Source organism: Pedococcus sp. P2_D9 (assembly GCF_056404275.1).
This window is the reverse complement of the sequence record NZ_JBFUEI010000001.1, coordinates 458,245-513,806: the sequence shown is the minus strand read 5'-3', so window position 1 is coordinate 513,806 and position 55,562 is coordinate 458,245. Positions and strand designations below refer to the sequence as shown.

Sequence of the window (55,562 nt, the reverse complement as noted above, 5' to 3'; positions counted from 1 at the left end):
GTCGCCGACGGAGTCGGCCATCGCGGCATACCGCTCGATCACCTGGTCGGGCGAACCCACGGTGAGGGGCGTCTCCCGGCTGAAGTCCTCCAGCGACGGTCCGTGACCGTAGACGGGTGCGTTGTCGAAGTAGGGGCGGAACTCGCGCACCGCGTCCTGGCTGTTGGCTCGCATGAACACCTGCCCGCCGAGCCCGACGATGGCCTGGTCCGCGGAGCCGTGGCCGTAGTGCTCGAACCTGCGACGGTAGAGCGCCACCATCTGCCGGGTGTGGCTCATCGGCCAGAAGATGTTGTTGTGGAAGAAGCCGTCGCCGTAGTAGGCCGCCTGCTCCGCGATCTCAGTGCTGCGGATCGAGCCGTGCCACACGAACGGGGGTATGCCGTCGAGCGGGCGTGGCGTGGCGGTGAAGGACTGCAGGGGCGTGCGGTACTTGCCCTCCCACGTCACGACCTCCTCGGTCCAGAGGCGGCGCAGCAACGCGTAGTTCTCGATGGCCAGCGGGATGCCGTCGCGGATGTCCTTGCCGAACCACGGGTAGACGGGGCCGGTGTTGCCGCGGCCCATCATCAGGTCCACGCGGCCGTCGGCGAGGTGCTGGAGGGTCGCGTAGTCCTCCGCGATCTTCACCGGGTCGTTCGTCGTGATGAGAGTCGTCGAGGTGGACAGCAGGAGCTTGTCGGTCTGCGCCGCGATGAAGCCGAGCGTGGTGGTGGGGGAGCTGGGCACGAACGGAGGGTTGTGGTGCTCACCGGTGGCAAAGACGTCCAGCCCGACCTGCTCGACCTGGCGTGCGAGCTCCACGGTGTTGTTGATCCGCTGGTGCTCGCTGATGGTCGTGCCGGTGGTCGGATCCATGGTCACGTCACCGACGGTGAAGATTCCGAACTGCATCGGGCTCGCGCTCCTCGTGAGTTGGGTGGATAAGTAGTTGCGAATTCAACTACATGAACCGCGAGCCGCCGGGTTTCATTCCGGGCGCAGGCGCCTGTGTCACTCCGGCGTGGCGTCCAGACGCGCGCACGCGCCGGCCTGCTGCCAGAGCCTGAGCAACCGGGCGCTGCTCGCAGCGTCGGGCTCGCGCGGTATGCCGTCCGCGCCGATCAGCATGGGGGTCCAGACGGCCTTGCGCACCGCACTCAACCTGCCGCGCTTGGTGCCGCGGGCGGCATCGACGTCGATCGACAGCGTCAGCACCCCCGAGCGGGCATCCGGCTCGCGGCTGCGCCACCAGACGAAGTTCCCGAACCCGTAGTCGACGTAGGCGCGCCCCAGCCAACCCGCCCCGTTGACGCGGTGCGAGTGTCCGCCCACGACGATGTCGGCCCCGGCGCCCTCGAGCGCCTCGGCGGTCTGGACGGACAGCCGGTCGGGGCACGCCTGGTAGTCCAGGCCCCAGTGCAGGAAGACGACGACGAGGTCGTACTTCGCGGCCGCGGCCGACACAGCCGACCGGAGCCGGTCCACCGGACTCGCACTGGCGATCCCGCCCTTGCCCGGACCCGCCGAGTAGCGCGCGAGCGTCATCTCGAAGACCTCGGAGGCACCGAACACCGCGACTCGGAGCCCCTTGGCCCGCAGGATCGCGGGGGCGAAGGCCTCCTCCTGGTCCTTGCCGATGCCGACGATCGGGACGGGACTCGACATCTTGGCCGCCAGGGTGTCCACGAGTCCCACGGGTCCGTAGTCGACGCCGTGGTTGTTGGCCATGCTCACCGCGTCGATCCCGGCGCTCTTGATCGTGTCGAGCGCCGACGCCGGAGCGCGGAAGTGGAACTCCTTGCCGATCTTGGTGCCGCGCTCGGTGATCGCCGTCTCGAGGTTGACCATGGCCAGGTCCGCTGCACCGAGCGAGGTCTGCAGCTCGTCCAATCCGTGGGGGTCGCGGGCGAGCGGGGCGAGGTAGTCCTCGAAGTGGACGTCCCCGGCGAACGCCATCGTCAGGGTGCCCGGGTCCGAGGCGCGCGCCGTCGTCGTGGGCGGTGCCGGTGTCGTCACCGGAGTCCCACCGGCCGTCATAGAGGCACTCGCGGGCGGCCGGGTGCTCGCAGGACGAGGGGGTGGCGCACCGTCGCAGGCGGCCGCGGCCAGCACCACGGCCAGGGCCGCGACGGGGGCGGCCACACCTGGGGCGAGAGGGCGCATGATCGGTGAGTCTAGGTCGGCCTAGGATCGCCATCGTGGAGGCGGCGACGGGGCACGCATTGTTCGGCGACCTGTACGCCACCCGCCCCGTTGAGGTGCGACACGACCTGGCGTCCCTGGAGTCGGGGTTCTGGGCCGTCGTCGCCGAGTTCGAGGGCGACGTCACCGCCGTCCGCTTCGCCGACGTCACCCGGTATGCCGCGCCCCCGACACCCGCGAGCTGGTCGCCCCTCGAAGGGGAGTGGGAGAGCAGCCTGGACCGGGCGGCATACCTCGACGGGGTCGCGGAGATCCGGGAGCGGATCGCTGCGGGCACGGTCTATCAGGTGAACCTCTGCCGGGTGCTGTCCCACGAGCTCCCCGAGGGCGCTGACCTCGACGGCCTGGCGCGGCTGCTGGAACGGGGCAACCCGGCACCCCACGCGGGACGGATCACGGTGCCGTCCCTCGGCCTGGACGTCGTCTGCGCGAGCCCCGAGGCGTTCCTCCTGCGCGGCGGGGACCGGCTCGAGTCCCGTCCGATCAAGGGAACGGCGACGACTCTCGAGGCGATGCTGCCCAAGGACTATGCCGAGAACGTCATGATCGTCGACCTCGTCCGCAACGACCTGTCGCACGTCTGTCGGGAGGGGACGGTGCGCGTCGACCACCTCTGCCGCCCCGAGGAGCACCCTGGCATGGTCCACCTGGTGTCCGCTGTGTCGGGAGAGCTGCGCCCGGGGGTGGGGTGGCCCGAGGTGATGGCGGCGACGTTCCCCCCGGGTTCGGTGTCTGGGGCGCCCAAACACACTGCGTTGCAGGCCATCTCGGATCTGGAGACCGTGGCTCGGGGGCCCTACTGCGGTGCCATCGGCTGGATCGATGCCGACCGGGGCACGGCGGAACTCGCTGTGGGTATCCGCTCGTTCTGGGCAGAGCGGGACGAGGACGGTCGGCGCTGGCTGCGGTTCGGCACGGGCGCGGGCATCACCTGGGGATCGGACCCCGTCGGTGAGTGGGAGGAGACACGGGTGAAAGCCGCGCGACTCATCGGGTTGGCATCTGGGAGGGTGGAGGCGTGAGCGAGTCATGAGCGACGTCAGGGTGTGGGTCAACGGTCGACTGACCGGAGTGGACGAGCCGTCCATCTCCGCCCTCGACCACGGCGTGACGGTCGGCGACGGGGCCTTCGAGACGGCCAAGGTCGACCATGGCCAGGTGTTCGCCGCGACCCGGCACGCACGTCGGCTGGACCGGACGCTGGCCGGCCTCGGCCTGCCTGCCGCCGACCACGACTACATCGCCCAGGGGGCCAAGGCGGTGCTCGAGGCCGGCGACCAGATCGAGTTCGGCCGGTTGCGCTACTCCGTCACCGGGGGAGCCGGGCCGCTCGGTTCGGACCGTGACGACAGCCCCCTCACCTACATCGTGACGGCGGGTCCGCAGCCGCGGCCGCCCGCCAGCGCCTCGGTCGCGGTGGTGCCCTGGACCCGCAACGAGCGCTCCGCCGTGGCCGGGCTCAAGACCACGTCCTATGCCGAGAACGTCGTCGCGCTCGCGTACGCCAAGGAGCGGGGCGGGATCGAGGCCGTCTTCGGCAACACGCGCGGCGAGCTGTGCGAGTGCACGGGCTCGAACATCTTCGTCGTGGTGGACGGGACGATCCTCACCCCACCGCTCGACTCGGGCTGCCTCGCGGGAATCACGCGGGAGGTCACCATCGAGTGGTGCCGCGAGGACGGCCTGGACGTGCGGGAGCAGACCCTGCCCCTGGATGTCCTGCGCGAAGCCGACGAGGTGTTCATCACCAGCAGCACCAAGGACGTGCTGGCGGTTCACGGAGTCGACGACCGTGCGCTCCAACCCGGTCCGGTCACGGCCAGGGCCGCCGCCGTGTTCGCGCGCCTGTGCGCCGAGCGGATGGACCCGTGAACGAGGGCAGCGACCCACCGTCAGCGGGGGAGTCAGGGGCACCGGACCTGGCCGCACGGGAGGCCGTCGCCGAGGAGCTCGCCGCCGAGGAGGAGTCCGACTGGGAGTGGCGGCGCAAGATCCGGTCCAACCAGCACACGCACCGGATCTACAAGTGGGTCATCGGCATCATCGGCCTGCTGATCGTGGCGGGGGGTGTGGTCCTGCTCCCGTTGCCAGGTCCGGGTTGGGTGATCATCTTCGTCGGGCTGGCCGTCTGGGCGTCGGAGTTCGACTGGGCACAGCGCCTGCTGAAGTTCGCCCGGACCAAGGTGCGCGCGTGGGCCGACTGGCTCGAGCCCAAGCCGCTGTGGGTCAAGGCGCTCGTCGCCCTCGGGACTGCCGCGCTGGTCGGTCTGGTCTTCTACGCCATGTTCCTGGTGTCCGGGGTCCCCAGCCTCCTGCCTGACTTCGCGGAGGACTGGATCAACGGGCTGCCGGGGCTGTGACCCGGCGGGCGGGCCACCCGGCGGGCTGTGGGGCCCGAGAAGCGGCCGGTGACTCCCGGGACACCCCCGGATTTCACCTGATCCGCCCGATCCGGCTATTCTTCGGCAGGCCCGACCGTCACCGCGTGTGACGAGGGCACCTGGACGTGTAGCTCAGTTGGTTAGAGCGTTCGCTTCACACGCGAGAGGCCATGGGTTCGAGTCCCTTCACGTCCACCAGCACGAAGTCATGGCAGCACCCCCGCGGTTCTGGACCGGACGGGGGTGCTGCTTCGACGCTAGGGGAACGCAGGACCCGCGCCCACCGACCGGTGCATGAGCGCCTCTCGGACGCGGGTACTACAGCACTGGATGTAGGCATCCCGGGCATACCATCGCGAGGTGAGTGACTCCCTCAGCGCAACGACCGTCTCCCTGAACGGCGCAGACGGGGCGCAGGTCGAGGCCTATCTCGCCCGTCCGGACGGCCAGCACACCCGGGGCGGCGTGGTGGTCATCCACCACATGCCCGGTTACGACCGGGCCACCAAGGAGATGGTGCGCCGCTTCGCCGAGCTCGGCTACGACACCGTCTGTCCCAACCTGTACTCCCGCGAGGCGCCGGGAGCCGACCCAGCCGATGCGGCAGCCACGGCCAGGGCGCAAGGCGGCGTGCCCGACGAGCGGTTGGTCGGCGACGTCGGTGCGGCCGCGGCATACCTGCGCGCACTCTCGACGAGCGATGGCAGGGTGGGCGTCATCGGGCACTGTTCCGGTGGTCGTCAGGCCGTGCTCGCCGCGTGCCACCTCGACGTGGACGCTGCGGTCGACTGCTACGGCGCCTTCGTCACCGGGGAACCGCCGGCGGGCTACGCCCTGAAGATCACCAACCTGGTCGACCTGCTCCCGTCGTTGGAGGCGCCCCTGATGGGGCTGTTCGGTGTCGAGGACAAGACGCCGAGCCCGGCACACGTCGCCGAGCTGGACAGTCGCCTCACTAACCTGGACAAACCGCACGAGTTCCACTCCTACGAGGACGCGGGGCACGGGTTCTTCGCCGTCGACCGCCCGAGCTACCGGGTCGCCGCGGCCAACGACGGGTGGGAGCGGATCGCCCGCTTCTTCGCCACGCACCTGAGCCCACGGGAGAGCTGACATGTGCACGTACGCCACGGTTTCCGAACAGGTCGACGGCAGTGCAAAGGGGCCCGGTGGCGAGTGGTTCCACGTCACTGATGCCACGGTCTACTACGACCACCCGGTGCACGCGATGGCCGAACACACCCTCAACATCGACCTGGCCGACCCGTCGCGTGGCCCCGGGGCGCGCCTTGCGGTCGAGCTCACTCGTGACTCCGCTGGCCGGCTGGTCCGCGCGATCGAGGCTGCCCTTGCCTCCGCACCCCCGGAGGTCTGACGAATGTCCGCGCAGGTCAACGAGATCCACATCTTCCCCGTGCATGGCGAGCCCGGTCAGGACCTGCAGGGAGCGGTCGTCGAACCCGAGGGCCTGGCCGGTGACCGGCGCAAGAAGGCCGCCGTCCAGGTGGTCGCCGCCGAGGACGTCCGGTCCGACACCCGCGCCAACCTCGTCGTGACGCTGGGCTCGGCCGAGCTGGCCGCCAGCATCGGCAGGGTGCTGCGCGTGGGCGCTGTCGAGCTGGACGTCACCGGCACGGCACGCAACTGCCCGGGCGTGTATGCCGCGGTGCGGCGACCCGGCGAGCTCTTGGTGGGCGACGCGGTGGAGGTCGTGTCCTGAGCCTCGCGGGTGAACGCGAACGGGTAGGTACGTGACGCCGGTCGGTGTCGCGGCATAAGGTCGAATCGTGCTGGGGCTGCTGGATACGGGGACACACGAGCGCGCTGTCCAACGACTCGCGGCGAGCTATCGCGCCATCCCCGCGGATGCGCCGGTCAGGCTGGCCAAGAAGACGTCCAACCTGTTCCGGGCGAGGGACGCCTCGCAGGCACCAGGGCTGGACGTGTCGGGACTCGGGGGTGTGATCGCGGTCGACGTACAGGCCCGCACGGCGGACGTGCAGGGCATGTGCACCTACGAGCACCTGGTCGACGCGACGCTGCCTCACGGTCTCGCGCCACTGGTCGTGCCACAGCTCAAGACGATCACGCTCGGCGGCGCGGTCACCGGGTTGGGCATCGAGTCGACCTCCTTCCGCAGCGGCCTGCCCCACGAGTCGGTGCTGGAGATGGACATCCTCACCGGCTCCGGCGAGATCGTCAGCGCGCGGCCCGAGGGGGAGCACGCCGACCTCTTCCACGGGTTCCCCAACTCCTACGGCACCCTCGGCTACGCCACCCGTCTGCGGATCGCCCTCGAGCCCGTGGAGCCCTTCGTGGCCCTGCGGCACCTGCGGTTCCACGACGTGGAGTCCATGGTCAGCGCGTTGGGCACGATCAGCGACACGGCTGAGCACCAAGGGGTTCGGGTGGACTACCTCGACGGCGTCGTGTTCTCCGCCACGGAGTCCTACCTCACGCTGGGCACCAGGACCGCCCAGCCCGGGCCGGTCAGCGACTACACCGGCCAGCAGATCTACTACCGCTCCATCCAGCACGACTCGCCCGAGCCCAAGGTCGACCGGCTGACCATCCACGACTACCTCTGGCGGTGGGACACCGACTGGTTCTGGTGCAGCCGGGCGTTCGGGGCCCAGAACCCCCGCCTGCGCCGACTCTGGCCGCGCCGCTATCGCCGCAGCTCGTTCTACTGGAAGCTCATCGCGCTCGACCACCGCCACGACATCGCGGACCGGCTGGAGGCGCGCAAGGGACAACCGCCACGCGAGCGGGTGGTCCAGGACATCGAGGTGCCCCTGGGCCGAACCGCCGAGTTCGTCCACTGGTTCCTGCGCGAGATCCCGATCGAGCCGATCTGGCTGTGCCCGGTGCGCAGCAAGGGATCCTGGCCGCTCTACCCCCTCCGGCCGGGCGAGACCTATGTCAACGTCGGCTTCTGGTCCAGCGTCCCACGAGACCCCGACGGGGCGGAGGGTGCCGCCAACCGCCTCATCGAGGAGCAAGTCACCGCCCTCGATGGCCACAAGTCCCTGTATTCCGACGCCTACTACGAGGAGACTCAGTTCTGGAGGCTCTACGGGGGCGACACGTACGCCGCTCTCAAGCGACGCTACGACCCTGACGCACGACTGCTCGATCTCTACTCCAAGGCGGTGCAACGCAAGTGACGATCCTCAGGACGAACCGGTCCGACTCCCACCAGGGGTCGCAGCCTCCCCAGCGACTGTCGATGGCGCAGATCCTCGACGCGGTGTCCGCGGACGGGGTGCCGTTGCGCTTCACGGCCTTCGACGGGTCGGCCACCGGCCCGGCCAACGCGGCATACGGGCTCGACCTCAAGACCCCGCGGGGGGCGAGCTACCTCGCGACCGCGCCTGGCGACCTGGGCATGGCCCGGGCCTACGTCGCGGGCGACCTCGACCTCGTGGGCGTCCACCCGGGCGACCCCTACGAGCTGCTCAACGCGATGGGTGACCTCCACTTCAGGATGCCCCCGCCCAAGACCGCTGCGGCCATTGCCCGCTCGCTCGGCGTCGAGCTGCTCAAGCCTCCGCCGCCGCCCCCGCAGGAGGCGCTGCCACGCTGGCGCCGCGTGGCCGAGGGCCTGCGGCACAGCAAGACCCGCGACGCCGAGGCGATCCATCACCACTACGACGTGTCCAACACCTTCTACGAGTACGTCCTCGGCCCGTCGATGACCTACACGTGCGCCTGTTACCCCCATGACGGGGCCACCCTCGAGGAGGCGCAGGAGAACAAGTACCGCCTCGTCTTCGACAAGCTGCGGCTCGCCGAGGGTGACCGACTCCTCGACATCGGCTGCGGCTGGGGAGGCATGGTCCGGTATGCCGCGCGGCGGGGAGTGCGCGTCATCGGGGCGACCCTGTCGGCAGAGCAGGCGTCCTGGGCGCAGGAGGCGATCCGTCGTGAGGGTCTGCAGGACCTGGCCGAGGTGCGCCACAGCGACTACCGCGACGTGACCGAGACCGGGTTCGACGCCGTGTCGTCCATCGGGCTGACCGAGCACATCGGGGTGCGCAACTACCCGGCCTACTTCGACTTCATCAAGGGGCGGCTGCGCGACGGTGGCCTGCTGCTCAACCACAGCATCACGCGACCCCTGAACCGGCGGATGTCGACGGGAGCCTTCATCGACCGCTATGTCTTCCCCGACGGGGAGCTCACCGGTTCGGGGACGATCATCGCGGCAGCGCAGGACGCCGGTCTGGAGGTGCGCCACGAGGAGAACCTCCGGGAGCACTACGCGCGCACGCTGGCCGGCTGGTGCGCCAACCTCCGCGACAACTGGGACGCCTGCGTCGAGGAGGTCGGGGAGTCCACGGCGCGGGTCTGGGGTCTCTACATGGCTGGGTCGAGGGTGGGATTCGAGCGCAACATCGTCCAGCTCCACCAGGTCCTCGCCGTCAAGCTCGACGACCGTGGGGGAGCGGGACTGCCGCTGCGACCCTGGTGGAACGCCTAGTGGAGCAACGGCTCTCTCTCGTCACCCTCGGAGTCGGAGACCTCGAGCGGGCCGAGCGCTTCTACACAGACCTCGGGTGGGAGCGGGGCAACGACGACACCGAGGTGGTCTTCTTCCAGTGCGGCGGACTGGTCGTGGCCCTCTGGGACCGCGGCGCCCTCGCCGAGGACTCAGCGGTGGAGGACGGCGGTGGATGGGGCGGTGTGACGCTCGCGCTCAACGTCCGCAGCGCGGACGAGGTCGACGAGGTGCTCAGTGACGCAGCCGCCGCAGGCGCGGTCATCGGGCGTCCGGGCGCCGAGACGTTCTGGGGTGGCTACTCGGGAGTCTTCGTGGACCCCGACGGGCACCCGTGGGAGGTCGCGCACAACCCGTTCTGGACGGTCACCGACGACGGCCGCACGCTGCTGCGCGGCTGAAGGCCACGTGCTGCGCGTGACGCCGCACGTGCCGCATCGGCGTCGGCTGCGGGCTCTACGGTAGGAGCATGTACCTGGAGAACCTCGTCTTCGACGCCATCGATCCCCAACGGCTGGGGCAGTTCTGGGAGGCGGTCGTGGGCGGCGAGAGGCTGACCGACGAGCCTGAAGGTTACGAGACGCGACTCACCATCGAGGGTGGCCCGGTGCTCGACCTCTGCTTCCAACGCGTGCCCGAGCAACCCTCCGAACCGCTGAGACTCCACCTGGACCTCCTGGGTGGGACTCGCCAGGCCCGGCAGGTCGAGCGGTTGCTCGGGCTGGGCGCTCGACACCTCGACATCGGTCAGCGCGACGTGCCCTGGGTGGTGCTCGCCGACCCGGAGGGCAATCCCTGCTGCGTCATGGAGGAGCGGGCGGCCTACACCGACACCGGACCCATCGCGGCACTCCCGCTCGACTCCGCCGACCCCGACCGGGACGCGCAGTTCTGGTCCTGGCTGACCGGCTGGACCGAAGTGGTCGGTGTCGCGCCACGGTCCCTGCGCCACCCGTCGCTGCGCGGCCCCCTCCTGGAGCTGTGCCCTGAGGGTGCCCCCAAGGGGACGGCCAAGAACAGGCTTCACCTCGACGTCCGGCTGGAAGCGGGAGAGGACCCCGACGAGGTCGGGGCAGCCATCGCCGAGCGCGGCGGCGACCTGCTCCACACGAACTGGGGCGAGCTCCCGTGGCGCTCCTACACCGACCCGTCCGGCAACGAGTTCTGCGTGCTTCCAGCGCGGTCGTGAGGACCGCCCAGCCGTCAGCCGAGGCTGTGGCGTCCTCGGACGGCTGGCCTGTGGCTCAGCTGCCGACCTCCGCCGTCTGCACCGCCTCCGTGGCGGAGGGAGCCGTCGTCGGGGTCTGGTTCCCGTCCTCGGCCAGCGGTGACAGCAGCTCGGTGCCCAGCCACGCGCGCGGGATGCCGAACGCGTCCACGAGCTCCTGCGCGTGCGGTCGCAGGGCTGCGCAGAGGTCGTTGACGGCTGCCGTGACCTGCTTGCTGCGCGCCGGCGTGATGCGCCCGTRCTCGAGGAACCAGCCCTTGTCGGCCTCGATGGTGCTGAGGGCATAGAGGTCGCACACCCGATCCAGCGTCTGGGCGGCCGCGGGGTCGTCACAGGCGTCGATCGCCGCGACGAACGACTCGAGGATGGTCCGCTCGACGTGGGCGCGGGCCGCCTCGATGACGTGGTCCTGGGCCTGGTTGAAGACGTCGAACAGGTCCGCCCCCGGCTTGCCGGCCTTGCGCAGCCGCAGGGCCAGCGTCTCCAGCAGGTGCTTCTCCCGGTCCTCGAACAGGTCGAGCTGCCAGCCGCGGTCGGTCGGCCCCTTCTCGCTGTCGCGGCCGGGTGCGGTGGCGATGAGGCGCTGGATGAGGCCTCGGGCCGACGTCCGCTCGATGACGGCCCCGGCAAACTGCCGGGCGCCGAACCTGACCATGCCGAACGTGTCGAGGTCGCCGAAGGCGTCGCGGTAGTCGGTGAGCAGGCCCTTGGCCACCAGCTGGAGCAGCACCGTGTTGTCACCCTCGAACGTGGTGAACACGTCGGTGTCGGCCTTGAGCGCCGGGAGCCGGTTGACGGCAAGGTAGCCGGCGCCTCCGCACGCCTCTCTGCAGGTCTGGATCGTCGCTGTCGCGTGGGCCGTGGCGACGGCCTTGATGCCGGCCGCCCGGGCCTCGAGCTCGCGTTGCTGGTGCTCGTCGGGGGCCTCACCGGAGGTCAGCACGTCGTGCATGAGCGACACCAGGTCGTTCTGCGCGACAGCCAGGGCGTAGGACTTGGCCAGCGCCGGGAGCAGCTTGCGCTGGTGCACCCGGTAGTCGAGCAGGATCACCTCGCCGTCGCCGCCGGGAGGGGCGAACTGGCGCCGGTGACCGGCATACGTGATCGCCAGGGTGAGCGCACTGCGGGTCGCCGCACCCGCACCGCCCGCCACGCTGATCCGCCCGCGCACCAGGGTGCCGAGCATCGTGAAGAACCTGCGGGTCTGGTTCTCGATGGGGGAGGTGTAGGTGCCGTGCTCGTCGATGTCGCCATAGCGGTTGAGCAGGTTGGTCCGAGGCACCCGGACCTGGTCGAAGGTGAGCCGGCCGTTGTCGACACCGGGGAGTCCCTCCTTGGCGCCGCAGTCGCCGATGGTCACCCCGGGCATCGCTGCTCCGGAGTCGTCCCGGATGGGCACGAGCACGCAGTGGACGCCGTGGCTCTCGCCGCCGGTGACCAGCTGGGCGAAGACTGCGGCCATCCGTCCGTCGCGGGCGGCGCCGCCGATGTAGTCCTTGCGGGAGCGCAGGTCCGGCGTGTGGACGACGAGCTCGTCGGTGTCGGGGTCGTAGGTCGCCGTGGTGCCGAGCGACTGCACGTCGGAGCCGTGTCCCGTCTCCGTCATCGCGAAGCACCCCGGCAGCGTCGCGTCGATGATCGACGGCAGGTATGCCGTGTGGTGCCGCTGCGTGCCGAGGTTCGCCACCGCGCCGCCGAACAGGCCCCAGTGCACGCCCGCCTTGACCATCAGCGACAGGTCGGCATGGCCCAGCAGCTCGAACGCCGTGACCGATCCGCCGAGGTCGCCGTTGCCGCCCATCGAGGTCGGGAAGCCGCGCTTGGCGTGCCCGGTGGCGGCCAGGGCCTGCACCTGCTCGGCGATCCTGGCGCGGTAGGACTCCAGGTCCAGGGGCTCGGTCGGTGGAGCGAAACGCTCGGGGTCGAGGTCCGTTCGGGCCTCCTCGCGGATCGCCGCCCACCGACCGTCGAGGGTCCTCTGCAGTGCATTGGCGAGCGTGGTCATGAGTCCTCCTGCGTGTCGGGCGCGGGGTCGGCTGGCCAGGCCGCGGACAAGCCGCCCCAGGCAAGGTCGGTCAGGTGTTCGGTGAGCTCCCGGCGGCTCATTGCCGAGTCGGTGAGCCAGCGGTCGGCGGCGGCACGCACCATGCCGACCAACCCGGCGCCCCAGACGGGAGCGGGTGCGCTGCTGCGTCCGGCGCGGTCCAGGGCCTCGGCGATGACCTCGGTCATCTGCGCGGCGATGTGGTCGGTCACCATCGCCGCCGGGTCGCCTGACGGCTTGTCCAGCAGGGGTGCGGTGACGACGAACCGGTAGACCTCGGGATCCTTCTCGACGAGGGTGAGGTAGGCATCGACCGCTCCAGCGACCAGGGCGCGGGGGGAGAGCTCCACGGTGGTGAGATCGCCAGCGGTGACGCCGCCCTCGACGTCGCGAGCCAGGGCGAGGTTGCGCAGGATCAGCGCGTCGACGCTCTCGCAGACTGCGGCATACAAGCCCTGCCGGTCCGTGAAGTGGCGGTAGATCACGGTCTTGGAGGTGCCGGCGACAGCTGCGATGTCGTCCATCCCGACCCCGGCGCCGTGCTGGCGGATCGCGCGCAGCGTGGCGTCGACGAGCTCGCGCCGACGGATCGCCCGGTGCTGGTTCCACCGGGTGTTGCGGCCGTCGGGGCTCGGCGTCGAGGCGTCCGTGGGCGTGGTCACAGGTCGTGACAGTAGCAGGTACTGGGCGTACCTGCTACTGTCCGTATCAGTTACCTGTCCCACAGTCGGACCCACCTCAGGAGTACTCGTGGCCCCCTCGTCAAAGCCCGCCCGCTCGGTCGGCCAGCCCCGCCGCGCTGCCGTCATCGGCGGCAACCGCATCCCCTTCGCGCGGCAGAACGCCGCCTATGCCAAGGCCACCAACCAGGACATGCTGACCGCAGCCATCGAGGGTCTGGTGGCCAGGCACGGGCTTGCGGGGGAGCGGGTGGGCGAGGTCGCTGCCGGCGCCGTGCTCAAGCACTCGCGCGACTTCAACCTCACCCGCGAGTCCGTCCTTGGGTCCAGCCTGTCGGCCCGGACGCCGGCCTACGACGTGCAGCAGGCCTGTGGCACCGGCCTCGAGGCGGCGATCCTGGTGGCCAACAAGATCGCCCTCGGCCAGATCGACTCGGGCATCGCGGGCGGCACCGACACGGCGTCCGATGCGCCCATCGCCGTCAACGAGGGGCTGCGCGAGACGCTGCTGACCCTCAACCGCGCCAAGACGCCCGGGCAGCGGGTCAAAGCCCTGACAGGCCTGCGCCCCGGCCAGCTGGTCCCCGAGATCCCGCGGAACGTCGAGCCGCGCACCGGGCTGTCCATGGGTGAGCACATGGCACAGACTGCCAAGCAGTGGGGGATCACCCGCAAGGCGCAGGACGAGATCGCCGCGGCGTCGCACCAGAACCTTGCCGCGGCCTACGAACGCGGCTTCTTCGACGACCTCGTGACGCCGTTCCTCGGGCTGACGCGCGACCAGAACCTGCGCGCCGACTCCACCGTCGAAAAGCTCGCCAAGCTCACTCCGGTCTTCGGCAAGGGGGAGGGCGCGACCATGACGGCGGGCAACTCGACGCCGCTCACGGACGGAGCCTCCGCCGTGCTGCTCGGCTCCGACGAGTGGGCTTCAGAGCACGGGCTCCCCGTCCTCGCGCACCTGGTGGACGCACAGACCGCAGCCGTCGACTACGTCACCGGCAACGAGGGACTGTTGATGGCCCCGGCCTACGCGCTGCCGCACCTGCTCGAGCGTCAGGGGATGAAGATTCAGGACTTCGACCTGGTCGAGATCCATGAGGCCTTCGCCGCGACCGTGCTCACGACCCTGGCGGCCTGGGAGAGCGAGGAGTTCTGCCGCGACCGGCTGGGGCTGGACGCGCCGATCGGGGCCCTGGACCGCACGAAGCTCAACGTCAACGGCTCCTCCCTTGCCGCTGGACACCCCTTCGCCGCGACCGGCGGACGCATCGTCGCCTCGCTCGCCAAGATGTTGCACGAGCGGGGACCCGGCGCGCGCGGCCTGATCTCGGTCTGCGCCGCCGGTGGTCAGGGCGTCATGGCGATCCTCGAGGCCGCCTGATGGCCGGCACCTACGCCGGCATCGTCAACAGCCGCGTCGGCACGAGGCTGGCGGCTCAGCTCGGCCTGCCCCGCCCCGCACGACTGCGCAGGTATGCCGTGGGAGCGCCACTCATCGACGGCCCCGTCCTCGTCGGCGGCCTGGGCGCCGCACCAGTGGCGGCGCGAGTCCGCGACCTGCTCAAGCTCGAGGGGGTCGACGCCGTGGACGAGCTGCCGTCCGGCGGCCGTGTCGCGGCTGTCGTCGCCGACCTGACCGAGGCCCGGGAGCCCGCCGACCTCGAGGTGCTGCGGGCTCTCGTGGGCCCGGCGCTCAAGGGTGTCCAGCCGAGCGGCCGGGTCATCGTCGTGGGTCGGGACCCCCACGGCGCCGGCACTTTCGCCGAGGCCGCCACGCGACGAGCGCTCGAAGGGATCACGCGCTCGATCGGCAAGGAGCTGCGGGCCGGAGCGACCGCCAACCTCGTCCTCGTCGACGGGGGGTCGGACGCCAACGTCGACGCAGCGGTGCGGTTCCTGCTGTCCGGCCGAGCGGCATACGTCGACGGTCAGGTCGTTCGAGTCGGTGGCGGCGCGCCCAAGGAACCTGAGGACTGGGCGAAGCCGCTGGCGGGCAAGGTGGCCGTGGTCACCGGTGCGGCCCGGGGGATCGGTGCGTCCATCGCCGACGTGCTTGCGCGGGACGGCGCGACCGTGGTCTGCATCGACATCCCGGGTGCGGGGGACTCGCTGGCCAGGACCGCCAACCGGGTCGGGGGCACCGCCCTCCAGCTCGACGTGACCGTCGCTGACGCGGGGCAGCGGATCCTCGACCACGCCACTCGCCGGCACGGCGGCCTCGACATCGTCGTGCACAACGCCGGCATCACCCGTGACAAGCTGCTCGCCAACATGGACGAGGCGCGCTGGGCCTCGGTGCTCGACGTCAACCTCGGTTCGATCCTGCGGATGAACGAGGTCCTCCTCGGGGACGGCGGCGTACGCGATGGTGGCCATGTCGTGCTGGTGTCGTCCATCGCCGGCATCGCCGGGAACCGCGGGCAGACGAACTACGGAGCCTCGAAGGCAGGAGTGATCGGACTCGTCGACGCGATGTCTGCGGACGAGGCGCTTCGGGCGCGGGGCATCACGGTCAACGCGGTGGCGCCGGGCTTCATCGAGACGGAGATGACGGCCAAGGTGCCGTTCGCGACGCGCGAGGTGGGGCGGTTGCTCAACTCGCTCAGCCAGGGTGGGCTGCCGGTGGACGTTGCCGAGACGATCGCCTGGTTCAGCCAGGACGCCAACGCCGGGGTCACCGGCAACGTCGTCAGGGTCTGTGGCCAGAGCCTGCTGGGCGCCTGACATGACCGTCCGGACATTGACCGAAGCCCCTTCACTGGCACCACTGTTCGCCAAAGCGGCGCTCACCCAACGAGGTCGGGGCGGTGAGCTGCCCGACACGGTCTGGCGCCGGGAGGGAGTGGTGGTGGACCGCGACCACCTCCTCGCCTACGACAAGGTGTGCGGGTTCACCGGAGGCGACGTCCTGCCGCACACCTATCCGCACGTGCTGGGCTTCCCGCTCCAGGTCGCGCTGATGGCAGATCGGTCCTTCCCCCTGCCACTGCCGGGTCTGGTGCACCTCGAGAACCAGATCACGCTCCACCGGCGCCTCACGGCAGACGACCCCCTGACCATCTCTGTGCACGCCGAATGCCTGCGACCGCACCCCAAGGGGCGCCTGGTGGACCTGGTCACCGAGGTGGACGTCGAGGGCGTGCGAGTCTGGGACGGTCGAAGCACCTACCTCCGGCGCGGCAGCGGCGACGTGTCCGCGCCGCGGGCACAGGACGCGCCGAGCCTGCCGCAGGGTGGGCCCGCTGGCGTCATCCGCGTCCCCGAGGGACAGGGGCGGGCGTATGCCGCGGTGTCCGGCGACGTGAACCCGATCCACCTGCACGCCTTGAGCGCCAAGGCGATGGGCTTTCCCCGAGCCATCGCGCACGGCATGTGGACTGCGGCCCGCACCCTGGCGGTCCTCGGGCAGCGGTCGACCGAGCCCTCGACGACGCACGTCTGGTTCGCCAAGCCGGTGCTGCTGCCGAGCACGGTCGAGGTCGTCGTCGATGATGCCGGCGCCACCGTCGTCGCCGGGCTGCGCTCGACCCGCGACCCGTCGACCACACACCTGATGATGTCGTTCGCGTCGGGCCACCACGCGCGCTGAGGGGCGATCGGGCGGGAGCGGTCGGCCCGGTTCGTCATGCGTTGACGTCCCCTCTAGTGTCGGAGGATGGAGACTCCCGCCGACCGGCGGCCGCCGGCGTCGTGGCTGTACACGGTTCGCGAGGACGCGGCTGGGTGGGTCCGAGCCGGACGCGAGGCCGTGCGGCATGCCGGCCCTGAGCGTGACACGGCCCTGCTGATGGCCAAGGCCGCTCTGGCGACGGTGCTCGCCTGGCAGTTCGCGGTGCGAGTGCTGCACAGCCCGTCACCGTTCTACGCGCCCATGGCGGCGCTGCTCGTCGTCGACCGGACGATCTTCCGGTCCCTGTGGGCGAGTGGTCAGAGAGTCCTGGCGGTCGTCGTGGGGATGAGTGCCGCGTGGCTCGTGGGATCGCTGGTCGGCGTGCACTGGTGGACGATGCTGCCCGTCCTCTACCTGGGGCTGCTCATCGCTCGGTGGCGTCGCCTCGGGGACCACGGGATCCAGGTCCCGACGATGGTGCTGCTGTCCCTGCTGACCGTCGGCGGGACCGATGTGGAGTTCACGTACCTCACGATCGTCGAGACCCTGGCCGGTGGTGTCATCGGCGTGCTCACCAACGCGATCGTCCTGGCCCCTCTGCACATCCAGCAGCCGCGGGAGCAGATCCGCGCGCTCACCGGCCGGGTCTGCCAGCTGCTCAACGACATCGCCGCGGGACTGCGAGACGGCTGGGACAGCGACATGGCGCACCAGTGGTACGACACCAGCACCGACATCATCCAGCTGGCGCCCCGCATCCAGAGCGAGATCGAGACCGGGCGGGAGAGTACGAAGTTCAACCCCCGTGACAACCTGCACGGGCTGGAGGTCGACTGGGTCGGCTACTCCCACACCGTGGAAGCGATCCGGCGCAGTCAGTGGCAGCTGTCCGGGATCGCCCGGACGCTCGTGGACGCCGCGGACGAGGAGGAGAGCCAGCCGGCACCCAGCCAGCGCTTCCTCGAGAGCTATGCCGAGGCCCTGGACGAGATCGCCGGTGCGATCGGCCACTTCGGACTGCCCGAGGACGCGGAGCGGGAGGCTGTCGCCACCTACCTGCGCTCCGCGGAGGAGATCCTCGCCCGACTGGGCAACGAGGTCCGCACCAGCGAGCTCGAGAACCCCGAGGCGTGGCCCGCCTACGGCGCCATGCTCCTCGACGCGCAACGGCTCATCCGCGAGCTCGAGGTACGAAGCCACCAGGCCGTGATGCCGACCGACAGCGGACCCATCCGGAAGCCTCCACGCCGGATCGTCGGGCTGTGACCCAGACGCAGACCCGCCGGTGAGCACACGCTGACCCCAACGGTGACCTAGTCGGCCGGGGCCAGTCGCTTGGCGAAGTACCGGGCCAGGTCCGAGTCGGCGTAGTGCCCGAAGCGCACCGTCGGCTCGTAGCCACTGGCCTCGTAGAGCGCTATGGCGTCGGGCTGCATGGTCCCCGTCTCCAGGACGAGCACGTCCGTCCCGGACTGGCGAGCCGTGTCCTCGAGGAAGGCGAGCACCCGGCGAGCGAAGCCTCGACGCCGACCCGACGGAGCGACGTACATCCGCTTGATCTCCGCCACGGCGGCACCGTCGAACAGCTTCGCCAGGTCCGGTCGGCGACGCCAGCCACCCATCGCGACGCCGTTTCCGTCCAGGGTGCCAAGCGCGAACAGCCCCTGTGGCGGTTCGAACTCGGAGGGGTCGACCGGTGAGTCGTCGGGTCCGCCGTAGATGACGACGTAGTGAGCCTGCACCTCGTCGACGAGGCGCTGGACCCGCAGGTCCGCGAACGGCACCGGGCCGACCAGCAGCGCCTCGGAACCAGGCTGTGGTCGAGGCGCTGCTGGCACTGTCATGGCCTCAGGCGACGTCGAACCGGTCGAGGTCCATGACCTTGGCCCAGGCCGCCACGAACTCCTGCACGAAGCGGTCTCCCGCGTCGTCGCTGGCGTAGACCTCGGCGAGGGCACGCAGCTCGGAGTTGGATCCGAACACCAGGTCTGCCCGGGTGCCCGTCCAGCGGACCTCGCCCGACGCGTCCCGACCCTCGAACGTCGAGGCGTCCTCCGACGTCGAGCTCCACTGGGTGCCGAGGTCCAGCAGGTTGACGAAGAAGTCGTTCGTCAGCGTGCCGGGGGCCTCGGTCAGGACGCCGTGCCGCGAGCCGTCGTAGTTCGCCCCGAGGACGCGCAGGCCGCCGACGAGGACGGTCATCTCCGGGGCGCTCAGGGTGAGCAGGTTGGCGCGGTCGACGAGCTGGTACTCGGCGCCCAGCCGTGAGCCCTTGCCGGCGTAGTTGCGGAAGCCGTCGGCTCGGGGCTCGAGGTAGGCGAAGGACTCGACGTCGGTCTGCTCCTGGGTCGCATCGACCCGACCCGGCGTGAACGGCACCTCGACCGTGTGACCCGCTGCCTGCGCAGCCTGCTCGACGCCGACGCCGCCCGCGAGCACGATGAGGTCGGCGAGCGAGACCTGGCGCCCGCCACGCGAGTTGAACGACTCCTGGACACCCTCGAGCGTGCGCAGCACGGTCGCGAGCTCTGCGGGGTTGTTGACCTCCCAGCCGTTCTGCGGGGCGAGCCGGATGCGGGCACCGTTGGCGCCGCCGCGCTTGTCGCTGCCACGGAAGGAGGACGCCGCAGCCCACGCCGTGGACACCAGCTGGGTCACGCTGAGCCCTGTCTCGGCCACGAGCCGCTTGAGCTCGGTCACGTCCTCAGCCGTCACCACCTCACCGGTCTGCGCCGGGAGCGGGTCCTGCCACAGCAGGACCTCGCTGGGCACCTCGGGACCGAGGTAGCGGGCCAGTGGGCCCATGTCGCGGTGCGTCAGCTTGAACCACGCACGGGCGAAGGCGTCGGCGAACTCCTGCGGGTTCTCGAGGAAGCGGCGCGAGATCTGCTCGTAGACGGGGTCGACGCGCAGGGCAAGGTCGGTGGTGAGCATGTTGGGCGCGATGCGCCTGGACGAGTCGTGGGCGTGGGGCGTCGTGCCCTCACCGGCGCCGTCCTTGGGCTTCCACTGGTTGGCGCCTGCGGGACTCTTGGTGAGCTCCCACTCGAAACCGAACAGGTTCTCGAAGAAGTTGTTGTCCCACTGCGTCGGGGTCATCGTCCAGGTGACCTCGATACCACTGGTGATGGCGTCGGGGCCCGCGCCGGTGCCGAAGCTGTTCTTCCAGCCCAGGCCCATCTGCTCGAGTCCTGCGCCCTCCGGCTCGTCGGAGACGTGTGCCTCGGGGTCGGCCGCACCGTGGGTCTTGCCGAAGGTGTGGCCGCCGGCGATGAGGGCGACGGTCTCTTCGTCGTTCATCGCCATCCGCTTGAACGTCTCGCGGATGTCGCGGGCCGACGCGAGGGGGTCGGGGTCCGCGTTCGGGCCCTCCGGGTTGACGTAGATCAGGCCCATCTGGACGGCGGCGAGCGGGCTCTCCAGCTCGCGGTCACCGGTGTAGCGCTCGTCCCCGAGCCACTCGGTCTCCGGACCCCAGTAGACGTCCTCGTCGGGCTCCCAGACGTCAGGGCGACCACCGGCGAAGCCGAAGGTCTGGAAGCCCATGGACTCGAGGCTGACGTTGCCGGCCAGCACCATGAGGTCGGCCCATGACAGGTTGCGGCCGTACTTCTTCTTCACCGGCCACAACAGGCGGCGGGCCTTGTCGAGGTTGGCGTTGTCCGGCCAGCTGTTGAGGGGCGCGAACCGCTGCTGACCAGCACCGGCGCCGCCGCGGCCGTCCTGCACGCGGTAGGTGCCCGCGCTGTGCCAGGCCATCCGGATCATGAGCGGGCCGTAGTGGCCGAAGTCGGCCGGCCACCAGTCCTGGGAGGTGGTGAGGAGCTCGGCGATGTCGCGCTTGACCTCGGCGAGGTCGAGGGAGCTGAACGCCTGGGCGTAGTCGAAGTCCTCGCCGTAGGGGTTCGCGACGGCGGGGTTCTTGGCCAGGATCCGGAGGTTGAGGCGCTCGGGCCACCACCCCCGGTTGCCGCCGCCCTGGACGGGCTCGGGGGCCCGTCCGTGCACGACAGGGCACTTCTGCTCGCTCTCGTTCATCTCGGCGAGCTGGGTCTCGTGGTCCCCGGTCTGGCTTGCGCCATGGATTTCGTTGTCGGACATTGCTTCCTTCCGGACGTGGTGTCGAGGGTTCAGGCGGTTGGGTGGTCAGGCTGTGGGTTGCTCGGGCTGTGGGTTGCTCAGGCGCTGGGATTGCGCGGGCTGGAACAGGTGGCGCACAGGCCCCGGTAGACGACCTCGGCCTCGTCGATGGTGAAGCCGTGGTCGTCCGACGGGGCAAGGCAGGGGGCTGCGCCGACGGCGCAGTCGACGTCGGCGATGGCGCCGCAGGACCGGCAGACGACGTGGTGGTGGTTGTCGCCCACGCGGGACTCGTACCTCGCCACCGAGCCGGGCGGCTGGATGCGGCGCACGAGGCCGGAGCGGGTGAGGGCGTGCAGGCAGTCGTAGACCGCCTGGTGGGAGACCTCCGGCACGTCGCGTCGCGCCGCGGCGATGAGCGAGTCGGTGTCGGAGTGGGGGTGCGCGTGCACCGCACCGAGGACTGCCACCCGGGGCCGCGTCACCCGCAGGCCCACGTCCCGCAGCATCTGCGGGAGGTCGCCTGCGCGGACGACGGACGGTGGGGTCACGTCCCGGAGTCTGGCCCGGTTTCTGGAACGAGTCAAGAATTCTGGGACGGCTGTCCCAGCCTGCGGAACAACTCCCGCGCGGGTGCCCGCGCCCGGCCGATAGCATCGGTATGCCGCGTGCTGACGTCCGCACGCGGCATACCCAGTCATCCACCCCAGGAGTGAGCACCGTGTCTGCCGAGATCACCGTCACCGTCGCCGGAAGCGAGCGATCGGTGCCGGAGCAGACGACTGCCGCTGAGCTCTTCGAGGGTGACCGCGCCGTGCTCGTGGCCCGGGTCAACGGTGAGCTGCGCGACCTCGCCCACGCCCTCGCAGAGGGCGACGTCGTCGAGCCCGTGACCGCGCAGGAGCAGGACGGGCTGGACGTGCTGCGGCACAGCGCCGCCCACGTCCTGGCCCAGGCCGTCCAGGAGCTCAACCCCAAGGCCAGGCTCGGCATCGGACCGCCGGTGCGTGACGGGTTCTACTACGACTTCGACGTGGCCGAGCCGTTCCAGCCCGACGACCTCAAGGCGCTCGAGAAGGTCATGCAGCGCATCGTCAACGAGGGCCAGACCTTCGTGCGCCGCGAGATCAGCGACGCCGACGCTGCCGTCGAGCTCGCCGACGAGCCCTACAAGGTCGAGCTCATCGGTCTCAAGGGTGGCGCGGCCGGCGAGCAGGCAGAGGGTGCGGACGTCGAGGTGGGGGGCGCGCAGCTGACCATCTACGACAACCTTAAGCGCGACGGCTCACGCGCCTGGGGCGACCTGTGCCGCGGCCCGCACGTGCCCTCGACCAAGGTGCTCGGCAACGCCTTCAAGCTGATGCGCAGCGGTGGCGCCTACTGGCGGGGGAGCGAGAAGAACCCCCAGCTGCAGCGCGTCTACGGCACCGCCTGGCCCACCAAGGACGAGCTCAAGGCCTACCTCGACCGGCTTGCCGAGGCCGAGCGCCGTGACCACCGCAAGATCGGGGCGGAGCAGGACCTGTTCAGCTTCCCCGACGAGCTCGGGTCTGGCCTGGCCGTCTTCCACCCCAAGGGCGGGGTGATCAAGCGGGAGATGGAGGACTACGTCCGCCGCAGGCACATCGAGGAGGGTTTCCAGTACGTCGGCACCCCCCACATCAGCAAGGACGGGCTGTTCCACACCTCGGGGCACCTGCCCTACTACGCGGACACCATGTTCCCGCCGATGGAGTTCGAGGGCACCGAGTACCGCCTCAAGGCGATGAACTGCCCCATGCACAACCTCATCTTCCGCTCGCGCGGTCGCTCCTACCGCGAGCTGCCGTTGCGGCTGTTCGAGTTCGGGTCGGTCTACCGGTTCGAGAAGTCCGGCGTCGTGCACGGCCTGACCCGCGTGCGTGGCATGACCCAGGACGACTCGCACTCCTACGTCACCGCCGAGCAGGCACCGGGCGAGATCAAGCACCTGCTGAACTTCGTGCTCTCGCTGCTGCGCGACTTCGGCATGGACGACTACTACCTCGAGCTGTCCACCCGCGAGACCGAGGGCGACAAGAAGGACAAGTTCATCGGCTCGGACGAGCAGTGGGAGCACGCGACCGACGTCCTGCGCGACGTCGCCACCGAGTCCGGCCTCGAGCTCGTCCTCGACCCGGGTGGCGCGGCCTACTACGGCCCGAAGATCTCGGTGCAGGCACGCGACGCGATCGGCCGCACCTGGCAGATGTCGACCATCCAGTACGACTTCAACCAGCCGGAGCGGTTCGGGCTGGAGTACCAGGCGGCCGACGGCTCCCGGCAGCAGCCGGTGATGATCCACTCGGCGAAGTTCGGGTCCATCGAGCGCTTCCTCGGCGTGCTCGTGGAGCACTACGCGGGCGCGTTCCCGCCCTGGCTCTCACCCGTGCAGGTGCTCGGAGTGCCGGTGGCCGACGAGTTCTCGCCCTACCTGCACGACGTGGCGGACCAGCTGCGCCGGAAGGGGATCCGGGTCGAGATCGACGACTCCGACGACCGGTTCCCCAAGAAGATCCGCAACGCGTCGAAGTCCAAGGTCCCCTTCGTGCTGATCGCCGGGGACGAGGACCGCGGCGCCGGCGCGGTGTCGTTCCGCTACCGCAACGGCGAGCAGAAGAACGGGGTGCCCGTCGACGAGGCGATCGCCGAGATCGTCGCCGCGGTCGAGGCCCGCGTCCAGGTCTGACGGACGATGACCGACGCGCTCGAGCCCGACACCGACTTCGCCGGGGTGCAGGACGGCTTCGAACGGCTCTGGACACCGCACCGGCTCGCCTACATCACGGGGGAGCGGCCGAGCGAGGACGCGGGTGACGGCTGCCCGTTCTGTGTCGCCCCGGCCAAGGACGACCAGACCGGCCTCATCGTGCACCGCGGCGTGAGCTGCTACGTCGTCATGAACCTGTTCCCCTACAACCCCGGCCACGTGCTCGTGTGCCCTTACCGCCACGCCTCGCTCTACGTCGACCTGACCGACGAGGAGACCACGGAGTTCGCGTTGCTGACCAAGCAGGTCATTGCCGCCATCGACACTGCCTCCGGCCCGCACGGCTACAACATCGGCATGAACCAGGGGGCGGTCGCCGGTGCGGGTGTGCAGGCCCACCTGCACCAGCACATCGTGCCGAGGTGGGGTGGCGACTCGAACTTCCTGCCGGTCATCGGACAGACGAAGGCGCTGCCGATGCTGCTCGAGGACGTGCGCTCACGACTCGTCGCAGCGTGGCCGGGTGCGGCAGGCGCTCCAGCGGCAGGAAGCTGAGCAGGCACACCACCAGCGGCAGGAAGTGGATCTTCAGCATGACGTAGGTGCTGAGGTGGAAGCCCGCCCAGAAGAGGAGCGCGGCGTACAGCGCCTTTCCTCTGAGCCACAACAGGACCGGTGAAGTGAACTCGGCCACGAGCACGATCCACTGCAGGGCGTGCGTGAGGGTCGGATGGGCGCCCACCCAGGGACCGATGCCGTTAGGCCGTCGGGTCAGCGCCCAGATCAGGGTGGCTCCGTTGGCCCAGCCCCTGCCGCCGAAACGCATCTTGGCGCTGGCCGAGAGGAAGTAGATCGACACGGCCCCGATCTGCACCATGCGGATCGCCCAGCCTGCGGCCTGCGACCTCACGTCGACATCGCGCAGGCGGGCCCGCCCGACCGTCGGCAGCACGAACAGCGCGACGACGAGGGCGAAGTGGTCGTGGTCGACCTTGGAGTAGGCGAAGGCGTTGCTCACCCAGTCGACCATCCCGACCGCGCAGACCCATCCCGCCAGCCGGGGCAGCCGGCCCGTGAAGGCGACCGCGGAGCTGACCAGGATCACCGCCAGGAGCACCCTGACGTAGGTGTGCGACGGCGCGGGCAGGTGCAGCAGCGAGCGCACCTCGAGGCCGCGGTAGAGGCTCGGCGGGACGTCGCCGTGGGGGATGGGGTCGGTCACGATCCACAGCACGTCGAGCCACACGAAGGCGTAGACGGCGAGCCGCAGCCACGCCACGCGCGCGAGCAAGATCTCCGGCGCGAGGAACTTCTCGACGATGGAGCGTTGGACGGCAGGGCGTTCCATCGGGGAGTGTTCCAGGCGGCTCACGGCGCACCACCAGGTATGCCGCTCGGCTGGGGACGCAGCGGGTGGCGGACCTGCCACGTGGCCAGGGTGCGGACGGTGGCAGCCCCCGTGCCGATCTGGGTTGAGGTGTTGCGCAGGTAGAGGACCACGTAGGCCGCCTCGCGCGGGAGCCGGCGCGCATGCAGCACGGCGATGTCCTGGAGGAGCTCGGGGCGCTCGATGATGCGGGGGGCCTGTCCTTCGATCTCGGCGCGCTCGATACCGATCTTCTCCTTGGACAGCGGCACCCGCACCACTTCGCCGTCCACGGTCAACGCATCCAACGTCAACGAGTTGATGACCCCGTCGTTCCGCACCGAGAACGCGTACTGCGACATGGGGGCGAAGGGCCACCAGCTGTCGTTGCCCACCCAGGTCCCCAGACAGACCGTCGTCACCACGGCGGCGGTCACGGCCAGCCGCCACAGCACGGCATACGGGCCGAGCCGGGTGGTCGGCCCCCTCATGCTCCCCTCACGCGGTCATGGTCCCATGCGGGTGACAGACTGAGGACATGGACATGGTGACGGGGAGCGAGCGGGGCCTGCTCATCTTCGACGGCGACTGCGGGTTCTGCACGACCAGCGCGCGGTTCGCCACGCGCTGGGTGGACCGTCGCGACCGCTACGACGTCCAGCCGTGGCAGCAGGTGGACCTCGGTCGGTTCGGGCTCACCGAGCAGGACTGCATCGAGGCGGCCCAGTTCGTCCGCCCGGACGGGACTGTCGTGGCCGCCCACCTCGCCATCGCAGAGGGCCTCAAGCAGGGAGCCCCGTTGTGGCGGCCACTCGGCCACCTCGTCACACTGCCGGGCATCAGCCGGCTGGCTGGTCGGGTCTACACGTGGGTGGCCGACCACCGCTACGCGCTGCCGGGAGGCACTCCCGCCTGCGCGCCCACACACGGGTCCGTCAGCGGTTCTGCGGGGACGGCGGCTCGGTCTCAGTAGGCTGACCCCACCATGCTCAACAAGTACGCACGCGCCCTCTTCACGAAGATCTTCACGCCGGTCGCCCGACTGTTCCTCAAGCTGGGGATCAGCCCGGACGTCGTGACGATCGTCGGCACGCTCGGCGTCTGCGTCGGTGCGCTGGCCTTCTACCCCCGGCACGAGTTCTTCTGGGGCACCATCGTCATCACCCTGTTCGTCTTCTCCGACACCGTTGACGGCGTCATGGCGCGGATGTCCGGCCGCTCCGGCAAGTGGGGCGCCTACCTCGACTCCACGCTCGACCGCGTGGGCGACTCGGCCATCTTCGGGGGCCTCGTGCTCTGGTATGCCGGCAGCGGCGACGACTTCCTGATGGCCGGGCTGGCGTTGGCCTGCCTCATCCTCGGCAGCGTGGTGTCCTACGCCAAGGCACGGGCCGAGGGGCTGGGCTTCACCGCGAACGTCGGGATCGCGGAGCGCGCCGACCGGTTGGTCGCCGTCCTCGTGGTGACCGGACTGGTGGGTCTGGGGCTGCCCGAGGTCGTCCTCGCCGTCGTACTCGCCCTGCTCGCCGTCGCCAGCCTCGTCACGGTGTTCCAGCGCATGCTGCTCGTGCGTCGGCAGGCCCTGGTCGAAGCCTCCTGAGCGGCCACGCGACGTGACCGGCTTCGGCGACCTCCTGGCCGTCAGCGGCTACCGCCTCGGGTGGGGCACTGTGCGTCGGCTGCCCGAGCGCACGGCATACACGGTCTTCGAGCAGATCGCCGACCTGACGGTGGCTCGTGGCGGCAAGGGCGTGCAGCGCCTGAGGAGCAACTACGCGCGGGTGCGCCCCGAGCTCGACGGCGCGGAGCTGGACGCACTGGTGCGCGAAGGGATGCGCTCGTACCTGCGGTACTACTGCGAGGCCTTCCGGCTGCCCGACCGCACCCCGGAGCAGATCGCGGCGTCGGTGCGGGTCGAGGGGGACGGGCCCGTGCGGGCCGAGCTCGCCGCGGGCCGACCGGTCGTGTGCTTCCTCGGCCACCTCGGCAACTGGGACCTGGCCGGAGCCTGGGGCACCAAGGAGATCGGTCCCGTCGTCACCGTCGCCGAGCGGCTCGAGCCCGAGGAGGTGTATGCCGAGTTCCTCGCCTTCCGTGAGTCGCTGGGCATGACGATCCTGCCGCTCACGGGTGGGGGCGACGTCTTCGCACAGCTGCGGGGGCACCTGACGAAGCCGGTGCTCATGCCACTGCTGGCCGACCGCGACCTGACCGACCGGGGCATCGAGGTCGACCTGTGCGGTCACCGTTCGAAGATGGCGGCAGGTCCGGCGGCGCTGTCGCTGGGCACCGGTGCGGCGTTGCACCCGGTCTCGATCCACTACGAGCGAGTCGAGGGGTCGAGCTGGAAGCACCGCATCGTGATCACCTGGCACGACCGGGTCGAGGTGCCGGCGACCGGCACGACGCGGGCCAAGGCCGTCGCGATGACGCAGCAGTGCGCCGACGCGCTCGGCGCCGCGATCGTGGAGCACACCGCCGACTGGCACATGCTCCAGCGGGTGTTCCTCGAGGACCTCGAGCCGCGACCCGAGCAGTCACCGCGACCCGGCCAGGCGCAGGGGAGCTGGCCGTGAGGATCGGCATCGTGTGTCCCTACTCCTTCGACGTGCCCGGCGGGGTGCAGTTCCACGTCCGCGACCTGGCCGAGCACTTCCTGGGGCAGGGGCACCACGCCTCGGTCCTCGCCCCGGCCGACGAGGACACCCCGCTGCCCGACTACGTCGAGTCGGTGGGCCGAGCCGTTCCCGTGCGCTACAACGGCTCGGTGGCCCGGCTGAACTTCGGGCCGCTGACCGCCTCGCGGGTCGGGCGCTGGCTCGAGGCGGGCGACTTCGATGTGTTGCACATCCACGAGCCGGTGACGCCCAGCATCGCCCTGCTCGCGCTGTGGTCGGCGGAGGGCCCGGTCGTGGCAACCTTCCACACCTCCAACCTGCGGTCGCGGGCGATGCAGGCTGCTTACCCGCTGCTGCGCCCGAGCCTGGAGAAGATCAACGGGCGGATCGCCGTCTCCGAGGACGCCCGGCGCACGGTCACGACCCACCTGGGTGGTGACGCGGTCGTCATCCCCAACGGCGTCAACGTGGCGCGGTTCGCCGACGCCGTGCCGGCTGCCAGGTGGACCGGCACCGAGTCGGCGCCCACGATCGGCTTTCTCGGGCGGATCGACGAGCCCCGCAAGGGGTTGCCCGTGCTGGCGGCGGCGATGCCCGCGGTGCTGGCGAAGCATCCCGGAGCCCGAGTTCTGGTCGCGGGACCGGGTGACGTCCAAGCCGCTCGCGAACGCCTCGAACCGTCCGTGGCGGCTGCCACCGACTTCCTGGGCATGGTCAGCGACGAGGACAAGGCCGTGCTCCTGTCGTCCGTCGACCTCTACGTCGCCCCGCACACCGGGGGAGAGAGCTTCGGCATCGTGCTCGTCGAGGCGATGAGTGCAGGGGCGCCCGTGGTGGCCAGCAACCTGCCGGCCTTCGTCCGGGTCCTCGACGGAGGACACGCCGGCGCGACCTTCACCAACGAGGACAGTGCCGACCTGGCCCGACAGCTGCTGCGCCTGCTGGGCGATCCGGGGGAGCGCGCGCGGCTGGGGGAGGCCGGGCACCGCCGGGCCTGGGTCTTCGACTGGTCGGTCGTTGCCGAGGACGTCATGGCGGTCTACGACACGGTCACCCATGGCTCCGAGGACGCGCGGTCGGACCCGGCCGCCGACACCCGGTGGACGCGGCTGCTCCGCGGTCGCAGGGGAGGCGAGGCCTGATGGACTCTCTGACGTGGGGCGTCGTGGTCGTCGCAGTGCTGCTCGGCGTCGCCTGGTACCTCTCTTACAGCGCAGCCCGGCTCGACCGGCTGCACACGCGCGCCGAGGGTGCGTTGTCCGCCCTCGACGCGCAGCTGGTCCGCCGAGCCGAGGCGACGCTGGAGCTGGCCAACTCGGGAGCCCTCGACCCGGCCAGCGCGCTGATGCTGGCGGGCGCCGCGTCGGGGTCCCTGGAGGCCCACAACGAGCGTGCCCTCGAGGAGGACCTCCTCGACGGCCAGAGCTTCGGCGCACGGGAGGTGCTCGAGAGCGACCTGACCGAGGCGCTGCAGGCGGCGCTCACGGCCGACGTGGTGGCTGACATCCGGGGTGGTCACGTCGACGCCCTCGGGGCGAGCAGCCTGCAGCGGGTCGAGGCAGCCGGCGTGCGCGTGCAGCTGGCCAGGCGCTTCCTGAACGACGCGGTGACCGACGTGCAGCGGGTCCGCCGCAAGTGGGTGGTCCGCTGGTTCCGGTTGGCCGGCCACGCCGACCTGCCCCGCACCGTCGAGTTCGACGACGAGCTGCCACCCGCCGTGCGGGACTGAGCCGCGGTCGGGACGCCGCGGCATACCAACTAACATTGGTGCCGAAGCGCGTTCCCTGCGCTGCGCCCTGAACAGATCTGGAGTAGGTCCGCCATGTCCGCCGAGAGCAACCCCGTCGAGAGCACAGCCACGCAGCCCACCACCGGCACGTCACGCGTCAAGCGGGGCATGGCCGAGATGCTCAAGGGCGGCGTCATCATGGACGTCGTCAACGTCGAGCAGGCCAAGATCGCCGAGGACGCCGGCGCCGTCGCCGTGATGGCCCTCGAGCGGGTCCCCGCCGACATCCGCGCCCAGGGTGGCGTGTCGCGCATGTCCGACCCCGACATGATCGACGGCATCATCGAGGCCGTGTCGATCCCGGTGATGGCCAAGGCCCGCATCGGTCACTTCGTCGAGGCCCAGGTGCTGCAGTCCCTGGGGGTCGACTACATCGACGAGTCCGAGGTGCTGACCCCGGCCGACTACGCCAACCACATCGACAAGTGGAACTTCACGGTTCCCTTCGTCTGCGGTGCGACCAACCTCGGCGAGGCCCTGCGCCGCATCACCGAGGGCGCGGCGATGATCCGCTCCAAGGGTGAGGCCGGCACCGGCGACGTCTCCAACGCGACCACCCACATGCGCCAGATCCGCCAGCAGATCCGCAGGCTCCAGGGCCTGCCCGAGGACGAGCTGTTCGTCGCGGCCAAGGAGCTCCAGGCACCGTACGACCTGGTCAAGGAGGTCGCCGAGCTGGGCAAGCTCCCCGTCGTGCTGTTCACCGCGGGCGGCATCGCGACCCCGGCCGACGCCGCGATGATGATGCAGCTCGGCGCCGAGGGCGTGTTCGTCGGCTCCGGCATCTTCAAGTCCGGCAACCCGGCCCAGCGCGCCGAGGCCATCGTGAAGGCGACGACCTTCTTCGACGACCCCGACGTCATCGCCAAGGTCTCGCGCGGCCTCGGTGAGGCGATGGTCGGCCTCAACGTCGACGAGATCCCCGAGCCGCACCGCCTCTCCGAGCGCGGTTGGTGACCGGCCCCTCCCACAGCTGACAGAGCACGGCGCCCGGTGGTCCACCACCGGGCGCCGTGCTGTCCGATGACCTGTCAGGTGACGGTGCTGCGGGCGCGGAACTCCTCGCGCTCGAACTCGCGTCCCTCGAGCACCGCCGCCACGTGCTCCGCCGCAGCCACCACGTCGGCGTGCGAGAGGTAGAGGGGGCTGAACCCGAGCCGCACGATGTCGACCTCACGGAAGTCGCCGATCACGCCGCGCGCGATGAGGGCCTGCACCACGGCATACGCCTCGGGGTGCCGCAGGCTCACCTGCGAGCCGCGCCGCGCCTCCTCGCGTGGCGTCGCGAGCGGCAGGTCGACACCCAGGGCGTCCAGCGCCTCGATGAACAGTCCCGTCAGTGACAGTGAGCGGGCGCGCACCTCCTCGATCGAGAGCCCGTCGTATGCCGTGAGAGCACCTTCCAGCGTCAGCAGGCTGAGCAGGGGAGCCGTGCCGACCCTGGCCCTCGTGATGGTGGCCGCGGGGGCGTAGTCGGTGGACATGCCGAACGGGCTGGCGTGGCCCTGCCAGCCGGACAGGACGTTCTCGAAGTCGCCCAGGTGCTCACGCCGGACGTAGATGAACGCGGGGGCGCCGGGGCCGCCGCTGAGGTACTTGTAGCCGCAGCCCACCGCGAGGTCTGCGCCGCCCTCGTCGAGCCCGACCGGCATCGCACCGGCCGAGTGGCAGAGGTCCCAGCACACGAGGGCGCCGACGTCGTGGGCGGCGCGGGTGAGGGCTGGCAGGTCCCACTGCTCACCCGTGCGGTAGTCGACCTGCGAGTAGGCCGCCAGCGCCAGCGACTCACCCAGCTTCGCGATGCGCGCGGGCGCCTCGGTGGTGGGCACGAGCTCGAGGGTCAGGCCGAGCAGCTCGCAGGCGGACCGGGCGATGTAGACATCCGTGGGAAAGGAGTCGGGGTCGGTCAGCACCGTGCTCCGGCCCGGGCGCAGGCGCGAGGCGGCGACGATGGCCTTGAAGAGGTTGACGGACGTGGAGTCGGTGACGACGACCTGTCCCGGCGCCGCGCCGACCAGCGAGCCGATGCGGTCACCGACCCGCTCGGGCGCACCCCACCAGTCCGACTCGTTCCACGCGCGGATGAGCTGCTCTCCCCACTGGCGGGCGACCACGTCGGCGGCCGTCTCGGCCGCGGCGACGGACAGGGCGCCGAGGGAGTTGCCGTCGAGGTAGATGACCCCCTCAGGGATCCGGAACGCGCTGCGTCGGTCGGTGGAGGAGTGCTGGGCATCGAGGTCGCGAGCGCGGGTGGTGAGGTCGGTCATGCCCCGAAACCTATAGGTGGGCGGTGCGGCGATGTCAGGGCCTCGACGGCACAGGTTCATGTCCTGGCCAGTCGCGTGGGGGGACGCGATGCCACACCCCGTGCGTGCGGCGCAGGTCCACGGCGACCAGCGCTACTCCCCGAGGTCCGGTCAGCCCCGGTCGCTCGAGGCCACCTCGCGCACCATGACGCAGTTGCCGAGGCCCTTGGGGCGGTCGTAGCGGAAGCCCTCGCGCTCGTACATCGTGCGGGTGCCGTTGTACAGGAACGACGAGTTCTTCTTCCGGACGCCACCGGTGTCGTGCGGGTAGCCCTCGACCAGACCACCGCCGGCCCGGGCGATCAGCTCGACCGCTCCACGCAGGGCGATCGACGCCAGGCCCTTGCCGCGGTGGCTGCGCTCGACCTGGATGCAGGTGACCCGGTAGTCGGGGAGCCGCTCGGCCGTGGCGAGGTACTCCTTGCGGTGATGGATGCTGGGCAGCTCCTCCGGCGTCCCGTACTCCGCCCAGGCGATGGCGAGGTCGCCGTCGTAGACCAGCGCCGCGTGCGCGATCCCCTCGTCCACCCGGCGCTTCTTGAACGCGCGGTTGTCCTCGGCGGTGCTGTCCGGCTCCCGGTCCTCCGGATGGAACCAGGTGCACCAGCAGTTGGCGAACATGCCCTTGTTCCGCTCGACGAGCGCGGCGAAGTCGTTGAACGTCTCCGGCGTGAGCGCCCTGATCGTGTAGTCGGACATGCCTGAAAAGTACCCCTGCTCGGGGTCCAGGAACCGCTCGACGCAGCGTCAGCCCCGCGCGCCCGGCTCCCGGGCAGGGGGCAGTGCCATGAAGAGCACGGGCAGGTGGTCCTCGGGCAGCCACCACGGGCGGCCCTCGCCGACCACCTGCCACCCCGTGCGCCGGTACAGCTCGACGGCCGAGGTGGTCTCCCGCACGACGTCCAGGACAGGTGTCCGGCCCGACTCGCGGATGGCCGCGACCGCGGTCGCCAGAAGGGCCTTGCCGACACCCCTGCCGACGGTCGTGTGATCCACGAAGAGGACCGCGACCGCCGCGAGCTCCTCCCGTGGGCGGCCGGTACCCGCGATCCAGAGGTCGGCCTCCATCCCCGGCTCGACCCGCGACACCGCGACGTGGCCGACCACCCGCCCGCCGAGCTCGGCGACCCAGGCTGCGTCCTCGTCGGCCCGCGCGATGAACGACTCCACAGGGAACGGCAGGGGCCAGTTCTGCGGGTAGCCAGAGTGCGGTCGCTGCGCGGCGAGCACCTCCGCCAGCACCGGGATGTCCTCCCTGGTGCGCTCGCGCACCACCACCACCTCTTCGAAGGCGTCAGTCATGGCGCCACCCTAGGTSGGGGCGGGGCGGGGCGGGGCGTTGCGGCGCTCCGGCCGCCCGTAGCATTCCGGGCGTGACCGAGCAGCCCACCATCGGAGTCCTTGCCGTCCAGGGCGACGTGCGCGAGCACCTGTATGCCGTGGAGCAGGCGGGCGCCCGCGCCACCACCGTGCGCCGGACCTCCGAGCTGGACGCGGTGGACGCGCTCATCATCCCGGGCGGTGAGTCCACGACCATGGACAAGCTGGTCCGCGCGTTCGAGCTGCGCGACCCACTCCGGGCGCGGCTGGCGGCGGGCATGCCGGCATACGGGTCCTGCGCGGGGATGATCATGCTCGCCGACCGCATCGCCGACGCCCGACCCGACCAGCAGACGCTGGGCGGCCTGGACATCACGGTGCGTCGCAACGCGTTCGGCCGGCAGGTGGACTCCTTCGAGGAGGACCTGCACATCCGGGCCATCGGCGGCGCGCCGATGCGGGCCGTGTTCATCCGTGCGCCGTGGGTCGAGGAGGTGGGCGAGGGGGTCGAGGTGCTGGCCCGCGTGGAGGACGGACCTGCCGCAGGTAGGATCGTCGCCGTTCGTCAGGGGTCGCTGATGGCCACCTCCTTCCACCCGGAAGTGACCGGTGACCACCGGTTCCACCAGTTGTTCGTCGAGATCGTGAGAGGCAAGGCATGAGCGGCCACAGCAAATGGGCAACCACGAAGCACAAGAAGGCTGCCATCGACGCGAAGCGGGGCAAGCTCTTCGCCAAGCTCATCAAGAACATCGAGGTCGCGGCGCGCACCGGCGGCGGTGACCCCACGGGCAACCCGACGCTCTACGACGCCATCCAGAAGGCCAAGAAGACCTCGGTCCCCAACAACAACATCGACAACGCGGTCAAGCGCGGGTCCGGCGCGACGGCCGGCGGCGCCGACTGGGAGACCATCACCTACGAGGGCTACGCGCCCGGTGGTGTCGCCGTCCTCATCGAGTGCCTGACCGACAACCGCAACCGGGCCGCTGCCGAGGTCCGCACCGCGCTGACCCGCAACGGCGGCCAGCTGGCCGACCCCGGTTCGGTGTCCTACGTCTTCGACCGCAAGGGCGTCGTCGTGGTCCCCAAGGGCGACAAGACCGAGGACGACATCCTCGAGATCGTCCTCGAGGCCGGTGCCGACGAGGTCAACGACCTCGGCGACGCGTTCGAGATCATCTCCGAGGCGACCGACTTCGTCGCCGTCCGCAAGGCCGTCCAGGACGCCGGGATCGACTACGACTCCGCCGAGGCCTCGTGGGTGCCGAACCTCAAGGTGCCGCTCGACGCAGACGGGGCACGCAAGATGATCCGCGTCATCGAGGCCCTGGAGGACTCCGACGACGTGCAGGACGTGTTCGCCAACGGAGACATCAGCGACGACGTGCTCGCCGAGATCGAGGACGACGACGAGTAGAAGGCGTGTTGCTGCGCCCGAAGGTGCGAACCGGTGTGTAGCGTTCAACCGAACATGTGTTCGGAAACGCATGGTTGTTCGAAAACGCAGTCGGACGTGAGGGAGCAGCTGTCGTGCGCGTACTCGGGGTCGATCCCGGCCTGACCCGCTGTGGCATCGGGGTGGTCGAGGGCGGTCGTGGTCGCCAGGTCCGCCTCGTGGCCGTCGGCGTGGTGCGTTCCCCGGCCACCGAGCCGACCGCCGAGCGGCTGCTCTACCTCCAGACCGAGCTCGACGCGTGGCTCGACCGGTTCGAGCCTGACGCGATCGCCGTGGAGCAGGTCTTCGCCGACGTCAACGTCGCCAGCGTCATGAACACCATGCAGGCCTCGGCGATCCCGCTGCTCGCCGCGGCGCGCAGGGGGCTCCCGGTCCAGCTGCACACGCCGACCTCGGTCAAGGCAGCGGTCACCGGCTCGGGCCGGGCCGACAAGGCCCAGGTGACGGCCATGGTGACCCGGATCCTGCGGATGGAGTCCGCGCCGAAGCCCGCCGACGCCGCGGACGCCCTCGCCATCGCCATCTGCCACCTGTGGCAGGGCCCCGCCGCCACCCGGCTCCAGGACGCCGCCAGGGCGAAGCAGGAACGCCTCCGCTCAGCGGGCCGAGCCGCGGTGGCCCGGTGATCGCCTCGGTCCGCGGACCGGTGCGGCACATCGGTCTCGACCGAGTCGTCGTCGAGGTCGGGGGAGTGGGCATGCTGCTGCACACGACACCGGCCACCGCGTCCGCACTGCACCTCGGTCAGGAGGCGCTGCTCGCGACCACCCTCGTCGTCCGCGAGGACTCGCTGACCCTCTACGCCTTCACGTCCGACGACGAGCGTGACATCTTCGAACAGGTGCAGACCGTCTCGGGCGTCGGACCTCGGATCGCCCTCGCGATGCTCTCGGTGCTGGCCCCCGACCGGCTACGGGCAGCGGTCAGCAGCGCGGACCTCGCGACGCTCACCAAGGTGCCCGGGATCGGCCGCAAGGGTGCCGAGCGCATCGTCCTCGAGCTGCGCGACAAGCTCGGTATGCCGTCCGGTGCGGCGGGTGGCGCGACTGCCGTCCCGGCCGTGGGAGCCACGGCCTGGCGTGACCAGGTGGCCGAGGCCCTCGTGGGGCTCGGATACTCCGCCAAGCAGGCCGACGACGCCGTGTCGCGGGCGGCGGAGGCGGCGCCGGCCGGCGCCGACGTCTCCGCGATGCTCCGCGCGGCGCTGCGAGAGCTGGGGCGCTAGGCCATGGCTGACGGCTTCTCCTCCGAGATGTTCGAGGACTCGTCGGTCGATGCCACCGCGCGGGTGGTCGACGCCGAGGGCGATGCCGACGAGCGCACCGTGGAGGCAGCCCTGCGACCACGCAGGCTCAGCGAGTTCACCGGTCAGACGCGGGTGCGCGACCAACTCTCGCTCGTGCTCGAGGCGGCCCGGCGACGGGGGACACCGCCCGACCACGTGCTGCTCTCCGGGCCGCCGGGTCTGGGCAAGACCACGCTGGCCATGCTCATCGGCACCGAGCTGGGGCGGCCGATCCGCATCACCAGCGGCCCCGCCATCCAGCACGCCGGCGACCTGGCGGCGGTGCTCTCCTCGCTCATGGAGGGGGAGGTCCTCTTCCTCGACGAGATCCACCGCATGTCGCGGTCGGCCGAGGAGATGCTCTACCTCGCCATGGAGGACTTCCGGGTCGACGTCATCGTCGGCAAGGGCCCCGGCGCCACAGCCATCCCCCTGGAGCTCCCCGCCTTCACCGTCGTGGGCGCCACCACCCGGGCAGGGCTGCTGCCCGCGCCGCTGCGCGACCGGTTCGGCTTCACCGGGCACCTCGACTTCTACGCAGCCGAGGACCTGGTCACGATCCTCGAACGCTCGGCGCGACTGCTCGAGGTGTCCGCCGACACCGACGGCATCACCGAGATCGCGCGGCGATCGCGCGGCACACCACGCATCGCGAACCGGCTGCTGCGACGGGTCCGCGACTGGGCCCAGGTGCACGGACGCGACGTCGTCGACGAGGAGGCGGCGCATGCCGCGCTGGCCCTGTTCGACGTCGACGACCGCGGGCTGGACCGCCTCGACCGCGCCGTCCTCGACTCCCTCTGCCGGCGCTTCGGAGGCGGACCCGTCGGTCTGTCGACGCTCGCGGTCGCAGTGGGGGAGGAGGCCGACACGGTCGAGACCGTCGCCGAGCCGTTCCTCGTCCGTGAGGGCTTCATCACGCGCACGCCTCGTGGCCGGGCCGCGACGGCCATGGCGTGGGAGCACCTGGGCCTGACGCCACCGCTCGGCCACCAACCCCAGCCCAGCCTGCCCCTCGACACCGGCGAGGGTCGCTTCGGCGGGTGACCCGCTCGGGCGGCGTGCCCACGGCATACCTGCACGTGCTCGCCCGTGCTCGCCCCTTCTCGCCATGGGCGAGCAAAGGTCACAATTGGAACGCAGCCACGGTGGGGCACGTTGGTCGGTATGCCGTGCGTCACCTACACTCGGGCGGTCCCCCGGCTGGAGCCGGGGACTTGCGCGTGCCCTACTGCGTGGCGCCGCACCCTGACTGCCCCAACCGTGAAGGGACTGCTCCATGTCGAATGGCGGCTCGCCCATAGCCAGCCTGCTGATCTTCGCGCTGCCCGTGCTGCTCATCGTCTTCATGGTGTTCAGCCAGCGTCGGCGCCAGCGCGAGGTGCAGTCACTGCAGGCGGCTCTGGCCGTCGGCGACGAGGTCTGCACGACCTCCGGGCTCTACGGCACGATCACGTCCCTCGACGACAGCACCGCCACCCTGGAGATCAGCCCCGGGGTCACCGTCCGCTTCGACCGGCGCGCCATCGGCACCAAGACGGTGTCACCCGGCCCGGCCGCACCCAGCACCACCGAGTAGAGGTCCCTGCACGTGGCAATCAACCCGCACAACCGCAAGCCGCTGAAGATCCTGTCAGCGCTGGCGGCCGTCACCCTCGGCCTCTACGGCCTCCTCTTCGCGGCCACCACCTGGGGTGACGCACAGTGGCAGCCCAAGCTCGGTCTCGACCTCGACGGGGGCACCCAGCTGGTGCTCAAGCCCGTGCTGGTCGGCAACAGCAAGGTCACCAACGAGCAGCTCACCCAGGCGCGGGACATCATCGTCCAACGCGTCGACGCCAACGGCGTCGCGGGCGCCGAGGTGACCACGCGCAACGGCGAGGACATCGTCGTGAGCGTCCCGGGCACCAGCCTGGACAAGACGACCGAGGACGCCATCCGCAAGTCCTCGCAGATGCGCTTCCGACCCGTCCTCGCTGCCGCGCCGGGAGTGAACCAGCCGACCCCCACGGGCACGGACACCGGGACGGCCACCGGCACGGCAACGGGCACCGCCACGCCGAGCAAGGCTCCCAGCCCCTCCGCCACGGCCACCGGTTCGGCGACCCCGGCCGGCTCCGCCCTGCCCGGGGCGTTCGTCAAGGCCACCACGCCGCCCACTCCGACCGGTTCCGCGACGGGCAGTGCCACGGGTACCTCCACGGCCAAGCCCACCGGCTCGACCGCCGCGCCCCAGAACGCCAGCGACCTGGCGTGGATCACGGCCGACGTCGCGGCTGCGTTCCAGGCGCTGGACTGCTCCGACCCCGCCGTGGTCGACAAGATCGTGGACGACCCGGCGAAGCCGCTGGTCACGTGCAGCGACGACGGCGCAGAGAAGTACGTCCTCGGCCCGGTCGTGGTGAACGGCGACCAGATCAAGGACGCCGCAGCCGGCTACCGACCCCTGTCCAACGGCCAGCCGTCCAGCACCGTCGAGATCACGCTGAGCTTCAAGTCCGAGGGCACCAAGGCCTACGCCGAGGCGAGCAAGCGGATGGTCACCCTCGAGACCCCCCGCAACCAGATGGCCGCCACCCTCGACTCGCGTGTCATCGTGGCGCCGTACTTCCAGGCCGCGATCCTCGACGGGCAGGCCAGCATCTCGGGCCAGTTCACGATCACGTCGGCCCGCGACCTGGCCAACCAGCTCAAGTTCGGTGCCCTGCCCCTGTCGTTCACGCTGCAGACCCGCGACCAGATCAGCCCGACCCTGGGCAGCGAGCAGCTCAGGATGGGTCTGATCGCCGGAGTCATCGGCTTCGCGCTGGTCTTCATGTACTCCCTCGCGCAGTACCGCGCCCTGGGCCTGGTCACCGTGCTGTCCATCGTCATCGCGGCGCTGCTGACCTACGTCGCGATCGCCGTGCTCGGCTGGTCACACAACTTCAGACTCGACATGGCGGGCGTGACAGGGCTCATCGTGGCCATCGGTGTCACCGCCGACTCCTTCATCGTCTACTTCGAACGCATTCGCGACGAAGTGCGTGAGGGACGACCCCTGCGTGCCGCCGTCGACACCGGCTGGCGCCGAGCCCGACGAACCATCCTGGCCGCGGACGGCGTGAACTTCCTGGCCGCGTTCGTCCTCTACCTGCTGGCGTCCTCCAACGTGCGCGGGTTCGCCTTCACCCTGGGCCTCACGACCCTGATCGACCTGCTCATCGTCGTGCTGTTCACCCACCCGCTCGTGGCGATCCTGGCCGGCACCAAGTTCTTCGGCGGTGGACACAAGTGGTCGGGTCTCGACCCGGAGCGGCTCGGGGCCAAGGCACACAAGCCCAGGTATGCCGGGCGCGGACGGGTCGCGATGCCGACCACCGCATCTGCTGTGAGCGACGGGAGCGCACTGTGATCAACTTCGCCGCACTGGGCAACGACCTCTACACCGGCAAGCGGTCCATCGACTTCGTCGGTCGCTACAAGCGGTGGTACGCCGTCTCCGGGGTCTTCGTCCTGCTCGCGATCATCGGGCTGGTCTGGCACGGCCTCAACCTCAGCCTCGAGTTCCGCGGCGGCTCGGAGTTCCGGGTGTCGTCGGTCGCGAGCTCGGCGGACTACGAGGCCAGGGCCAAGGACGCCGTCAGCCACATCCCGACGGCTGGTGCCGCCGAGGTGACCAAGGTCGGCACCGGCACCATTCGGGTGCAGACCGAGCAGCTCGGCGAGTCCGAGATCCGGGCCGTGCAGACGGCACTGGCCTCCGAGTTCAAGACCGACGTCGACAACGTCTCCGCATCGTTCGTCGGGCCTTCCTGGGGTGCCTCCGTGAGCCAGCAGGCGCTCAAGGCCCTGGCTGTGTTCCTCGCACTCGTGTCGATCGTGATGGCGATCTACTTCCGCACGTGGAAGATGGCCGTCGCCGGGCTCGTGGCCCTGCTCCACGACCTGTTCATCACGGTGGGCATCTATGCGCTGGCCGGTTTCGAGGTCTCCCCGGCCACGATGATCGGCTTCCTGACGATCCTCGGGTACTCGCTGTACGACACCGTCGTCGTCTTCGACAAGGTGCGTGAGAACACCACCGAGGCGCTCGGCAACGGCCGCCTCACCTACGCCCAGGCGGCGAACCTCGCCGTCAACCAGACCCTGGTGCGGTCGATCAACACCACGATCGTGGCGCTGCTGCCGATCGCATCGATCCTGGTCATCGGGTTCCTCTTCCTCGGCCCCGGCACCCTGCTCGACCTGGCCCTGGCCCTGTTCGTCGGTATCGCCGTCGGCGCCTACTCCTCGATCTTCATCGCCACGCCGCTGTTGGTGCACCTGCGCCTGAAGGAGCCGGCTGTCGTCGATCTCGAGAAGAAGGCCACCCGCTACCAGGCGCGTCATGGCGGCGTCGTCTCCGCCTCCGATGCCGCTCCGGTCCCGCACGAGCCCGACGCCGAAGAGCTCGCTGCAGCCACCTCCGGCCGCGAGTCGGTCTCGGCGGCGGCACGTTCCGGTGGCGTGGTGCGCGAGACCCACAAGTACGCGACCAGTGGTCCGCGCAACCAGCCCAAGCGTCCGCCGAAGTCTCGTCGATGAGGCGCAGCTCGTCGACGAGATGGAGCCGCTGCGCCCGGGTGGGTCAGTGAGCGACACCCTCGCCGAGCGGGTCTCCGCGCGGTTGCGCGACGTCCAGGACTTTCCCAGCCCGGGGATCCTGTTCAAGGACGTGACGCCCGTCCTGGCCGACCCCGAGGTCTTCGGTGCCGTCATCCGCGACATGGCGGACCGACGCAGGGGCAGCATCGACCTGGTCGTCGGTATCGAGGCTCGCGGCTTCATCTTCGGAGCCGCTCTCGCGCACGAGCTGGGGGTCGGCTTCGTCCCGGTGCGCAAGGCGGGCAAGCTGCCGGGCGACACCGTCGGGCTGACCTACGACCTCGAGTACGGCACGGCGACCATCGAGATCCACAGCGATGCCTTCGTGAGCGGTGAGCGCGTCCTGCTCGTCGACGACGTGCTCGCCACGGGAGGCACCGCCGAGGCGGCCTGTCGGCTGCTGGAGCAGGCCGGTGCCACGGTCGTGGCCTTCGAGACGCTGGTCGAGCTCGGGTTCCTGCCCGGCCGTGAGCGGTTGGCTGGGCGTGAGATCCACGCCACCGTGGTGGTCCCGTAGGCTTTCGGCATGACCGAGGACGTCGTCACCGGACCGGTGCCCACCGGTGCCTCCTCGGCGAACCGCGTCCGCGCCCGCCTGGCCCGCTTCGGCAGCCGCGGAGGTCCGATCAACCCGGTCCTGGAGCCCCTGCTCCAGACAGTCCGAGCCACCCACCCCAAGGCTGACCTGACGGTCATCGAGCGCGCGTACGTCGTCGCCGAGGAGGCGCACCGGGGCCAGACGCGCAAGTCCGGCGACGCGTACATCACCCACCCGCTCGCGGTGACCACGATCCTCGCCGAGCTGGGCATGACGCCGGCCACCCTGGCGGCGGCGCTGCTCCACGACACGGTGGAGGACACGGAGTACAGCCTCACGCAGCTGGAGAAGGACTTCGGGCGCGAGGTGGCGATGCTCGTGGACGGTGTCACCAAGCTCGACAAGGTGACCTACGGGGACGCCGCGCAGGCCGAGACCGTGCGCAAGATGGTCGTGGCGATGGCCCGCGACATCCGGGTGCTGGTGATCAAGCTGGCCGACCGCCTGCACAACGCCCGCACCTGGCGCTACGTCTCGGTGGAGTCCGCGCAGCGCAAGGCTCGCGAGACCCTCGAGATCTACGCCCCGCTGGCCCACCGGCTCGGCATGAACACCATCAAGTGGGAGCTCGAGGACCTGTCCTTCGCGACGCTCTACCCCAAGGTCTACGACGAGATCGTGCGCTTGGTGGCCGAGCGGGCCCCCGCACGCGAGGAGTTCCTCTCAGGGGTGCGGGACCAGGTCAGCGAGGACCTCAGGGGCGCCAAGATCAAGGCGACCGTGACCGGTCGGCCGAAGCACTACTACTCCGTCTACCAGAAGATGATCGTCCGGGGTCGCGACTTCGAGGACATCTACGACCTCGTGGCGGTGCGGGTCCTCGTCGACTCGGTGCGCGACTGCTACGCCGCGCTGGGTGCGCTGCACGCGCGCTGGAACCCCCTGCCGGGGCGGTTCAAGGACTACATCGCGATGCCCAAGTTCAACATGTACCAGTCCCTGCACACGACGGTGATAGGCCCTGAGGGCAAGGCCGTCGAGATCCAGATCCGCACGCACACCATGCATCGCCGGGCCGAGTACGGCGTCGCCGCCCACTGGAAGTACAAGGAGGATGGCACCGCCCCCGCCTCCGGCGCCAAGGAAGGCGAGACCGGCCCGATCAACGACATGGCGTGGCTGCGCCAGCTGCTCGACTGGCAGAAGGAGACCGCCGACCCGGGGGAGTTCCTCGACTCGCTGCGCTTCGAGATCAACGCCCGCGAGGTCTACGTCTTCACGCCCAAGGGCGAGGTGGTGGCCCTGCCGGCCGGAGCGACGCCGGTCGACTTCGCCTACGCCGTGCACACCGAGGTGGGCCACCACTGCATCGGCGGCCGCGTCAACGGCCGTCTCGTGCCGCTGGAGTCGACCCTCGAGAACGGTGACGTCGTCGAGGTGCTCACCTCCAAGGCCGACGGCGCCGGACCGTCGCGCGACTGGCTCACCTTCGTCAAGTCGCCTCGGGCGCGCAACAAGATCAAGCAGTGGTTCTCCAAGGAGCGTCGCGAGGAGGCGATCGAGACCGGCAAGGACGCGATCGCCCGCGCCATGCGCAAGGAAGGCCTCCCGCTCCAGCGACTGCTCACCGTCGAGACCCTGACCGGCCTGGCGTCAGAGCTGCGCTACCAGGACATCGACGCCCTGTATGCCGCGGTGGGCGAGGGGCACGTGTCCGCCCAGCACGTGGTGGGCCGGCTGGTGGTCTCGCTGGGGGGCGAGGAGGGCGCATCCGAGGACCTCGCGGAGGCGACGACGCCGACCCGGTCGATGCGGCGACGCACGGGCGACCCCGGCGTCGTGGTGGTCGGCACTGCGGACGTGTGGGTCAAGCTGGCCCGCTGCTGCACCCCGGTGCCGGGTGACCCGATCATGGGATTCATCACCAGGGGCAACGGCGTCTCAGTGCACCGCACCGACTGCACCAACGCTGAATCCCTTCTGTCGCAACCAGATCGGATGATCGAGGTCGAGTGGGCCCCCTCGTCGGCGTCGGTCTTCCTGGTGCAGCTGCAGGTCGAGGCCCTGGACCGCAACCGGTTGTTGTCCGACGTCACCAGGGTGCTGTCCGACCAGCACGTCAACATCCTCTCGGCCTCGGTGCAGACCTCGCGAGACCGGGTGGCGATCAGCAAGTTCACCTTCGAGATGGGTGACCCGAGCCACCTCGAACACGTGATGAAGGCCGTCCGCAAGATCGACGGCGTGTTCGACGTCTACCGGATCACCGGCACCAAGGCCACCGCCGCCAAGGCGTAGCCCCGCGGCATACGAGGGTCGTGGTCTAGGAACCGAACTCGTCGACGTTGCCGCGGGCCTGGGCCAGCCACTGCTCCTGGGCCTCGAGCTTGGCCTGGGCGTCCTTGACCTTCTTCTCGTTGCCGGAGGCCTGCGCCTTGGCCAGGTCGTCCTTGAGCGAGGAGACCGACGCCTCGAGCTGGTCGACCATGCTCTGGGCGCGGGCCGCGACCTCGGGGTTGGACTGCTTCCAGCGCTGGTCGTCGGCGTCGCGTACCGCCTGCTCGATGCGACGCATCCCCTTCTCCATGCGGTCGACGTCGCCCCGGGGGACCTTGCCCGCAGCGTCCCACTTGTCCTGCAGCGTGCGGAGGGCGGCCTTGGCGGTCTCGAGGTCCTTCACCGGGAGGATGTCCTGGGCTTCCGTGAGCAGAGCCTCCTTGACGGCCAGGTTGCCCCGGAACTCCTCGTCCTCCTTGGCCGCGACCTCGTCCTTCGCGGCGAAGAACGCATCCTGGGCGGCCTTGAACCGCTCCCACAACGCGTCGTCGTCGGACCGGGAGGCGCGCCCGGCCTGACGCCAGCGATCCATGAGTCGCTTGAAGGCGCCGGCCGTCTGGCCCCAGTCGGTGCTGGTGGAGAGGGCCTCGGCCTCCTTGACGAGCTCCTGCTTGGCGGCCTTGGCCTCGGCCTGGGTGCCTTCGAGCTGGGCGAAGTGGACCCGACGTGCCTTGTCGAAGGAGTTGCGGGCCTGGCTGAACCGCTGCCAGAGGGCGCCCTCGGTCTCGCGGTCAAGCCGTGCACCCTCGCGCTGGTGCTTCTTCCAGCCGTCGAGCAGCTCGCGCATGCGGGCACCACTGCTCTTCCACTGGATCTTGGCTTCGGGCTGTCCCGCGATCTTCTCGGCTTCGGCCACGATGGCTTCGCGCTCAACCGTCGCCGCGGCTCGGGCTGCGCTGCGTTCGGCGGACTCGGCCGCCTTGCGCGCAGCAACCAGGCCCTCGATCTCGCCCACCTTGGCGTCGAGACCGGCGAGGTCGCCGACGACATTGGCCTCGGCGCAGTGTTCGCGCAGCTTGGCCAGGCCCTCGGCGGCGTCCTTGGCGGACAGGTCAGTGGTGGTCAGCCGCTGGTGCAACAGGTCTGCGGAGGCGTAGAGCTCGTCGTACTTGCGCGCGAAGTAGTGCAGCGCCTCGTCGGGGGTGGCTCCCGGGTAGGCGCCCACCTCCCGCTCGCCATCGGCGGTGCGGACGAACACGGTGCCGTCCTCGGCCGCGCGACCGAACGTCTCCGACGGCGGTCCGGGCGGCGCAGCGACGGTCAGCGCAGCGGGCTGGGCGTGAGCCACCTTGCGCACCGCGGCAGGGGTCGGCACCGGGCCCGGCTTCGGAGCCGGTCGGGGTACCGGCTTCGGTGCGGGAGCGGGAGCGGCTTCGGAGGCAGCGTCGGGCTCGGACGCTGCGGGCTCGGTGGCTCCCTCAGGCTCGGCTGCTGGTTCGGGCTCGGGCTCGGGTGCAGCCTCGGGCTCGGGTGCAGCCTCGGGCTCGGGTGCAGCCTCGGCCTCGGGCTCGGGTGCAGCCTCGGCCTCGGGCTCGGGTGCAGCCTCGGGCTCGGCTGCAGCCTCTGCCTGGGGAGCGGAAGGAGGCGCGTCAGCGACGGTGCTGGGCTCGGAGTCAGGCTTGGAGTCGGGCTCGGTTTCGGCCGGGGGCGTCTGCTCGGTCACGGGTCAGGCCTTCTTCTCTGTCACAGCAACCTTAAGGATGCTGATGGGTGCAGCCGGGGCACCATCGGTGGCGCCTCCGCTCACACCTGCTGCGGCGATCTTGTCGACAATATCCATTCCACCGGTCACCGTGCCGAAGATGGAGTAGCCCGCGGGCACACTGCTCAGGTCGGTGTCCTTGTAGACGATGAAGAACTGGTCAGCGTTGGAGTTCGGGTCGGTCGTGCGTGCCATGGCCAAGCTGCCGCGCGGGTACTTGCCGTCCTTGGGTGCGTTCTCGATGCCGTAGCTGTAGCCGGGGCCACTGCCGGTGCCGCCCAACGGGTCACCGCACTGGAGCACGAACAGGGGTGACGGGTCCGCCACCTTCGTCACGCGGTGGCAGGGGGAGTCGGCGAAGTAGCCGGCCTTGGCGAGCGCGACGAACGAGGCCACGGTCTGGGGCGCCTTGGCACCATCGAGCTGAACGGTGAGGTCGCCGCAGTTGGTCGTGACGACGGCGGTGAAGGTCTTGCCGGCGGCCGTGGCCTTGTCGGGCTTGGCGACCTTCTTCACGGCGGACGGGGGAGCGGGCGGCGCGGTGCAGCCTGCGACTGCCGGACTGGTCGTCGTAGTCGTGGCTGACGGCGCAGTGGCGGCGGGGGTCGTGTCGTCCTTGAGCTGGGTCGCGAGGAACACGAAGGCGGCGACCACGGCGAGCACGGCGAGCACGACCACCACGACCTGGCGGTTGCGCGCGGCCTCACGTTCCTTCTGAACCTGCTTGGCCTCGAGCTTCACGGCACGGCGGCGCGCAGCGGCGCGTTCCTGTTCCCTCGTCACGCGCGCCAGTCTAGGCAGCACGGCGCTGTGGCTAGGCTGCGGGCCGTGCTCACCGTTGCTTTTCCCGCCGCTGCCTTCGACACCAACTGTTACGTCCTCGCCCCTGACGCAGGGGAGGAATGCGTCATCGTCGACCCAGGCATCGGCGTGGAGGAGACCCTGCGCGCGGTGCTCACCGAGCACCGACTGCGCCCAGCCGCGGTGCTGCTCACCCACGGCCACATCGACCACGTGTACTCGGTGACGCCCGTCTGCGGAGCGGACACCGCGGCATACATCCACGCGGACGACCGCTATCGGCTCGTGGACCTGCTCGCCAACGTCAACCCGGGGCTGCTCGGCATGCTCGAGCAGCAGTTCGGCAGCAAGGCGACCTGGACCGAACCCAGCACTGTGGTCGAGGTGAAGGACCGCGCGAGGCTGGACCTGGCGGGGCTCGGGTTCGAGGTGCTGCACGCGCCGGGCCACACCGAGGGTTCGGTGATGTTCAGCGTCGACGCGGTCCCGGACGGGATCGCCGACCAGGTGGAGGTCGACCGCACGCTCCTCAGCGGCGACGTGCTCTTCGCAGGGTCCATCGGTCGCACCGACCTGCCCGGCGGCGACCCGGCGGCGATGAACCGCTCACTGCGCGACGTCGTCCTGCCCCTCCCCGACACCACCCTCGTGCTCCCCGGGCACTACCAGGCCACGACGATGGACCGCGAACGGGCGACCAACCCCTATTTGCAAGGATTGGCCCCGTGAAGATCACCCCGATCAGCGGCTTCCCCGAGTACCTCCCGGCCCAGCGGATCATCGAGCAGCACTTCCTCGACGTCATCCGCGAGACCTTCGAGCTGCACGGGTTCCCCTCGATCGAGACCCGTGCCGTGGAGCCCGTCGACCGGCTGCTCGGCAAGGGTGGCGACGCCGACAAGGAGATCTACGGCGTCACCCGGCTCGCCGACAAGTCCGAGGGGCGCGCCGACTCCGATGCCGAGCTCGGGCTGCACTTCGACCTCACCGTCCCGTTCGCGCGCTACGTGCTGGAGAACGCCGGCCACCTGTCCTTTCCCTTCCGACGGCACCAGATCCAGAAGGTGTGGCGCGGCGAGCGTCCCCAGGAGGGCCGCTACCGCGAGTTCACCCAGGCAGACATCGACGTGGTCGACGTGGGCGAGCTGGCGCCACACTTCGAGGCCGAGATGCCCCTGGTCGTCGCGGAGGTGTTCCGCAAGCTTCCGGTCGGCCAGATGGTCATCCAGGTCAACAACCGCAAGATCCCCGAAGGCTTCTACCTCGGCATCGGCATCGACGACGTCGCGGGCACGCTGCGCATCGTCGACAAGCTCGACAAGATCGGCCCGGCCAAGGTGAAGGACCTCCTGGTCGACGCCGGGCGGACTCCCGAGCAGGCGGACAAGTGCCTCGCCCTGGCCGCGATCCGGACAGCGGACCTCTCCTTCGTCGCGCAGGTGCGCGAGCTGGGAGTCGAGCACCCCACGCTCGACGAGGGACTCGACGCGCTGGCGGCCGTCATCCAGGCGGGCCTCGACAATGCTCCCGGCGCGCTCGTGGCCGAGCTCAAGATCGCGCGGGGCCTGGACTACTACACCGGCACGGTCTACGAGACCCAGCTGGTGGGCTACGAGTCGTGGGGCTCGTTCTGCTCCGGCGGCCGCTACGACTCGCTGGCCTCGGACGGGAAGACGACCTACCCCGGGGTCGGCATCTCGATCGGTGTCTCCCGCCTCCTGGGGCTGCTCATCGGCAAGGGACTGCTCCGGTCCAGCCGGTCCACCCCCGCGTGCGTCCTCGTCGCCGTGAACGACGACGAGAGCCGAGCGAGCTCCACCCGGGTCGCCACGCAGCTGCGGGCACGCGGCATACCGTGCGAAGTGGCGCCGAAGCCCGCCAAGTTCGGCAAGCAGATCCGGTATGCCGAGCGCCGGGGGATTCCGTACGTCTGGTTCCCCGGCTCAGCGGGCGACGAAGGCAGCGGGGGAGGCGACCAGGTCAAGGACATCCGGTCGGGCGACCAGGTCGACGCCGACGCCATCTCGTGGGAGCCTCCGACCCAGGACCTGCGCCCGCAGATCATCCGCGCGGAGAGCTGAGCACCCATGGACGCCACCCGACCGCTGACCGAGACCCGCGCCAGCGGCGTGCAGCTGCACATCACGTCGCTGCCCGGTGGCCGCCTCGGCCAGCCGGCGCGCGACTTCGTGGACTGGCTCGTCGAGGCGGGGCAGTCGGTGTGGCAGGTGCTCCCGGTGTCGATCCCCGACAAGCACCGATCGCCCTACAAGTCCCCGTCCGCCTTCGCCGCGTCACCGGCCCTGCTGGAGCACCCCGAGGCCCCGGTGAGCCAGCAGGAGGTGGAGGACTTCGCTGACCGCGAGGCCTACTGGGTTGACTCGTGGACGTCCTTCGGTGGCGACCTCGCGGACCAGGTGCGCTTCGACCGCGAGTGGTCGGCGCTGCGCGAGTACGCCCACGACCGCGGGATCAGGATCCTCGGCGACGTCCCCATCTACGTCGCCCCCGACGCCGCCGACGAGCGCGCGTGGCCGCAGTTCTTCCGCTCCGACGCCGTCGCCGGCTGCCCGCCCGATGCGTATGCCGCGACCGGCCAGCTCTGGGGCAACCCGCTGTACCGCTGGGACGTGCTGCGCGACGACGGCTATCGCTGGTGGATCGAGCGGCTGCGCCGCACCTTCGCGCTGTTCGACGTCGTGCGCGTCGACCACTTCCGCGGGTTCGCGGCCTACTGGGCGATCCCGGCAGGTGACGACGTCGCCCTCAACGGGAAGTGGGAGCAGGGCCCGGGGCGAGAGGTGTTCGACGCCGCGCTCGGTGCCCTGGGCCCGCTGCCGGTCCTCGCGGAGGACCTCGGCGACATCGACCAGCCCGTCATCGACCTGCGCAGGTCGCTCGGGTTCCCCGGCATGGCAGTGCTGCAGTTCGCCTTCGAGCCGGCCTACGAGTACAACGCCCACGACCCCGAGAACCACGAGCCCAACCAGGTCGTCTACACCGGCACCCACGACAACGACACGGTCTGCGGCTGGTGGTGGGACCTCCCCGACCACCGCAGGCAACTTGCCCGCGAAGCCTGTCGACGGGCCGGAGTCGGCGCCGACGTCGACGCCGAACCGTCGTGGGGTTTCATCGAGCTCGCACTGCGAGGGCCGTGCGGGTTGTCGATGATGCAGGCCCAGGACGTGCTCGCCCTCGGCTCAGAGGCGCGCATGAACGCGCCCGGCATCGAGGGCGGCTGGTCCTGGCAGATGGCGCCGGGTGCGCTGACGTCGGAGCACGCCGCCCGGTTGCGCGCCCTGACCGAGTCCTCAGGCCGCGCTGCCCGCTGACGCGGGAGGACGCAGGCCGGTGTCCCGCAGCTCCAGCAGGGCCAGCGACCGGATCGTCGCCTCGTCACCACGCCGCCACGCTCCCGTCGGGTCCGACGAGATGGCGGCGAGCTTGCGCATCGGCTGGCCCGCCATGGCCCGCAGGGCGAACAGGTCGAGGTCGGCCGCGGTGTCGATGAACCGCTGTGCGGCGCTCGCCCGGCGGACGAAACGCCCGCGGAGCACCAGCCACACCAACCCGACGATGAGGATCGGCACGAGCGCAGTGACCCACCCCAGGATGTTGGCGAGCTTCGTGACGGCGTCGACGAGGTCGGTGCCGGCCTGCTCGATCGTGGTGCCCGCACCGCTGACCTGCCGGAACGGCGCGGCGATCTTGTCGCCGACCAGGGGCAGGTCCCGCACCGAGTCGCCGGCGTTGGTCATCTGGTCACGGAACCCCGAACCCGCCGTCTGCAGCTGTCGACCGGGCGCTGCGAGCTCCAGGGTCGTGTCGTGGACGAGCCGTCCCACCCACGCCCAGAGGCACCCCCACGCGAGCATCCCGACGTCGGCGAGGATCTGGACGGTGCGGCGGCCCGGCAGGTCTGCATAGAGCTTCATGCCACCTAGACTCCCATCCGTGCCACCCTCGAGCGCGATCGAGCGCGCTGTCCGCGGTTGGCTCAACCACCTGGACGTCGAGCGCGGCGTCGCCGCCAACACGCTCACGTCCTACCGGCGCGACCTGGCCCGCTACGCGGCATACCTCGCTGGTCGGGGGGTGCACGACCCCGCGGGCATCACGGAGGCGCACGTCAGCGACTTCCTCGCGACGCTGCGAGAGGGGACCACCGACCACCCTCCGCTCGCGGCGTCGTCGGCGGCGCGGACGCTCGTCGCGGTGCGTGGTTTTCACCGGTTTCTCGTCCTCGAGGGCGACCTGCCCACCGACCCGGCGTCGGCCGTCAGCCCGCCACAGCCCCCCGCACGCCTGCCCAAGGCGATCAGCATCGAGGACGTCGAGCGCCTGCTCGACGCGGCCAGCCTGGGTGACACGCCCGGGTCGCTGCGCGACCGGGCCCTGCTCGAAGTCCTCTATGGCACCGGCGCACGCATCTCAGAGGCCGTCGGCCTCGACGTCGACGACATCGACACCGAGGAGGGAGTGGTGCGGCTCTTCGGGAAGGGCAGCAAGGAGCGCATCGTCCCGCTCGGCTCGTATGCCGCGCAGGCACTGGGCGCGTACCTCGTCCGGGGACGGCCCACCTTCGCGGTCAAGGGGAAGGGGACGCCTGCGGTGTTCCTCAACCAGAGGGGCAGCAGGCTCTCGCGCCAGTCGGCCTGGGCCGTGCTGCGCGCCGCGGCCGAACGCGCCGACCTGGGCGGCCACCTGTCGCCGCACACGTTGCGACACTCGTTCGCGACGCACCTGCTCGACGGCGGCGCCGACGTCCGGGTCGTGCAGGAGCTGCTGGGGCACGCCTCGGTGACCACCACGCAGATCTACACCCTGGTGACGGTGCAGCGTTTGCGTGAGGTGTATGCCCAGAGTCACCCCCGTGCCCGCTGATAGGGTCGTGCCGATCAGCGCGAGGCTGACCGACGAACGCCAACTCACCGGGAGTGAAACGCCTGTGGAATCTGAGGTGACCACGCAGGAGCAGTCGCCGCCCACCCATTCGGGCGACACCTCCGAGTCGGCCCCCAACGGTGCTGAACGCGACCACGTCCACCTGCCCGGGACCGAGTCTGCGGGCGCTGGACAGATCGGTCCGACCGGGCGCCCGATGCCGGTCTTCCCCGACCCGCAGCCCCTCGCAGCCCACGGCCCCGCCCGCATCATCGCCATGTGCAACCAGAAGGGTGGCGTCGGGAAGACGACGACGACCATCAACCTGGGTGCTGCTCTCGCCGAGGTCGGCCGACGCGTGTTGCTGGTCGACTTCGACCCCCAGGGTGCCCTGTCCGTGGGGCTCGGAGTGCGCGCCAACGAGCTCGACGTCACCATCTACAACCTTCTCGTCGAGCGCGGTCACGACGTGCGCGACGTCATCCAGGCCACGGCCACCGAGAACCTCGACGTCATTCCCGCCAACATCGACCTGTCCGCCGCCGAGGTGCAGCTCGTCGGTGAGGTCGCCCGGGAGCAGATCCTCGCGCGGGTGCTCCGGCCGGTCATGGACGACTACGACGTCATCATGATCGACTGCCAGCCCTCGCTCGGCCTGCTCACCGTGAACGCCCTCACCGCGGCGCACGGTGTGGTGATCCCGCTCGAGTGCGAGTTCTTCGCCATGCGTGGGGTCGCGCTGCTCGTGGAGACGATCGACAAGATCACCGACCGCCTCAACCCGCGCCTGCAGGTCGACGGCATCCTGGCGACGATGTACGACTCGCGCACCCTGCACAGCAAGGAGGTCGTGCGCAGCGTCGTCGACCACTTCGGCGACCAGGTGTTCCACACGGTGATCAGCCGCACGGTGAAGTTCCCGGACGCCACGCTCGCTGCTGAGCCGATCACGACCTACGCCTCGACGCACGCCTCCGCAGCGTCCTACCGGCAACTCGCCCGAGAGCTGATCGCCCGTGGTGGGGCGGCCTGACGAGGTGAGCCAGGAGGCCATCGCCACTGCGCCGGGAGGCGCGGTGCAGCTGGAGGACGCCCAGCCCGCGGCCCAGCTCGAGGACCAGCTCGCGGACCAGCTCGCGGACCAGCTCGCGGACCAGCTCGCGGACCAGGCGACGATGACGCCGGGTGGCGTGATCACCCGACGCGGCGGGTCCACGCCGTTCCAGGTCCACCTCGACAACTTCTCCGGGCCCTTCGACCTGCTCCTCGGCCTGATCAGCAAGCACAAGCTCGACATCACCGAGATCGCCCTCGCCAAGGTCACCGACGAGTTCATCGCCCACATCAAGGCAGCCCAGTCGTCGCACACGGAGTGGGACCTGGGCCAGGCGTCGGAGTTCCTGCTGATCGCGGCGACCCTGCTCGACATCAAGTCTGCGCGGCTGCTCCCGCAGACCGGGCCGCAGGACGAGGAGGACCTCGCCCTCATCGAGGCCCGCGACCTGCTCTTCGCCCGGCTGCTGCAGTACCGCGCCTTCAAGGACATCGCCTTCACCTTCGGCGAGCGGATGGCCACCGCAGGCAGGATGACACCGCGGCAGGCGGGTCTCGAGCCCCAGTTCGCGAGGCTCCTGCCCGAGCTGGTCATGGGGATCACGCCCGAGCAGCTGGCCATGATCGCGGCCAGGGCGATGGTGCCCAAGGTGGCGCCGAGCGTCGGCCTGGACCACCTGCACGCTCCACAGGTCAGCGTGCGCGAGCAGGCGGGCATCCTGGGCGTCAGGCTCCGAGCCGAACGCGTGTGCTCGTTCCGGGCCCTGGTGGCCGACGCCGACTCGACGCTGGTCATCGTGGCCAGGTTTCTGGCCCTGCTCGAGCTGTTCCGCGAGGCGGCGATCGCCTTCGAGCAGGCCGAGGCGCTCGGCGAGCTGACGGTCCGCTGGACGGGCGACGACGAGGGCGAGATCGAGGTCAGCGACGAGTTCGACGAGCTGGACGAGGAACCACCCGCAGACGAGCCGGACGACGACGACGGAAAGAGCGACGATGAGTGACCTTGAGGTCGTGCCCGACCACGAGCCCGACCACGAGCGTGACGAGGGCGTCGTTGCGCCGAACGAGAGTGCCGCCGACGAGCAGTTCGCGTTCGACGTCAACGACTTCCCCGGCGGCGCGCGCAGTGCCATCGAGGCGGTCCTCATGGTCGTGGACGAGCCGATCACCGAGATGTCGCTCGCCTCTGCGCTGGAGCTGCCCGTCGACGACGTGCTCATGCACCTCAGGGACCTCGAGGCCGAGTACGCCGCCCAGCAGCGTGGCTTCACCCTCAGGTCGGTGGCAGGCGGCTGGCGGATCTACAGCCGGTCCGACTACGCCCCCGTGGTCGAGAAGTTCCTGCTCGACGGGCAGCAGGCCAAGCTGACCCAGGCCTCTCTGGAGACCCTGGCCGTGATCGCCTACCGCCAGCCGATCTCGCGGTCGCGCGTCAGTGCGGTCCGCGGCGTCAATGTCGACGGCGTGGTCCGGACCCTGCTCAACCGCGGGCTCATCGAGGAGCTGGGGTCCGACGGCGACGGCGGCGCGTTCCTCTACGGCACCACCGACTACTTCCTCCAACGCCTGGGTCTCGGCAGCATCGACGACCTGCCCGCCCTCGCGCCCTACCTCCCCGAAGTCGACGTGCTCGACGAGATCGCAGAACAAGGACGCCGATGACACCCCCACGCAGCAGAGGCCCCGCAGGATCCGGCTCGGACCGACCGGGGGGTGGGCGTGGTCGCGCCGGCGGCCAAGGCTCTTCCCGAGCGGGGCAGGGCGGCAGTGGTCGCACCAGCCCACCGAGGGGCGGAGGCCCGACCGCGTCCGAGGGGGGGCGCCCCGAGCGGCCCCAGCGCGGGAGCTCCGGCACGACCAAGAAGAGCCAGCCGACCCGGGTGCCCCGTGAGCGGGCCACGCCCGAGGTCGACATGCACGACCCCGATGGCATCCGGTTGCAGAAGCTCCTCGCCGCCGCCGGAGTGGGATCGCGCCGGGTGTGCGAGAACCTCATCACCGCCGGCCGGGTCGAGGTGGACGGAAACATCGTCACCGAGCTCGGGGTGCGGATCCGTCCGGACCAGACCGTCCACGTCGACGGGGTCAAGGTCCAGCTCGACGAGACCCGCGTCTACTTCGCCTTCAACAAGCCCCTGGGCGTCGTCACGACGATGAACGACGAGCTCGGCCGGATCAGCATCGGCGACTACGTGGGGGACCGCAACGAGCGGCTGTTCCACGTCGGCCGCCTCGATGCCGACACCGAGGGCCTGTTGATCCTCACCAACGACGGCGAGCTCGCCCACCGCCTCCAGCACCCGCAGTACGGCGTGCTCAAGACCTATCTCGCGCAGATCCGTGGCCCCGTGCCGCGCGACATCGGCAAGCAGCTGCGCGAGGGCGTCCAGCTCGAGGACGGACCTGCGTCGGTCGACTCGTTCAAGGTGGTCGACTCGCAGCCGGGCAAGGCGCTCGTCGAAGTGATCCTGCACGAGGGGCGCAAGCACATCGTGCGTCGTCTGCTCGACGCCGTCGGTCACCCCGTGATCAGCCTCGTGCGGGTGCAGGTCGGGCCCATCTACCTCGGCGACACCAAGCCGGGCAAGATGCGCAAGCTCAACAAGGCAGAGGTCGGGCAGCTCTACTCCGCGGCTGGAATGTGAGCGCACTGCGTCGCGGCCGTCGGTAACCTTCCCGACGTGACCACCAGCGTCCGCATCGTCGGCACCGGCCTCATCGGCACCAGCCTGGGCATCGCCCTGAGCCGTGCCGGCTATGCCGTGGTCCTCGCCGACCCCTCGCCGACGGCGGTGGCCCTGGCTCGTGACCTCGGCGCCGGTGTCGTGGCGAGCAACGACGACGCATCACCCGACCTCGTCGTGGTGGCTGCACCACCTGATGTGGCGGGTGCTGTCGTCGCCGACGAGCTCGAGGCGTGGCCCGACTCCGTCGTGACCGACGTGGCGTCGGTCAAGGTCGCCGTGCTCGAGGACGTGCGACGACGCGGCGCAGACCTGTCTCGGTATGCCGGCTCGCACCCGATGGCGGGGCGCGAGCGTTCCGGTGCGGTGGCCGCCCGGGGTGACCTCTTCGACGGGCGCGCCTGGGTGGTCGTGCCGAACGACCAGTCGTCCGAGGCCGCGATCGCGGCGGTCAAGGAGCTGGCCGTGGCGGCCGGGGGCACCGTCTCGACGATGAGTCCGGAAGAGCACGACGCTGCCGTGGCAGTGGTCTCCCACGTGCCCCAGCTGGCGTCGTCGCTGGTCGCCGGGCGGCTGCGGGAGCTCACCGATCCCGCGGTGGCCTTGTCAGGACAGGGAATTCGTGACGTCACGCGCGTGGCCGCCAGCGACCCTCAGCTCTGGACCCAGATCCTCGCCGGCAACGCCGTGGCCGTGCGCGGGGTCCTCGCCCATGTCCACGCCGAGCTCACGGAGGTCATCGGAGCCCTCGACGTGCTGGCGCACGGTGACGGTGTCGGCGCCCGTGAGGTGCTGGCCCGGATCGTGGCCCAGGGCAACGCTGGCCACGCGCGGATCCCCGGCAAGCACGGTGCTGCCCCCACGGCATACAGCGTGGTCGTGGTGCTGGTGCCCGACCAGCCCGGTGAGCTCGCCCGGCTGTTGCATGACGTCGGGGACGCCGGCGTCAACCTCGAGGACCTGCACCTCGAGCACGGCATGGGGCAGCCCTTCGGCCTCGCGGAGATCTCGGTGCTGCCCGCCGTTGCCGAGCGGCTCGGCGACGAGCTGACCACCAGGGGCTGGCGGCTGCACGGCTGAGGGGTGAACGACTTCGCGGAGGACGGCGGGTGGCCCATAGGCTTGCCCGTCATGAACAGCAAGCACCTCGTCGTTGCCGTCGACGGGCCCTCGGGTTCCGGCAAGTCCAGCGTGTCGCGCGCTGCGGCCGAGGCCCTTGGGGTCGGCTACCTCGACACGGGCGCGATGTACCGCGCCGTCACCTGGTGGTGCCTGGAAGAGGGCGTCGACCTCCTCGACCAGGAGGCCGTGGCACAGGCGACTCGCGAGATCCCCCTGGAGATGGGCACCGA

57 protein-coding genes and 1 tRNA gene (2 of these 58 only partly in view) are annotated in these 55,562 nt (G+C 70.4%); 43 read left to right on the top strand and 15 right to left on the bottom strand.

What is annotated here, in order from left to right; all coding sequences use genetic code 11:
* Both AC1DXJ_RS02445 and AC1DXJ_RS02440 read right to left on the bottom strand, forming a co-directional pair.
* A protein-coding gene (locus AC1DXJ_RS02445) for an LLM class flavin-dependent oxidoreductase (RefSeq protein ID WP_477636290.1) crosses the window boundary here: on the bottom strand, nucleotides 1-894 show its 5' portion. Its footprint begins 261 nt before the window's first position; 894 of the gene's 1,155 nt are visible here — the first part of the coding sequence; its start codon is at nucleotides 892-894; its stop codon lies beyond the left edge, outside the window.
* 99 nt (nucleotides 895-993) lie between these two features.
* Nucleotides 994-2,145 carry a CapA family protein gene (locus tag AC1DXJ_RS02440; protein WP_477632194.1) on the bottom strand — a complete coding sequence of 384 codons (1,152 nt, stop codon included), beginning with the start codon at nucleotides 2,143-2,145 and terminating at the stop codon, nucleotides 994-996.
* 35 nt (nucleotides 2,146-2,180) lie between these two features.
* Here AC1DXJ_RS02440 and AC1DXJ_RS02435 point away from each other — a divergent pair, with 35 nt between their 5' ends.
* From AC1DXJ_RS02435 to AC1DXJ_RS02385, 11 genes are all read left to right on the top strand, one after another.
* Nucleotides 2,181-3,206, top strand: a complete 1,026-nt coding sequence (locus AC1DXJ_RS02435) for a chorismate-binding protein (RefSeq protein WP_477632193.1) — start codon at nucleotides 2,181-2,183, stop codon at nucleotides 3,204-3,206.
* 7 nt (nucleotides 3,207-3,213) lie between these two features.
* Complete coding sequence (locus AC1DXJ_RS02430) at nucleotides 3,214-4,056, top strand: aminotransferase class IV (RefSeq protein WP_477632192.1); 843 nt, start codon at nucleotides 3,214-3,216, stop codon at nucleotides 4,054-4,056.
* Nucleotides 4,053-4,544, top strand: a complete 492-nt coding sequence (locus AC1DXJ_RS02425; protein WP_477632191.1) for a TIGR02611 family protein — start codon at nucleotides 4,053-4,055, stop codon at nucleotides 4,542-4,544. The genes AC1DXJ_RS02430 and AC1DXJ_RS02425 overlap by 4 nt, the downstream gene beginning before the upstream one ends.
* Nucleotides 4,545-4,686: 142 nt before the next feature.
* Nucleotides 4,687-4,763, top strand: a tRNA-Val gene (locus AC1DXJ_RS02420).
* 162 nt (nucleotides 4,764-4,925) lie between these two features.
* On the top strand, nucleotides 4,926-5,678 hold the full coding sequence (locus AC1DXJ_RS02415) for a dienelactone hydrolase family protein (RefSeq protein ID WP_477632190.1): 753 nt from the start codon (nucleotides 4,926-4,928) through the stop codon (nucleotides 5,676-5,678).
* A gap of 1 nt (nucleotide 5,679) precedes the next feature.
* Nucleotides 5,680-5,940 (top strand): DUF6295 family protein, encoded by a 261-nt coding sequence (locus AC1DXJ_RS02410; RefSeq protein WP_477613040.1) that lies wholly within the window; start codon nucleotides 5,680-5,682, stop codon nucleotides 5,938-5,940.
* 3 nt (nucleotides 5,941-5,943) lie between these two features.
* Nucleotides 5,944-6,285, top strand: coding sequence for a hypothetical protein (locus AC1DXJ_RS02405; protein ID WP_477613039.1), 342 nt, complete (start codon nucleotides 5,944-5,946; stop codon nucleotides 6,283-6,285).
* Between the two features lie 67 nt (nucleotides 6,286-6,352).
* Nucleotides 6,353-7,732: an FAD-binding oxidoreductase gene (locus AC1DXJ_RS02400; RefSeq protein WP_477636289.1), complete on the top strand. Its 1,380-nt coding sequence runs from the start codon at nucleotides 6,353-6,355 to the stop codon at nucleotides 7,730-7,732.
* Nucleotides 7,729-9,048 carry a class I SAM-dependent methyltransferase gene (locus tag AC1DXJ_RS02395; protein WP_477636288.1) on the top strand — a complete coding sequence of 440 codons (1,320 nt, stop codon included), beginning with the start codon at nucleotides 7,729-7,731 and terminating at the stop codon, nucleotides 9,046-9,048. The genes AC1DXJ_RS02400 and AC1DXJ_RS02395 overlap by 4 nt, the downstream gene beginning before the upstream one ends.
* On the top strand, nucleotides 9,048-9,467 hold the full coding sequence (locus AC1DXJ_RS02390; protein WP_477636287.1) for a VOC family protein: 420 nt from the start codon (nucleotides 9,048-9,050) through the stop codon (nucleotides 9,465-9,467). Before AC1DXJ_RS02395 ends, AC1DXJ_RS02390 begins: the two co-directional genes overlap by 1 nt.
* A gap of 68 nt (nucleotides 9,468-9,535) precedes the next feature.
* Complete coding sequence (locus AC1DXJ_RS02385) at nucleotides 9,536-10,255, top strand: VOC family protein (protein ID WP_477636286.1); 720 nt, start codon at nucleotides 9,536-9,538, stop codon at nucleotides 10,253-10,255.
* Nucleotides 10,256-10,310: 55 nt separating this feature from the next.
* Here AC1DXJ_RS02385 and AC1DXJ_RS02380 read toward each other — a convergent pair whose 3' ends face one another.
* Together AC1DXJ_RS02380 and AC1DXJ_RS02375 are read right to left on the bottom strand one after the other, a co-directional pair.
* Complete coding sequence (locus AC1DXJ_RS02380; protein ID WP_477636285.1) at nucleotides 10,311-12,299, bottom strand: acyl-CoA dehydrogenase family protein; 1,989 nt, start codon at nucleotides 12,297-12,299, stop codon at nucleotides 10,311-10,313.
* Nucleotides 12,296-13,000 (bottom strand): TetR family transcriptional regulator, encoded by a 705-nt coding sequence (locus AC1DXJ_RS02375; protein WP_477636284.1) that lies wholly within the window; start codon nucleotides 12,998-13,000, stop codon nucleotides 12,296-12,298. The genes AC1DXJ_RS02380 and AC1DXJ_RS02375 overlap by 4 nt, the downstream gene beginning before the upstream one ends.
* Nucleotides 13,001-13,088: 88 nt before the next feature.
* Here AC1DXJ_RS02375 and AC1DXJ_RS02370 point away from each other — a divergent pair, with 88 nt between their 5' ends.
* The 4 genes from AC1DXJ_RS02370 to AC1DXJ_RS02355 all read left to right on the top strand — a co-directional run bounded on the left by AC1DXJ_RS02370 (nucleotide 13,089) and on the right by AC1DXJ_RS02355 (nucleotide 17,897).
* Nucleotides 13,089-14,402, top strand: a complete 1,314-nt coding sequence (locus AC1DXJ_RS02370) for an acetyl-CoA C-acetyltransferase (RefSeq protein WP_477636283.1) — start codon at nucleotides 13,089-13,091, stop codon at nucleotides 14,400-14,402.
* Complete coding sequence (locus AC1DXJ_RS02365; RefSeq protein WP_477636282.1) at nucleotides 14,402-15,745, top strand: 3-oxoacyl-ACP reductase; 1,344 nt, start codon at nucleotides 14,402-14,404, stop codon at nucleotides 15,743-15,745. Before AC1DXJ_RS02370 ends, AC1DXJ_RS02365 begins: the two co-directional genes overlap by 1 nt.
* A 1-nt stretch (nucleotide 15,746) precedes the next feature.
* Nucleotides 15,747-16,610, top strand: coding sequence for a MaoC family dehydratase (locus AC1DXJ_RS02360; RefSeq protein WP_477636281.1), 864 nt, complete (start codon nucleotides 15,747-15,749; stop codon nucleotides 16,608-16,610).
* Between the two features lie 66 nt (nucleotides 16,611-16,676).
* A complete protein-coding gene (locus AC1DXJ_RS02355) occupies nucleotides 16,677-17,897 on the top strand; it encodes an FUSC family protein (protein WP_477636280.1) in 1,221 nt (406 codons plus the stop codon).
* A 47-nt stretch (nucleotides 17,898-17,944) separates the two neighbouring features.
* On the opposite strand, the gene AC1DXJ_RS02350 is transcribed toward AC1DXJ_RS02355, so the two are convergent.
* From AC1DXJ_RS02350 to AC1DXJ_RS02340, 3 genes are all read right to left on the bottom strand, one after another.
* The gene (locus tag AC1DXJ_RS02350) at nucleotides 17,945-18,475 is read right to left on the bottom strand and encodes a GNAT family N-acetyltransferase (protein ID WP_477636279.1); all 531 of its coding nucleotides are present in this window, start codon (nucleotides 18,473-18,475) and stop codon (nucleotides 17,945-17,947) included.
* A 4-nt stretch (nucleotides 18,476-18,479) separates the two neighbouring features.
* Nucleotides 18,480-20,669: a catalase/peroxidase HPI gene (gene katG / locus AC1DXJ_RS02345; protein ID WP_477636307.1), complete on the bottom strand. Its 2,190-nt coding sequence runs from the start codon at nucleotides 20,667-20,669 to the stop codon at nucleotides 18,480-18,482.
* A gap of 140 nt (nucleotides 20,670-20,809) precedes the next feature.
* Nucleotides 20,810-21,220 carry a Fur family transcriptional regulator gene (locus AC1DXJ_RS02340; protein ID WP_477613425.1) on the bottom strand — a complete coding sequence of 137 codons (411 nt, stop codon included), beginning with the start codon at nucleotides 21,218-21,220 and terminating at the stop codon, nucleotides 20,810-20,812.
* Nucleotides 21,221-21,432: 212 nt separating this feature from the next.
* Between AC1DXJ_RS02340 and thrS the strand changes: the two genes are divergently transcribed.
* Both thrS and AC1DXJ_RS02330 read left to right on the top strand, forming a co-directional pair.
* Nucleotides 21,433-23,418 carry a threonine--tRNA ligase gene (gene thrS, locus AC1DXJ_RS02335; protein WP_477613027.1) on the top strand — a complete coding sequence of 662 codons (1,986 nt, stop codon included), beginning with the start codon at nucleotides 21,433-21,435 and terminating at the stop codon, nucleotides 23,416-23,418.
* Nucleotides 23,419-23,424: 6 nt separating this feature from the next.
* On the top strand, nucleotides 23,425-23,994 hold the full coding sequence (locus AC1DXJ_RS02330; protein ID WP_477613026.1) for an HIT family protein: 570 nt from the start codon (nucleotides 23,425-23,427) through the stop codon (nucleotides 23,992-23,994).
* Here AC1DXJ_RS02330 and AC1DXJ_RS02325 read toward each other — a convergent pair.
* Both AC1DXJ_RS02325 and AC1DXJ_RS02320 read right to left on the bottom strand, forming a co-directional pair.
* On the bottom strand, nucleotides 23,891-24,811 hold the full coding sequence (locus tag AC1DXJ_RS02325; protein WP_477636278.1) for a hypothetical protein: 921 nt from the start codon (nucleotides 24,809-24,811) through the stop codon (nucleotides 23,891-23,893). The two genes, AC1DXJ_RS02330 and AC1DXJ_RS02325, sit on opposite strands and share 104 nt — an antisense overlap.
* On the bottom strand, nucleotides 24,808-25,296 hold the full coding sequence (locus AC1DXJ_RS02320) for a hypothetical protein (protein ID WP_477636277.1): 489 nt from the start codon (nucleotides 25,294-25,296) through the stop codon (nucleotides 24,808-24,810). The genes AC1DXJ_RS02325 and AC1DXJ_RS02320 overlap by 4 nt, the downstream gene beginning before the upstream one ends.
* Before the next feature lie 47 nt (nucleotides 25,297-25,343).
* On the opposite strand from AC1DXJ_RS02320, the gene AC1DXJ_RS02315 reads away from it, so the two are divergent.
* From AC1DXJ_RS02315 to pdxS, 6 genes are all read left to right on the top strand, one after another.
* A complete protein-coding gene (locus AC1DXJ_RS02315) occupies nucleotides 25,344-25,778 on the top strand; it encodes a thiol-disulfide oxidoreductase DCC family protein (protein WP_477636276.1) in 435 nt (144 codons plus the stop codon).
* A 12-nt stretch (nucleotides 25,779-25,790) separates the two neighbouring features.
* Nucleotides 25,791-26,405, top strand: a complete 615-nt coding sequence (pgsA, locus tag AC1DXJ_RS02310; protein ID WP_477613022.1) for a phosphatidylinositol phosphate synthase — start codon at nucleotides 25,791-25,793, stop codon at nucleotides 26,403-26,405.
* Between the two features lie 13 nt (nucleotides 26,406-26,418).
* Entirely contained in the window at nucleotides 26,419-27,381 is a 963-nt protein-coding gene (locus tag AC1DXJ_RS02305) for a phosphatidylinositol mannoside acyltransferase (RefSeq protein WP_477636275.1), read from the top strand.
* Complete coding sequence (locus AC1DXJ_RS02300) at nucleotides 27,378-28,565, top strand: glycosyltransferase family 4 protein (RefSeq protein ID WP_477636274.1); 1,188 nt, start codon at nucleotides 27,378-27,380, stop codon at nucleotides 28,563-28,565. The genes AC1DXJ_RS02305 and AC1DXJ_RS02300 overlap by 4 nt, the downstream gene beginning before the upstream one ends.
* Nucleotides 28,565-29,152 carry a hypothetical protein gene (locus AC1DXJ_RS02295; protein WP_477636273.1) on the top strand — a complete coding sequence of 196 codons (588 nt, stop codon included), beginning with the start codon at nucleotides 28,565-28,567 and terminating at the stop codon, nucleotides 29,150-29,152. Before AC1DXJ_RS02300 ends, AC1DXJ_RS02295 begins: the two co-directional genes overlap by 1 nt.
* 93 nt (nucleotides 29,153-29,245) lie before the next feature.
* Complete coding sequence (gene pdxS / locus AC1DXJ_RS02290; RefSeq protein WP_477613018.1) at nucleotides 29,246-30,169, top strand: pyridoxal 5'-phosphate synthase lyase subunit PdxS; 924 nt, start codon at nucleotides 29,246-29,248, stop codon at nucleotides 30,167-30,169.
* A gap of 74 nt (nucleotides 30,170-30,243) precedes the next feature.
* On the opposite strand, the gene kynU is transcribed toward pdxS, so the two are convergent.
* The 3 genes from kynU to AC1DXJ_RS02275 form a co-directional block, all read right to left on the bottom strand.
* Nucleotides 30,244-31,479 (bottom strand): kynureninase, encoded by a 1,236-nt coding sequence (gene kynU / locus AC1DXJ_RS02285; protein WP_477636272.1) that lies wholly within the window; start codon nucleotides 31,477-31,479, stop codon nucleotides 30,244-30,246.
* A gap of 150 nt (nucleotides 31,480-31,629) precedes the next feature.
* Nucleotides 31,630-32,217 carry a GNAT family N-acetyltransferase gene (locus AC1DXJ_RS02280; protein WP_477636271.1) on the bottom strand — a complete coding sequence of 196 codons (588 nt, stop codon included), beginning with the start codon at nucleotides 32,215-32,217 and terminating at the stop codon, nucleotides 31,630-31,632.
* 48 nt (nucleotides 32,218-32,265) lie between these two features.
* Nucleotides 32,266-32,820: a GNAT family N-acetyltransferase gene (locus AC1DXJ_RS02275; RefSeq protein WP_477636270.1), complete on the bottom strand. Its 555-nt coding sequence runs from the start codon at nucleotides 32,818-32,820 to the stop codon at nucleotides 32,266-32,268.
* 71 nt (nucleotides 32,821-32,891) lie between these two features.
* Here AC1DXJ_RS02275 and pdxT point away from each other — a divergent pair, with 71 nt between their 5' ends.
* The 10 genes from pdxT (at nucleotide 32,892) to AC1DXJ_RS02225 (ending at nucleotide 43,044) form a co-directional block, all read left to right on the top strand.
* On the top strand, nucleotides 32,892-33,500 hold the full coding sequence (pdxT, locus tag AC1DXJ_RS02270) for a pyridoxal 5'-phosphate synthase glutaminase subunit PdxT (protein ID WP_477613014.1): 609 nt from the start codon (nucleotides 32,892-32,894) through the stop codon (nucleotides 33,498-33,500).
* Nucleotides 33,497-34,258, top strand: coding sequence for a YebC/PmpR family DNA-binding transcriptional regulator (locus AC1DXJ_RS02265; protein ID WP_477613013.1), 762 nt, complete (start codon nucleotides 33,497-33,499; stop codon nucleotides 34,256-34,258). Before pdxT ends, AC1DXJ_RS02265 begins: the two co-directional genes overlap by 4 nt.
* Nucleotides 34,259-34,371: 113 nt before the next feature.
* Complete coding sequence (ruvC, locus tag AC1DXJ_RS02260) at nucleotides 34,372-34,923, top strand: crossover junction endodeoxyribonuclease RuvC (RefSeq protein WP_477636269.1); 552 nt, start codon at nucleotides 34,372-34,374, stop codon at nucleotides 34,921-34,923.
* The gene (gene ruvA, locus AC1DXJ_RS02255) at nucleotides 34,920-35,522 is read left to right on the top strand and encodes a Holliday junction branch migration protein RuvA (protein WP_477613011.1); all 603 of its coding nucleotides are present in this window, start codon (nucleotides 34,920-34,922) and stop codon (nucleotides 35,520-35,522) included. Before ruvC ends, ruvA begins: the two co-directional genes overlap by 4 nt.
* 3 nt (nucleotides 35,523-35,525) lie before the next feature.
* Entirely contained in the window at nucleotides 35,526-36,629 is a 1,104-nt protein-coding gene (gene ruvB / locus AC1DXJ_RS02250) for a Holliday junction branch migration DNA helicase RuvB (RefSeq protein ID WP_477613010.1), read from the top strand.
* A 232-nt stretch (nucleotides 36,630-36,861) separates the two neighbouring features.
* A complete protein-coding gene (gene yajC / locus AC1DXJ_RS02245; protein ID WP_477636268.1) occupies nucleotides 36,862-37,161 on the top strand; it encodes a preprotein translocase subunit YajC in 300 nt (99 codons plus the stop codon).
* A 12-nt stretch (nucleotides 37,162-37,173) separates the two neighbouring features.
* Nucleotides 37,174-38,976, top strand: coding sequence for a protein translocase subunit SecD (gene secD, locus AC1DXJ_RS02240; protein ID WP_477613008.1), 1,803 nt, complete (start codon nucleotides 37,174-37,176; stop codon nucleotides 38,974-38,976).
* Entirely contained in the window at nucleotides 38,973-40,148 is a 1,176-nt protein-coding gene (gene secF, locus AC1DXJ_RS02235; RefSeq protein ID WP_477613007.1) for a protein translocase subunit SecF, read from the top strand. Before secD ends, secF begins: the two co-directional genes overlap by 4 nt.
* Nucleotides 40,149-40,194: 46 nt before the next feature.
* Nucleotides 40,195-40,725, top strand: a complete 531-nt coding sequence (locus tag AC1DXJ_RS02230; RefSeq protein WP_477613006.1) for an adenine phosphoribosyltransferase — start codon at nucleotides 40,195-40,197, stop codon at nucleotides 40,723-40,725.
* Nucleotides 40,726-40,734: 9 nt separating this feature from the next.
* Nucleotides 40,735-43,044 (top strand): RelA/SpoT family protein, encoded by a 2,310-nt coding sequence (locus tag AC1DXJ_RS02225; RefSeq protein WP_477613005.1) that lies wholly within the window; start codon nucleotides 40,735-40,737, stop codon nucleotides 43,042-43,044.
* Nucleotides 43,045-43,069: 25 nt separating this feature from the next.
* On the opposite strand, the gene AC1DXJ_RS02220 is transcribed toward AC1DXJ_RS02225, so the two are convergent.
* Together AC1DXJ_RS02220 and AC1DXJ_RS02215 are read right to left on the bottom strand one after the other, a co-directional pair.
* Entirely contained in the window at nucleotides 43,070-44,746 is a 1,677-nt protein-coding gene (locus AC1DXJ_RS02220; protein WP_477623744.1) for a DUF349 domain-containing protein, read from the bottom strand.
* A 3-nt stretch (nucleotides 44,747-44,749) separates the two neighbouring features.
* Nucleotides 44,750-45,568, bottom strand: a complete 819-nt coding sequence (locus AC1DXJ_RS02215) for a peptidylprolyl isomerase (protein ID WP_477613003.1) — start codon at nucleotides 45,566-45,568, stop codon at nucleotides 44,750-44,752.
* A gap of 45 nt (nucleotides 45,569-45,613) precedes the next feature.
* Here AC1DXJ_RS02215 and AC1DXJ_RS02210 point away from each other — a divergent pair, with 45 nt between their 5' ends.
* Genes AC1DXJ_RS02210 through AC1DXJ_RS02200 form a run of 3 tightly spaced genes read left to right on the top strand, consistent with a single transcriptional unit; the run spans nucleotide 45,614 to nucleotide 48,921 of the window.
* A complete protein-coding gene (locus AC1DXJ_RS02210; RefSeq protein WP_477613002.1) occupies nucleotides 45,614-46,315 on the top strand; it encodes an MBL fold metallo-hydrolase in 702 nt (233 codons plus the stop codon).
* Nucleotides 46,312-47,667: a histidine--tRNA ligase gene (hisS, locus tag AC1DXJ_RS02205; protein WP_477613001.1), complete on the top strand. Its 1,356-nt coding sequence runs from the start codon at nucleotides 46,312-46,314 to the stop codon at nucleotides 47,665-47,667. The genes AC1DXJ_RS02210 and hisS overlap by 4 nt, the downstream gene beginning before the upstream one ends.
* A gap of 6 nt (nucleotides 47,668-47,673) precedes the next feature.
* Complete coding sequence (locus AC1DXJ_RS02200) at nucleotides 47,674-48,921, top strand: 4-alpha-glucanotransferase (protein ID WP_477636267.1); 1,248 nt, start codon at nucleotides 47,674-47,676, stop codon at nucleotides 48,919-48,921.
* Here the strand turns inward: AC1DXJ_RS02200 and AC1DXJ_RS02195 are convergent.
* Nucleotides 48,901-49,524: a hypothetical protein gene (locus tag AC1DXJ_RS02195; protein WP_477636266.1), complete on the bottom strand. Its 624-nt coding sequence runs from the start codon at nucleotides 49,522-49,524 to the stop codon at nucleotides 48,901-48,903. The two genes, AC1DXJ_RS02200 and AC1DXJ_RS02195, sit on opposite strands and share 21 nt — an antisense overlap.
* On the opposite strand from AC1DXJ_RS02195, the gene xerD reads away from it, so the two are divergent.
* The 7 genes from xerD to cmk all read left to right on the top strand — a co-directional run.
* Nucleotides 49,523-50,473, top strand: coding sequence for a site-specific tyrosine recombinase XerD (gene xerD / locus AC1DXJ_RS02190; RefSeq protein ID WP_477636265.1), 951 nt, complete (start codon nucleotides 49,523-49,525; stop codon nucleotides 50,471-50,473). The genes AC1DXJ_RS02195 and xerD overlap by 2 nt on opposite strands.
* Nucleotides 50,474-50,690: 217 nt before the next feature.
* Entirely contained in the window at nucleotides 50,691-51,506 is an 816-nt protein-coding gene (locus AC1DXJ_RS02185) for a ParA family protein (RefSeq protein WP_477613424.1), read from the top strand.
* Between the two features lie 142 nt (nucleotides 51,507-51,648).
* A complete protein-coding gene (locus tag AC1DXJ_RS02180) occupies nucleotides 51,649-52,527 on the top strand; it encodes a segregation and condensation protein A (RefSeq protein WP_477613423.1) in 879 nt (292 codons plus the stop codon).
* Nucleotides 52,520-53,188 carry an SMC-Scp complex subunit ScpB gene (gene scpB / locus AC1DXJ_RS02175; protein WP_477636264.1) on the top strand — a complete coding sequence of 223 codons (669 nt, stop codon included), beginning with the start codon at nucleotides 52,520-52,522 and terminating at the stop codon, nucleotides 53,186-53,188. Before AC1DXJ_RS02180 ends, scpB begins: the two co-directional genes overlap by 8 nt.
* The gene (locus AC1DXJ_RS02170) at nucleotides 53,185-54,171 is read left to right on the top strand and encodes a pseudouridine synthase (RefSeq protein WP_477612996.1); all 987 of its coding nucleotides are present in this window, start codon (nucleotides 53,185-53,187) and stop codon (nucleotides 54,169-54,171) included. The genes scpB and AC1DXJ_RS02170 overlap by 4 nt, the downstream gene beginning before the upstream one ends.
* 36 nt (nucleotides 54,172-54,207) lie before the next feature.
* Complete coding sequence (locus AC1DXJ_RS02165) at nucleotides 54,208-55,290, top strand: prephenate dehydrogenase (RefSeq protein WP_477636263.1); 1,083 nt, start codon at nucleotides 54,208-54,210, stop codon at nucleotides 55,288-55,290.
* Between the two features lie 51 nt (nucleotides 55,291-55,341).
* Nucleotides 55,342-55,562, top strand: partial view of a (d)CMP kinase gene (cmk, locus tag AC1DXJ_RS02160; protein WP_477612994.1) — the beginning only. It continues 484 nt past the right edge of the window; only the first 221 of its 705 coding nucleotides appear in the window; the start codon lies at nucleotides 55,342-55,344; its stop codon lies off the right edge, out of view.

Excerpts from the sequence above, each read along its gene's own strand:
- AC1DXJ_RS02440 (WP_477632194.1), bottom strand. The coding sequence starts at position 2,145 with ATGCGCCCTCTCGCCCCAGGTGTGGCCGCCCCCGTCGCGGCCCTGGCC.
- AC1DXJ_RS02430 (WP_477632192.1), top strand. The coding sequence starts at position 3,214 with ATGAGCGACGTCAGGGTGTGGGTCAACGGTCGACTGACCGGAGTGGAC.
- AC1DXJ_RS02410 (WP_477613040.1), top strand. The coding sequence starts at position 5,680 with ATGTGCACGTACGCCACGGTTTCCGAACAGGTCGACGGCAGTGCAAAG.
- AC1DXJ_RS02405 (WP_477613039.1), top strand. The coding sequence starts at position 5,944 with ATGTCCGCGCAGGTCAACGAGATCCACATCTTCCCCGTGCATGGCGAG.
- AC1DXJ_RS02385 (WP_477636286.1), top strand. The coding sequence starts at position 9,536 with ATGTACCTGGAGAACCTCGTCTTCGACGCCATCGATCCCCAACGGCTG.
- AC1DXJ_RS02365 (WP_477636282.1), top strand. The coding sequence starts at position 14,402 with ATGGCCGGCACCTACGCCGGCATCGTCAACAGCCGCGTCGGCACGAGG.
- AC1DXJ_RS02360 (WP_477636281.1), top strand. The coding sequence starts at position 15,747 with ATGACCGTCCGGACATTGACCGAAGCCCCTTCACTGGCACCACTGTTC.
- AC1DXJ_RS02355 (WP_477636280.1), top strand. The coding sequence starts at position 16,677 with ATGGAGACTCCCGCCGACCGGCGGCCGCCGGCGTCGTGGCTGTACACG.
- AC1DXJ_RS02350 (WP_477636279.1), bottom strand. The coding sequence starts at position 18,475 with ATGACAGTGCCAGCAGCGCCTCGACCACAGCCTGGTTCCGAGGCGCTG.
- katG (WP_477636307.1), bottom strand. The coding sequence starts at position 20,669 with ATGAACGAGAGCGAGCAGAAGTGCCCTGTCGTGCACGGACGGGCCCCC.
- AC1DXJ_RS02340 (WP_477613425.1), bottom strand. The coding sequence starts at position 21,220 with ATGCTGCGGGACGTGGGCCTGCGGGTGACGCGGCCCCGGGTGGCAGTC.
- AC1DXJ_RS02330 (WP_477613026.1), top strand. The coding sequence starts at position 23,425 with ATGACCGACGCGCTCGAGCCCGACACCGACTTCGCCGGGGTGCAGGAC.
- AC1DXJ_RS02320 (WP_477636277.1), bottom strand. The coding sequence starts at position 25,296 with ATGAGGGGGCCGACCACCCGGCTCGGCCCGTATGCCGTGCTGTGGCGG.
- AC1DXJ_RS02315 (WP_477636276.1), top strand. The coding sequence starts at position 25,344 with ATGGACATGGTGACGGGGAGCGAGCGGGGCCTGCTCATCTTCGACGGC.
- pgsA (WP_477613022.1), top strand. The coding sequence starts at position 25,791 with ATGCTCAACAAGTACGCACGCGCCCTCTTCACGAAGATCTTCACGCCG.
- AC1DXJ_RS02295 (WP_477636273.1), top strand. The coding sequence starts at position 28,565 with ATGGACTCTCTGACGTGGGGCGTCGTGGTCGTCGCAGTGCTGCTCGGC.
- pdxS (WP_477613018.1), top strand. The coding sequence starts at position 29,246 with ATGTCCGCCGAGAGCAACCCCGTCGAGAGCACAGCCACGCAGCCCACC.
- kynU (WP_477636272.1), bottom strand. The coding sequence starts at position 31,479 with ATGACCGACCTCACCACCCGCGCTCGCGACCTCGATGCCCAGCACTCC.
- AC1DXJ_RS02280 (WP_477636271.1), bottom strand. The coding sequence starts at position 32,217 with ATGTCCGACTACACGATCAGGGCGCTCACGCCGGAGACGTTCAACGAC.
- AC1DXJ_RS02275 (WP_477636270.1), bottom strand. The coding sequence starts at position 32,820 with ATGACTGACGCCTTCGAAGAGGTGGTGGTGGTGCGCGAGCGCACCAGG.
- AC1DXJ_RS02265 (WP_477613013.1), top strand. The coding sequence starts at position 33,497 with ATGAGCGGCCACAGCAAATGGGCAACCACGAAGCACAAGAAGGCTGCC.
- ruvB (WP_477613010.1), top strand. The coding sequence starts at position 35,526 with ATGGCTGACGGCTTCTCCTCCGAGATGTTCGAGGACTCGTCGGTCGAT.
- yajC (WP_477636268.1), top strand. The coding sequence starts at position 36,862 with ATGTCGAATGGCGGCTCGCCCATAGCCAGCCTGCTGATCTTCGCGCTG.
- AC1DXJ_RS02225 (WP_477613005.1), top strand. The coding sequence starts at position 40,735 with ATGACCGAGGACGTCGTCACCGGACCGGTGCCCACCGGTGCCTCCTCG.
- AC1DXJ_RS02200 (WP_477636267.1), top strand. The coding sequence starts at position 47,674 with ATGGACGCCACCCGACCGCTGACCGAGACCCGCGCCAGCGGCGTGCAG.
- xerD (WP_477636265.1), top strand. The coding sequence starts at position 49,523 with ATGCCACCTAGACTCCCATCCGTGCCACCCTCGAGCGCGATCGAGCGC.
- AC1DXJ_RS02195 (WP_477636266.1), bottom strand. The coding sequence starts at position 49,524 with ATGAAGCTCTATGCAGACCTGCCGGGCCGCCGCACCGTCCAGATCCTC.
- AC1DXJ_RS02185 (WP_477613424.1), top strand. The coding sequence starts at position 50,691 with ATGCCGGTCTTCCCCGACCCGCAGCCCCTCGCAGCCCACGGCCCCGCC.
- AC1DXJ_RS02180 (WP_477613423.1), top strand. The coding sequence starts at position 51,649 with ATGACGCCGGGTGGCGTGATCACCCGACGCGGCGGGTCCACGCCGTTC.
- scpB (WP_477636264.1), top strand. The coding sequence starts at position 52,520 with ATGAGTGACCTTGAGGTCGTGCCCGACCACGAGCCCGACCACGAGCGT.
- AC1DXJ_RS02170 (WP_477612996.1), top strand. The coding sequence starts at position 53,185 with ATGACACCCCCACGCAGCAGAGGCCCCGCAGGATCCGGCTCGGACCGA.